Consider the following 55,036-nt stretch of genomic DNA (forward strand, 5'->3'; position numbering starts at 1 on the left):
TACGGAACTCGAACAGGTGCGGGCAGAGCTTGAGCGCGCGCGTGCCGAGGGCGCCGCATTGAAGGATAGGCTTCTTCTCGTGGAGAAGAGTAGATCCTGGCGCTGGACCGCGCCCCTTCGCAAGCTGGGCACCCGGCGCTAGAGCGGACCTCACTTCCGCCGGGTCGGCTTGGCGCAGCCACGCTCGGTATCAACAGCTTCCGGCATCGTTGCGCTTGATGTGCGGGGCAATTGGTGCCTATCTCGGCGTCCGAAGTATCGGCGGGGAGTGTATTGGTGAGAGGGCAGGAAAGTTTCGGATGGCGTCCGCTCGCAATGCCGGTCGCGCCAAGGGCATGCCATGCTTGATGTGATGCTCGCCAACCCGGCCTTCAGCGCCGTGGCTCTGCTCTCCGCCTTCTTCGTCGGCCTTTCGAAGGGCGGGTTGCCGCTGATCGCGATCCTTTCCGTTCCGCTGTTCTCCCTCTTCATCTCGCCGGTGACGGCGGCGGCCCTGCTGCTGCCGATCTATATCGCCACCGATATCGTCGGGCTTTGGATCTATCGCGGCATATTTAGCGGTCGCAACCTGGCGATCCTCACGCCCTCGGCGATCGCCGGGGTCGGCGTCGGCTGGGCAACCGCGTCGTTCATCCAGGAATGGGTGATCACCCTCATTGTCGGGCTGCTGGGCCTGCTCTACTGTTTCAACACCTGGCGCAAGCTCGGCAAATTCGTGCCTCCCCGCCCGGCGGATGTGCCCCGCGGCGTCTTCTGGGGCATGATCTCCGGCTTCACCAGTTTCGTGTCGCATTCCGGCGGTCCGCCTTATCAGATCTATGTCCTGCCCCAGCGGCTGGACAAGCTCGTTTTTGCCGGCACGACCGCGATCCTGTTCGCGATCGTGAATGCGGTGAAAGTGCTGCCCTATTGGGCGCTGGGCCAGTTCGACCGCAACAATCTTTCCGCGGCGCTGGCGCTCGTTCCGGTGGCGATCATCGGCACCTTCATCGGCGCGCGGCTCTTGAGAATGATCCGGGACGATATCTTCTTCCGCTGCGTCGAGATCGCGCTGCTCATCATCTCCCTCAAACTCATCTGGGATGCGCTGAAGGGCTGATAGGCGTAAGTGCGTCGACACGCTTCAGGGTCTGAAACGGCAGCAGGCGCGGATCGCATACCGGGTACGCGGTTTCCGGTATTACCTAAGGACTGATGAGGAGATTGGCTGGGGAACCTGGATTCGAACCAAGATCGACGGAGTCAGAGTCCGCTGTTCTACCATTGAACTATTCCCCAGCAGGCTGGCGGCGAAGCGCCGCCGCTGGTGTGCCGGGCTTATAACCAAAACCGTGCGGATTGCAAATACCCGTTCTGAAAAAATTGACAGCGTTCGAAAAGCGGAAAAAGCACCTGCTCAAAAAGCGATTGGCGAAAGCGTCCCGCGCTGTTATCCTCCGCCCCAACGAAACGATCAGATGCCAGCGGCATGCCTTTTTTAGGTTTTGCGCGGCGAGATGGAATATTTGAATATGGACCCCGATAGCGGCGGAAAGCCGCCAGAAGGCGGGGCGTCTGCGGCGGAGCGCGGCGGGGCGAAAAAGTCCTCGCGGCGCCGGAAGGCGAAGCGTAACGGCAAAAGCCGGAACGCGGCGTCTGTCCCGCATGGTGGCCAGGTCGAAAAGGTCGGCCAGGCCGGACGTCCGGAATTAAACACCGCAGGCAGCTCCCAGCGCAAGCGCAAGCGCCGACGCAACAGGTCGGGCGCGCCGGCCGAAGCCGTGCAGGTTTCGGCCATGGCGCCGGTCTCGCTGCGTTCGCCACCCTCGCAGGAAAGCCAGTCCGCTCCGGGTGGAAAATCGCGCAACCGGCGGCGGAAGAACCGCGGCGGCCGAGGCCTTCAGGGCCGTCCGTTGACGCAGGCAAAGGCCGCACCTGGCGCCGCTGCGGCGCGCTCACTCGGCGGGTCGGCCTCCGGTCCCGCGAAGGAGATGCGGCCGCGCGGCCCTTCAGCCGTTCCGGCGGGCGGCGATCAGCGCGCGGAGAGAGCCGCCTTTTTCCGTGACGATCTCTATGCCGCGCTCGACCTCGGTACCAATAACTGCCGCCTGTTGATCGCCCAGCCGACCCGGCCGGGTCAGTTCCGCGTGGTCGATGCCTTTTCGCGCATCGTGCGGCTCGGTGAAGGGCTTGCCGCCAATCGCCGTCTTTCGCAGGAAGCGATGGACCGCGCCGTGGAGGCCCTGCGCGTCTGCGCCGGAAAGCTTGCCAGCAAGCCGATCCGCCGCATGCGGCTGATTGCGACGGAAGCCTGCCGTTCGGCGGAAAACGGGGAAGAGTTCCTCGATCGGGTCACGGCCGAAACCGGCCTTGCGCTCGAAATCATCAATCGCGAGACGGAGGCGCGGCTTGCGGTTTCGGGGTGCTCGTCGCTGGTCGGCCGTGAGGCGCGTTCGGTCGTGCTCTTCGATATCGGCGGCGGCTCTTCCGAAATCGCGGTGATCCGCATCGGCGAAAACCGCTCCAGCCGGCTTGCCAACCACATCACGCATTGGACCTCGCTGCCCGTCGGCGTCGTGACGCTGTCAGAACGCCACGGCGGCCGCGACGTGACACCAGAAGTCTTCGCCGCCATGGTGAACGAGGTCGAGCGCATGCTTGCCGAATTCGAATGCCCGCCGCTTGGCGAGGATCGCCGCCAGGGCGCGGAGGATTTTCACCTGATCGGCACGTCCGGCACGGTCACAACGCTTGCCGGCGTGCATCTGGAACTGCCGCGTTATGATCGCCGCAAGGTGGACGGGCTCTGGCTTTCCGACCAGGAGGTGAGCGCCATGCAGGCGAGGCTCTTGTCCTGGGATTTCGCAGGCCGCGCGGCCAATCCCTGCATCGGTCCGGACCGCGCCGACCTGGTGCTGGCCGGCTGCGCCATCCTGGAGGCGATCCGCCGGCGCTGGCCGAGCTCGCGCATGCGGGTGGCCGATCGCGGCCTGCGCGAAGGGCTGCTCACGGAAATGATGGCCGATGACGGCGTCTGGCGCAGGGCGCGGCCGCGCCGCGCCTCGAACGAGGAGGCGCAGGCAAGGGGATGACGAAACCGCCGGTCGGCCGCAAACTCGGCCAGAAAGTCAAGAAGGGGAAGCTCAAGGCCTCCTCCCGCCGCTGGATCGAGCGGCATATCAACGATCCCTATGTGCAGCGGGCGAAGCTCGAGGGCTATCGCGCCCGTGCCGCCTTCAAGCTGCTGGAGATCGACGAGAAGCATCATATCCTGAAGGGCGCCCGCCGCATCATCGACCTTGGGGCGGCACCGGGAAGCTGGTCGCAGATCGCTGCGAAGGTCACGGGCTCGACGGAGGAGGATATCCGCGTCGCGGCCATCGATTTCCTCGAAATGGCGCCAATCCCGGGGGTGAAGATCCTCCATCTCGATTTTCTCGATCCGGATGCTCCCCGCCAGTTGGTGGAAGCGATCGGCGGCGCGCCGGACCTCGTCGTTTCCGACATGGCGGCGCCCACGACCGGCCACCAGAAGACCGACCATCTGCGCACGATGCATCTGTGCGAGGTCGCCGCGCACTTCGCTGTCGAGGTGCTGGCGGAGGGCGGCCATTTCCTGGCGAAGACCTTCCAGGGCGGCACGGAGCGCGAGCTCCTGAACATGCTGAAGCAGAATTTCAAGCAGGTCATCCACGTCAAGCCGGGCGCTTCACGTGCGGAGTCGGTGGAGATGTTCCTGCTCGCCAAGCACTTCAAGGGCCGCAAGCCGCAGGCCTCCGAAGAAGATACCGCCGCTTAAGCTCAGCTACTCCCCCGCCTCCGGTGTCATTTCGGTCTGCCTGCGCCCGTGGCCGGAAACGGCGGCGCCCGCATTGCGGTCGAGGCCAAGAAGCGGGCCGATCGCCAGCAGAGAGAAACCGGCCACGATGAAGAAGGCCAGGTGGAAATCGGCAAGCTGCAGGTGCGAACCGGAAAGCACCGAGGCCGCTTCGAGGATGAAGGCCGCGAACGCGACGCCGAGCGCGAGGCTCACCTGTTGCAGCACCGAGGCGATCGAGGTCGCCTGGCTCGCCTGCGCATCGTCGATCTCCGAATAGCTCAGCGCATTGCCACCGGTGAAGAAGAAGGAACGGCAAAGCCCGGAGAACATGAGGAAGACGATAATCAGCACATGCGGTGTCTCGGGCGTGAAGAAGCCGTTGACAGCGGTTGTGGCAGCGCCGGCGACACAGGCGAAAAGCAGGGTCGTGCGGAAGCCGAGCGCTGCATAGACCCGCCGGGCGATGAATTTGACCATGAGCGCGCCGATCGCGCCGGCAAAGGTGATCATGCCGGACTGGAAGGCGTTGAGACCGAAGCCGAGCTGCAGCATCAGCGGCATCAGGAAGGGAATGGCGCCGGTCGAGATGCGGAAGATCGTGCCGCTCGTGGTCGCCGCCCGGAAGGCATCGTTGCTGAATATCGACAGGTTGAGGATCGGCGCCGGATGGCGCTTTGCATGCCGCACGTAGAGAATGCCGCAGGCGATGCCGAGCGCGGTCGTGCCTATCCCGACGGCGGGCGGAAGTGCCGGCAGGCTCACCACCGACAGGCCGAAGACGACGCCGGCCGCGGCCATCGAGGTGAGAAAGAAGCCGATCCAGTCGATCCGCGGCGGTCGCACGGCTTCGAGATCGGGTAGATGGATGCCGGAGAGCCAGATGCCGAGGAGCCCGATCGGCACGTTGATGATGAAGATCCAGTGCCAGGTGAAATAGGTGGTGATGAAGCCACCGATCGGCGGGCCGGTGAGCGGGCCGATCAGGGCGGGGATGGTGAGCAGCGCCATGGCCGAGACCAGTTCGCTGCGCTTGGTGGTCCGGAGCAGAACCAGGCGCCCGACCGGCGTCATCATCGCCCCGCCCATGCCCTGCAGGAAGCGTGAAAGCACGAATTCGAGAAGCGTGGAGGAGACTGCGCAGAAGATCGAGCCGATCACGAAGACCAGGATCGCCAGCCGGAAGATCTTCTTGGCCCCGAACCTGTCCGCCATCCAGCCGCTGATCGGAATGAAGACGGCAAGCGCGACCATGTAGGAGGTCAGTGCCAGCTTGAGCGTGATCGGGCCGACGCCGAGATCCAGGGCGATGGCCGGCAGGGCCGTGGAGATGACGGTGGAGTCCATCTGCTCCATGAAGAGAGCGACGGCGAGAATCAGCGGGACGATGCGATTCATGTAAAAGGCTGCCTGTATGCAGAGGTGAGCCGTCTCTACGCCTCGGCGGGCCGTCTGCCAATCGTAGATTTTCACCTTTTCGCGCTTTGGCTCACGTCTGCGTGAGAGCAGATTTCCGCAGGATACGGCTTGGTTATGTTGCGTCATCATCGCTGCAAACCGGAGGGAGTTCCATTATGACTGTGACATCGGGAATAGAACGGCGAGCCTTGCTGGGATCCGTCGGTCTCGGAGTTCTCGCGGCGCCCGCGGTTCTGGGCGGCGTCGCCCGCGCGCAGGAGAGCAACAAGTTGGAAATCGAGCGAGTCGTGCCGCCAGACAATCATCGTTTCAAGGTCGGCGATTTCGAAGTGCTGGTGGTCAAGGATGGCTCCCGGCCGTCGCCCAATCCCGCAGAGACCTTCGGCACCAACCAGACCCCGGAAGCGGTCGGAGCATTGCTTGAGCAGAACTTCCTGCCTGCTGACCAACTCGTCACCAGCTTTGCGCCGACGCTGGTCAGTACCGGCAGCGACGTCATCCTGTTCGATACCGGGCTTGGGCCTTCGGCGCGGGCGGAAGGTGGCGGCAGGCTGATCGAGGGGCTGGCCGCGGGCGGCTACATGCCGGAAGACATCACCATCGTTGTCCTCACCCATATGCACGGCGATCATATCGGCGGGCTGATGGAAGAGGGCAAGCCGGCCTTCCCGAATGCCCGCTATGTGACGGGACAGGCGGAATACGACTTCTGGACCGATACCGCGCGCGCCGGCACGCCTGCCGAAGGCGGCCACAAGGGCGTGCTCGCCAATGTGAAGCCGCTTGCCGAAAAGATGACTTTCATCGGCGAAGGCGGCGAGGTGGTTTCCGGCATCACCGGCATGATGGCCGCCGGTCACACGCCGGGCCACATGGTCTTCCATATCGAGTCCCAGGGGCGTCGGCTGCTTCTGACCGCGGATACCGCGAATCATTTCGTGCTTTCGCTGCAGAAGCCGGATTGGGAAGTCCGCTTCGATATGGACAAGGCGGCCGCCGCCGCGACCCGCAAAAAGATCTTCGACATGGTGGCGACCGATCGGATCGCCTTCCTCGGCTACCATATGCCGTTCCCGGCGGTCGGCTTCGTGGAAAAGCTCGATCAGGGCTATCGCTTCGTGCCGAAGAGCTATCAGTTCGACATCTGACCGGTTCGGGAGGTGGGCTTCGTGAGCTATGCAAACCCGGAGGGGCTCACCTCCGGGTTTTTCCTATTCCCTTCCTGTCATGAACGTGTTACCAGCCCTCGCCAACTTCCAAGTAACTCTTGCGAGACCGCCCGGGCGGACGATTCGTTCCGGCGCGTTATCCGCATTCCGGATCGAAGGAATTGGCCATGGCACGCATCATAGAAACCGCAACCGGCGCGGATGCGCTTACTTTCGACGATGTGCTGCTGCAGCCCGGCCATTCCGAGGTCATGCCGGGCCAGACGAACATCTCCACCACCATTGCCCGGGATATCGATCTCAACCTGCCGATCCTTTCCTCTGCGATGGATACGGTGACCGAAAGCCGGCTCGCCATCGCCATGGCTCAGGCCGGTGGCATCGGCGTCATCCACCGCAATCTTACGCCCATCGAGCAGGCCGAGGAGGTCCGCCAGGTCAAGAAGTTCGAAAGCGGCATGGTCGTCAATCCGGTCACGATCGGGCCGGATGCGACGCTTGCCGAAGCCCTGTCGCTCATGAAGGCGCATGGCATTTCGGGAATCCCTGTCGTGGAAAACGGTTCCGGCGGCCATAAGGCCGGCCGCCTCGTCGGCATTCTCACCAATCGCGACGTGCGCTTCGCCTCCGATCCGGCCCAGAAGATCCACGAACTGATGACGCATGAGAACCTGATCACGGTCAAAGAAAGCGTCGACCAGACCGAGGCCAAGCGGCTGCTGCACAAGCACCGCATCGAGAAGCTGCTGGTCGTGGATGGCGAGGGCCGCTGCGTCGGTCTCATTACCGTCAAGGATATCGAGAAGTCGCAGCTCAACCCGAATGCCTCGAAGGATATGCAGGGCCGCCTGCGCGCCGCTGCCGCCATCAGCGTCGGGGACGATGGTTACGAGCGCGCCGAAAGGCTGATCGAAGCGGGTGTTGACCTGCTGGTCGTCGATACCGCGCATGGCCATTCCCAGCGCGTTCTGGATGCGGTCACGCGGGTGAAGAGGCTTTCCAATTCGGTTCGCATCATGGCCGGCAATGTCGCGACCGCCGATGGCACCAGGGCGCTGATCGATGCCGGTGCGGATGCGGTCAAGGTCGGCATTGGTCCCGGCTCGATCTGCACCACGCGCATCGTCGCCGGCGTCGGCGTGCCGCAGCTTGCCGCGATCATGGCGGCCGTCGAGGCGGCGCGCGACCAGAATATCCCGGTGATCGCGGACGGCGGTATCAAGTTCTCCGGCGACCTCGCCAAGGCGATCGCCGCCGGTGCCTCGGCCGCCATGGTCGGCTCGCTGCTGGCCGGCACGGATGAAAGCCCGGGCGAGGTCTATCTCTACCAGGGCCGCTCCTTCAAGGCCTATCGCGGCATGGGTTCGGTCGGCGCCATGGCGCGCGGCTCGGCCGACCGCTACTTCCAGGCGGAAGTGCGCGACACGCTGAAGCTGGTTCCGGAAGGCATCGAGGGGCAGGTGCCTTACAAGGGGCCGGTCTCCGGCGTTCTGCATCAGCTCGGCGGCGGCCTGAAGGCGGCGATGGGCTATGTCGGCGGCGCGACCATCAAGGACTTCCAGGAGCGGGCCACCTTCGTGCGCATCTCCGGCGCGGGCCTGCGCGAAAGCCACGCCCATGACGTGACGATCACCCGCGAAAGCCCGAACTATCCGGGTGCCGGCGCCTGAGTCCACGCATAGGGGAGGGGGCGCAGTTGACTTATATGAACGCCATGCTCTGGCCGATGATCGCGCATGCCGCGCTGGTCTTCGGCCTCTATTATCTCCTGTCGAAACGGCGGTTCGCCGCCGTTCGTTCGGGTTCCGCAAAGGCCGAGCAGTTCAAGGAAAACCGGGAGGAGCCGCCGGAAAGCCTTCTGGTTCGCAACAATATCGCCAACCAGTTCGAGCTTCCGGTCCTCTTCCACGCCGGCTGCCTGGCGCTCTACGTGACGACGGCCGACAACATCGTCACCGTGGCCCTGGCATGGGTATTCGTCGCAAGCCGCTATGCGCATTCCTATGTGCACGTCACTTCCAATCGGCTTCGTTATCGCCGCCCGATCTGGATCGTGGGCTTCTTCTCGCTGATGGCCATGTGGATCTGGCTCGCCGTATGGCTGGCGCTGGAATAAGGCTTTCACGCAGAAGTGTTTCTTCGGCCCCTCGATCACCGGAACTTGCGTGGGCCGACCGCAAGCCTTGGGTTTAGTCTTTCCTTCCAGTGAAGGAGGACCATCCCATGGATACGGAAAAGCCGAAAATCACCCAGGCGATGATCAACGCCTATGATGAATACACTCATCTGACGCTCGATCGCCGCGCCTTCATGGAAAAGCTCACCCTGCTCGCCGGCTCCGGCGCGGCGGCGGCCGCGATCGCGCCGCTGCTGGCCGCCAACGGCGCGAAGGCGGAAATCGTGCCTGCCGACGACGACCGGCTGACGGCGGAGGATGTGACCTATCCGGGCGCCAGCGGCACGGAGATGAAGGGCTATCTGGTTCGACCGAAAAATGCTTCCGGTCCGCTCGGCGGCGTCATCGTCATCCACGAGAATCGCGGTCTCAACGCACATATCCGCGATGTCGCCCGCCGTATGGCTCTGGAAGGCTTCATTGCGCTGGCTCCGGATTTCCTTTCGCCGGAGGGCGGCACTCCGGCCGACGAGGATCAGGCCCGCCAGATGTTCTCGTCTCTCGACATGGATGCGACCGCGGCGAACGGCGAAGCGAGCCGTGTCTATCTCGCGGGCCTCGACGGCGCGAACGGCAAGGTCGGCGCGGTCGGCTTCTGCTGGGGCGGCGGCACGGTGAACCAATTGGCGACGAGGTCCCCCGAACTGAATGCCGGCGTCGCTTATTACGGCCAGCAGCCGCCGATCGCCGACGTTCCTGCGATCCGTGCGCCGTTGATGCTGCACTATGCGGGGCTGGACGAGCGCGTCAATGCCGGCATCGAGGCCTATAGGAAGGCGCTGGAGGAGAACGGCAAGACCTTCGAGATATTCGTCTACGAAGGCGCCAACCACGCCTTCAACAACGATACCTCCGCTGCCCGCTACGACAAGGCGGCGGCCGATCTTGCCTGGAGCCGAACGGTCGAGTTCTTCAAGAAGAATCTCGCCTGAGATATGCCGGCGTTAGCCAACCGACTGTTTCGGCGCGCTGACGATCACCGCGTCGCCGAGCGCCGCCATGTAAGGTCGATACGATCAGCGCCAGCCGACCGCCGCGGAATAATCCGTCAGGTCACCAAACGAGAAAAGCCGGGCAATGCCCGGCTTTTTTGTGGATCTGTTTTACCAGCTGAGCGCCTGGCCGCCGCGGGCACGCATCGCCGGCCGTTGATAGGCCTTCATGTCGCCCTCGAGCGTGTCGGAGACCGCGGTCGGCGAGATGTTGTCGAGGCAGGCGGCGATGTGGTCCGTGATGGCGTTCATCAGCGACGGCGAAAGGCCGGGCCGCTTCATGAGGCCGATCTGCACCGGCGGCAGCGGCGGAAAACCATCCGACGAGGACAGCACCTTCATGCCGGTTCGCAGAGCCGATTCCGGCAGTACCGATACCGCCATGCCCGCAAGCACCGCCGCAGCGACGACGGTCGACGACCAGCTCGTGAACAGCACCTGGTATTCGCGCCCGTCGGCGTCGAGCGCCGAACAGGCGAGCTGCCGCCACAGGCAGTCCCGCCGACCGACCGCGAGCGGCACCGGCGCGTCTTCCCGCAGCGGATGGTTGGCCGAGGCGACCCAGCAGAGCGGTTCGGTGCGCACCACGTCGGATATGCGCTGGCGTGGATTGTGGGTGACGAGTGCGATATCGAGTTCGCCGCGCGCCATTTTCTCCGCGAGGCTCACCGAAGGTTCGCAGACGATGTAGAGTTCGACATTCGGATGCGTCTTGGCGAAACGGCCGATGATCTCCGGCATGTAGCGGTCGGCATAATCGTCCGGCGTGCCGATCCTGAGCGTTCCTTCGAGCCGGTTGTCGTCGAAGGCGGCGATCGCTTCGTTGTTCAGCCGGATGATACGGCGGGCATAGTTCAGGAGTTTCTCACCCTCTGCCGTCAGCCGATTGCCGCGGCCGTCCTTTGCAAAGAGCTGCTTACCGATGCGTTCCTCGAGCCGCCGCATCTGCATGGAAACGGCCGATTGCGTCTTGAACACCCGATCGGCCGCCTTGGTGAAGCTGCCGGTATCCACGATCGAGATGAAAGTGTGGAGCTGGTCGATATCGAGAGGAGCGGACATGATGACCATCCATCAGTGAGTTTGATGCTAATCATTAGAAACATTCGTTGGACTGATCAATAGAATTTCCGCATACAGGTATCGTAATTCTCCACCGACCGGCGCTCCGTTGCGAGACGCCCCTTCAGGCAACCTTTTCGCATGTTCTGGCGAGAGGGCGGCCCTACTCGTGCCTAATGAAAGGGACAAACCGATGAGCACGACCGAATGCGGAATCGAACTCGACCTCGCTCATGAACGGCGTGGGGCAGAGAGCCGCCTTGCCGTCGTGCTGAAGCGAACGCAATCCCTCTGGCGCGCCTTTCGTAACCGTGTGGCTACCAATCGCATCTACGAACTCGATGACAATCAGCTCGACGATATCGGCCTGTCGCGTCACGATGTCGCCGAGGCGCTGAGAGACACCAGGCTTCTGGACGATCCACTCCTCCTGCTGACGCACTCCGCCAGACAGCGCGCCCGCACCCGGTTCCAGCGACCTCCCCGCCGCTGAACCGGACCTTTTCCCCGCAGGGTGATAGCCAATAGCCCTGCCTACTGCCCGGCCGGTCGATCCGTGCCGGGCTTTTTTTTATTAGAAGGCCTATTTTTCGGATGGCTTGTCCGGAGCGACCGATGCGCTTCGGAGGTAACCGTCGAAGATCGCTTCCATGTTCTTCTGATAGCTCTTCTGCACTTCCAACCCGCTGTCGAACATGCTGTTCAGCGTGTCGCGATAGAAATCCGCCGCCGCGGGCTTTTCCTTGCGTCCATCGGCAGCAGGCGATTGCGGGGAGGGGCCAGCCCACATTTCCTGGAAAACCTTGGCGAATGGATTGTCGGCGAATGGATTGCCGCTATCCGCTTCCGGCTGCCGCTCCTGCTCGATACCCCAGAATTTCTGGGCGGCCTGGATGAACGGATTGTCCAGGGGATCGGCCGCTTGCGGTTTTGCCTTCGGCTGCAGCCCCATGCTTTCCAGCCAGGGTTTCATCATTTGCCCCATAGGGCCTGCCGCGAAGACTGTGTCGCTGTCCGGCATCTGGCCGGCCATCTGCTTGAAGAGCCCGCCCATGATCGTGTCGGCCATGGCGGGCATCATCTTCTTGAGGATATCCCGGCCGATCCCGCTGAGCTGCTCGGCCTGTGCCGCGATCGCCCGCGAAACCTCCTTCGAGCCGAAGAGCTTTTCGAGCACGGCATTACCGTCGGCGATCCCCTCCGGAGTGAAGGCCTTGCTCATGTCCTCGAAATACTTGGCATAGCCGCCGGAAAACATGTCTCGCGCCAGCGCGGCGAAATTATAAGGATTGGCGCTGCTGCGCGTCAGGGCGAAGGAGAAGGCCGGCATCAGCGCCGCCAGCGCCTGCACCGCCTGTTCCTGGGCCAGGTTGAACTGCTTGGCCATGGCTTGTATGGCCGAACCGTCCTGCGCCCGAAGCATCATGTCGAACAGTGGCAGCATGGCGCACCCTTCCGGCTCCTTGTGGTGAGGAGACTATAAACGGAAAAGTGCTGGCGAAAACCGGTTTTTGAGACGCGCCGAGGACGGCTCAGTATTGGTATTCTTCGAAAACCGGCTCGACCGAGCCGTTCCAGCGACCGTTGTAGAGTGCCAGCATGTCCTCGGCGAGCGTCGTCTTCTTGGCCAGGATCTCGTCGAGTGGGTTGAGGAAGACGCTTTCGTCCACGCCCTCGTCGTTCACGTAGTTGCGGCTCTTGAGGCCCGTCTTCGATATGCCGACCACCTCGCGGGAGATGTCGATGAGGGAAGCGCCCTTGATCTCCGCCCGGAGACCCTGCGCCGGAACGGCATCGCGAAGTGCGCTCACGTCGGCAACGGTCCAGTCGGCGGTGAACCTTTCGGCCGCGTCGAGCGCCGCATCGTCATAGAGCAGTCCCACCCAGAAGGCCGGAAGCGCGCAGATGCGCCGCCAGGGACCGCCATCGGCCCCGCGCATTTCCAGGAAGCGCTTCAGCCGTACATCCGGAAAGAGAGTGGAGAGGTGGTTCGTCCAGTCGCCCATCGTGGGCTCCCAGGCCGTGATTTCGCCCTTCAACGCGCCTGCCATGAACTGGCGGAAGGTGATGTGGGTGCAATCGTGATACCTGCCGTCGCGCACCACGAAATACATCGGCACGTCGAGCGCCCATTCCACGTAATCGGCAAAGCCGAAATCCGCGTCGAACACGAAGGGCAGCAGGCCCGAGCGCCGGTTGTCCGTGTCGCGCCAGATCTCGCCGCGCCAGGAAAGCAGACCGTTCGGCTTGCCTTCGGTAAACGGCGAGGAAGCGAAAAGCGCGGTGGCGAGAGGCTGCAGCTTCATGGAGACGCGTATCTTGCGCGCCATGTCGGCCTCGGAGGAGAAGTCGAGGTTCACCTGGATCGTGCAGGTGCGGTACATCATGTCGAGACCGTGCGAGCCGACCTTTGGCATGTAGCGCGTCATGATCTCGTAGCGCGATTTCGGCATGCGCGGCGTTTCGGCGAGCGACCATTTCGGGCTGCCGCCGATGCCGAGGAAACGGATGCCCATTGGTTCGGCGATCTCACGCAGGACCGCGAGATGCTGGTTGGACTCGTGACAGGTCTGGTGGATGTTTTCGAGCGGCGCGCCGGAAAGCTCGAACTGGCCCCCGGGCTCGATCGAGATCGCGCCCATGCCTGAATGTTCCGCAAGGCCGATGATGTTCCCGCCGTCCATGATCGGCTCCCAGCCGAGCCTGGCTTCCATGCCCTTGAGCAGGGCCGAGATGCTGGCTTCCCCGAAATAGGGAACAGGGCTGTTGTCCTGACGGAAGAAGGCGAACTTCTCATGCTCGGTGCCGATGCGGAACTGCTCTTTCGGCCGCGGGCCCTTTTCCAGGTAGGCGGAAAGCTCGGACACCGAGGAAAGTGGTGTCTGGTCTGTGGTGTCGCGGGCCATGGGAACTACCTTGTTCGGCTGCCTGTCTTGCGGGACGGGTCCGGCTGATTGGACCGGATTGACGTGCCGCACAAGTGAATTTTCTTCAAGATGCTTTCAGAATTTCGCGGGCGCCCTGTCAAGTGTATCGAAGGGCTTTAGCGCCAGTCTCCGATCGCTGCCTGGATCACGGCGAGCGCCGCCACCGCGGCCGTGTCGGCGCGCAGGATGCGTGGCCCGAGCGGGATGGCGGTGACGAAGGGAAGTTCGCGCAAAAGCTTGCGCTCCTCCTCTGAAAAGCCGCCCTCCGGCCCGACCAGCAGCGCCAGATGGCGCTCCTTGATCGCCGAGAGGATCGGCAGCGGGTTTTGGCCTTCATCTCCCTCGTCGCAAAAGATGATGCGGCGTTCGGCCGGCCAGCCTTCGAGCAGATCCTTGAGCTTGACCGGCGCGGCAACCGTCGGGATCGACAGGATGCCGCATTGTTCTGCTGCCTCGATCACATTGGCTTGAAGCCGCTCCAGGCTGGTGATCTTGCCTTGCACATGCTGGGTCGAAACCGGCTGCAGCAGGCCGGCGCCCATTTCCACCGCCTTCTGCACCAGATAATCGAGCCGGCCGACCTTGAGCGGCGCAAAAAGGTAATGAAGGTCCGGCGCTTGCGGCTGCGCGCGAACCTGTTCGGTGATCTCCAGCATTAGCTTCTTGCGGCTTGGAAAGACGAGCCGCGCCTTCCACTCGCCGTCCCGTCCGTTGAACACCAGGACCTCGGCACCTTCCCCCATGCGCAGCACGTTGGCGAGATAGTTGAACTGCTCGGGCGAGGCCTCATGCCTGGCATCTGCCGAAAGGGTCGAATCGACGAACAGCCTTTGCATACGGAAATTGGCGCGCATCTGGATTTCCCGAGTTTCAGAGGAACAGGGCAAACATGAGCATGGCGATACCGGCCCCAAGGGCCGTGGAGGCGGGCAGGGTGATGATCCAGGCGCCCATGATGCTCAGGAAGTGCGAACGCCGCACGAGATAGCGCCTTCGCATTTCGTCCTCGTTCCGCTCCATGGGCGGTGCCACGTCGTACTTGGCTGCTCGCGCCCGTATATATTCGAGCCGACGGCGGGAATTGCGGGTATACCACTCGCGGAAGAAACCCACGCCGAAGACCGCTCCGACGGCGATATGGGTGGAGGAGACCGGCAGGCCGATCCACGAGGCGACGAGAACCGTCAGCGCCGTCGAAAGCGAGACGCAATAGGCCCGCATCGGATTGAGCCTGGTGATCTCCGCGCCGACCAGCTTCACCAATCTCGGGCCGAACAGCAGGAGGCCGAGTGAGATGCCGAGACCGCCGATCACCAGTTCCCATGTCGGAATGCTGACGGCTCCGGAAATGCCCTGCTGCGCGGTGGAAACGATCGCGGCAAGCGGGCCGATGGCGTTCGATACGTCGTTCGCTCCATGCGCGAAGGAAAGCAGGGCGGCGGAAAACACCAACGGGATGCGGAAGAGTTTTCTGAGCGACTGATTGCGGTTTTCCAGCCCCTCCGCCTGACGGCGGATCACCGGGGTCAGTCCCGCCCAGGCCGCAAGCCCGCAGACGGCGGCGATCGCGGTCGCGACGGGCGCGGAAACCCCGGACGTTTCTCCGAAGCCGAGAATAGCGAGATAGCCCGCGAAGGCACCGGTCATGATGCCGAGCAGTACCGGCACCCATTTCGTGGCAGCCGCGATCTTGTCCTCGCGGTAGATGATGGTTTCCTTGACGAAATAGAGGCAGCCGGCTGCGATTATGGCCCCAAGCAGCGGGGAAAAGACCCAGCTTGCCGTGATGCCGAGGACGGTGCTCCAGTTCACCGCGGAAAGGCCGGCCGCCGCAATGCCGGCCCCCATCACGCCGCCCACGATCGAATGGGTTGTGGAGATCGGCGCGCCGAACCAGGTCGCGACATTGATGAGCAGGGCGGAAGAAAGCAGTGCCGCCATCATCGCCCAGATCAGCATGTCGGGGCTGGTGATCATGCCCCCATGCATGACGTCGTTGGCGATGGTGTTGGCGACGCTCCGGCCGGCGATCACCGCGCCCGCCACCTCGAAGACAGCGGCAAGGCCGAGGCCGAAGGCCATGGACATGGCCCGCGCGCCGACTGCCGCGCCGATATTGTTGGTCACGTCGTTGGCGCCGATGTTCATGGCCATGTAAGCCGCGATGGCGGACGCGGCGACCACCAGGACGACGTCCGGCTTGCCGGTCACCGAATAGGCTGCGATTATCGCGGCGAGGATCAGGAAGAGAAGTGCCGTGCCGGGAGCCGCAAGCCGGCGCGACATCTGCCGTGCAGCCTCCTCGAGGGAGGAAATCTTCTCAAGATCCTTGTCGAGCGTCGGCTTAACCAGACGCGGCCGGGGTTGGCCCATTTATTCTTTCAACTCCTAGAAATCAGTGTTGGGCCGCCCCAGGGGCCGCATAGCCGGTTTGGGTAATCGCATCCGCGCTCGAAGGCAATGACGGCGCAGCGAAAGTCAGCCGGCCTTCACCTCCAGAGGTCCGGGGCCCGGCGGTCGCATCCGCTCCTTGAATTGCAGAAGAAGATCCTTGAGTTCCGGTTCGTTGACCCTCTGGGCGGCCTCCTCGGAAGAGACCCATTCCAGGCGCCGTGCTTCCCGTTCCGGAAAGTTCTTCAACAGCTCTTCGACTTCGAGCAGGTGCACCTGCACCCTGACGGGTATCTTGAAGCCGTTCGATAGGGTTTTCCGGTAGTGATAGAAGCCGAAAGGCTCCTTTTCCGCCTTGCCCTTCACGCCGGCCTCCTCATAGGCCTCGCGCTCTGCGACCTGGTGGGCCTTCTTGCCCGACATAGGCCAGCCCTTGGGAATGACCCAGCGGCCCGTATCCCGGCTGGTGGCGAGCAGAACCTCGATCTGCCCCTGTTTCTTCCTGATCCGATAGCATAGCGCTGCATATTGCTGCCGCGGAGGCCGCTGCAGCATCAGACGAACATTGCCCGCCAGTCGTTTCAGGAAGTCCAATTGAGGGTCACCTCCGGGTTTTCTGTTGTAGCCATATCGAATATAAGAACGAATTGACGGCAAAACGAGCGCATACAAGGGCAGCCCGACGAGAATCACCGCAACAAATTCGGCTTGCTGAAAACAATTGTGAGGCAGCTTGGTTTCACGTCAACTAATTTTGCACAGGTGTGCAAAATCTGCTCAGCTTATCCGCTGCTGAAGCCTCAATCGGGCGATCCGGTCCCACTCGCCGGCGCGCTCCGCTTCCGCGGTCATCCTGGCGATGAAGTCGATATGCTCCTCGGCCGCCCGCCGGGCCGCCGCCGGATTGCCTTCCAGGATCGCCGCGCCGATTGCGGCGTGTTGCGCCATGACCGCATCATGCGCATCTGCAATCTTGAATATCATCTTACGATTGTAGAATATATCATCGCTCAACAGACGATAGCAAGCCCTGAGTGTGTGCATCAGGACGATGTTGTGGGCGGCATCGCCGATTGCATTGTGAAATTCGACGTCGGAGACGAGCTCGTCCTCGAAGCGTCCGTCGCTATGCGCCCGGCGCATTTCGTCCAGGATGTGCCGGATAAGCTGCCTGTCCGTATCGGTAGCCCGCTCGGCGGCGAGCTCGGCCGTCAGGGCTTCGAGCTGTCGGCGGTATTCCAGATAGTCGCGGGTCGCTTGGGCGTGCCGCCGGATGAGATCGACAAGCGGGCGGGAAAAGACCTCGCCTATGATATCCGCCACATAGGTGCCGCCGCCATGCTGGCTCACCAGCAGGCCGCGTCCTTCGAGTTCCTTCAGGGCCCCCCTTAGGATCGGGCGGGAAATGTCGAACTTCTGGGCGAGTTCCCGCTCGCCGGGAAGTCGCTCGCCGTCGCGCAGCACACCGTTGAGGATCAGAAGTTCGATCCGATGGACGACCTCGCCGGCGGTCCTGCCATGCGAGACGGGAGCGAAGAGTTCGTGGGTCAAGTCCGGCATTTCCTGCAATTCTCCACCGACGGAAGGCCTCCTTGTATCACTGGTAAAAAAAGTATACCAGTCGTGCGAAGAAGGAGGCTCTCGTGTCTGAGACCATTCAATTCCTGCCACCGCGTCAGGCGGTGCTGTCGCGCCGGACGGCGATCATTGCCGATCTCGCGGACCTTCTGCCGCCCGACTGTCTTGTGCATGAGCCGCGCGAGCTGGTGCCGTTCGAAACGGACGCCTTCGTTGCCTATCGCCGTGTGCCGCTCGCGGTCGTCCTCCCGCGCACGACGGCCGAGGTCGCGGCGGTGATGAAATATTGCCACCGCTATGGCGTTCCGGTGGTGCCGCGCGGAGCCGGCACCTCGCTTTCCGGCGGGGCGATCCCCCAGGAGGATGCAGTCGTGCTCGGCCTTTCCAAGATGTCGCGCATCCTGGAAGTGGATTACGCCAACCGCACCGCCACGGTTCAGGCGGGCGTCACGAACCTGAGCATTTCCGAGACCGTCGGCGCAGACGGCTTCTTCTACGCACCCGATCCCAGCTCGCAGCTCGCCTGCACGATCGGCGGCAATATCGGTATGAATTCCGGGGGCGCGCACTGTCTGAAATACGGCGTCACCACCAACAACCTGCTCGGCGTGAAGATGGTGCTGGTGGACGGCACCGTGATCGAGCTCGGCGGCAAGCATCTGGATGCGGCGGGCTACGACCTTCTCGGCCTCGTCTGCGGTTCGGAAGGCCAGCTCGGCATCGTGACGGAGGCGACCGTGCGGCTGATCGCGAAGCCCGAGGGCGCGCGTCCCGTTCTCTTCGGTTTCGATACATCGGAAGAGGCTGGCTCCTGCGTGGCGGATGTCATCGGCTCCGGTATCATTCCGGTCGCCATCGAATTCATGGATAAGCCGGCGATCGAGATCTGCGAGGCTTTCGCCCATGCCGGCTATCCGCTTGATGTCGGTGCGCTTCTCATCGTCGAGGTCGAGGGTTCCGAGGCCGAGATGGACGCCATGCTGAAGGAGATCGTCGAGATCGCCGGCCGCCATGGGGTAAAGACCGTGCGCGAAAGCCAGTCCGCCATGGAAGCGGCGCTGATCTGGAAGGGCCGCAAATCCGCTTTCGGCGCCACCGGCCGGATCGCCGATTACATCTGCATGGATGGCACGGTGCCGCTCGGCAAGCTTTCCTACGTGCTGAAGAAGACATCCGAGATTACCGACAGTTTCGGGCTGCGTGTCGCGAATGTCTTCCACGCCGGAGACGGAAACATGCACCCGTTGATCCTGTTCAATGCCAACGACCCGGAAGATGCGGCCAAGGCGGAAGCCGCCGGCAACGAGATATTGAAGCTCTGCGTCGATGCGGGCGGTTGCCTCACCGGCGAGCACGGCGTCGGCATCGAGAAGCGCGACCTGATGCGCCACCAGTATTCGGAGGCGGACCTTGCTCAGCAGATGGCCGTGCGCGCCGCCTTCGATGAGGGCTGGATATTGAACCCCTCGAAGGTGTTCCCGCTGGAGGGACGGCCCACCACATGACGCTGATACCCACTTCCGAAGTCGATGCCGCCTATATCATTCGAACCGCCGCGAGCGGAGGCAAAAAGCTTGCGCCTTGCGGGGGCAGCACGCGCGCCGGCTTCGGCAACTCCACCGAACCGGCCGAGAAGATGAGTTCCCGGGGACTTTCCGGCATCGTCGATTATGAGCCGGCCGAAATGGTGATGACCGTGAAGGCCGGTACGCCGCTCTTGGAAGTCGAAGCGGCGCTTGCCGCCAATCGGCAGATGATGTCCTTCGAGCCGATGGATCATCGCGGCATCATGGGCACGACCGGCGAGCCAACGATCGGTGGTGTGTTTGCGGGCAATATCTCCGGGCCGCGCCGTTTCGTGGGCGGCGCCGCGCGCGACAGCCTGCTCGGCATTCGCTTCGTCAACGGCAAGGGCGAACTGATCCGCGCCGGGGGACGGGTGATGAAGAACGTCACCGGCCTCGACCTGGTGAAGCTGCTGGCGGGCTCGCATGGCACGCTCGGCTTTTTGACCGAGGTGACCTTCCGCGTTCTGCCCATGCCGCAGACCGTCGAGACGGTCGTGATCTCGGGCCTCGACGACGCGGAAGCGGCGCGTGCCATGGCAGCGGCGATGGCTCTGCCGGTCGAGGTATCCGGCGCGGCGCATCTGCCCGCGAGCGTCAAGGGTCGGTTTATCGGCGGCGGTCTGCCGGAAGGCGAGGCGACCGTGCTGCGGCTGGAAGGCCTTTCGGCCTCGGTGGCCGTGCGGGCGGATAAACTCGCCGATGCCATGGCAGCCTTCGGGCCGGTATCGAGAATCGCAATGGATGAGAGCCAGGCGCTCTGGCGGGAAATTCGCGATGTCCATCCCTATGCGGATGGCACGCGGAAACCGCTTTGGCGTGTCTCGGTCGCGCCGTCCGTCGGTCACCAGCTTGTCGCCGCGCTGCGGCTGGAGGCCGGCATCGACGCGTTTTACGATTGGCAGGGTGGCCTCGTCTGGATGCGCATGGAGGCTGATCCGGAAGCCGAACTGCTTCGCCGCTACATCAAGGCGCTGGGCGGCGGCCATGCCACGCTCATGCGCGCGCCCGATGCGGTGCAGGCCTCCACCCCGGCCTTCGAGCCGCAGCCGGATGCGGTGGCGCTGCTCTCAGTGCGCGTGAAACAGGCGCTTGATCCGGCAGGCATCTTCAGCCCCGGCAAGATGGGAGGAAATTTCTGATGCAGACCTCCTTCACCGCCGAACAGCTTCTCGATCCGCATGTGGCGGAATCCGAAAAGATCCTGCGCCGTTGCGTGCATTGCGGTTTCTGCACGGCGACCTGTCCCACCTATGTGACGCTCGGCAACGAACTCGATAGCCCGCGCGGGCGTATCTACCTCATCAAGGATATGCTGGAAAATGGCCGTCCTGCGGATGCCGAGGTGGTCACCCATATCGACCGCTGCCTCTCCTGCCTCGCCTGCACCACGACTTGCCCATCCGGCGTCGATTACATGCATCTGGTGGATCACGCACGGGTGCATATCGAAAAGACCTATCGCCGGCCCCTCGCGGACAGGTTGATCCGCAACCTGCTCGCGGCGGTTCTGCCCTATCCGGCGCGCTTCCGCGCGGCACTTGGCCTTGCGAAGCTCGGCCGTCCCTTCGCACCGCTTTTGAAACGGGTCCCGGCGCTGAAACCTCTCGGTGCGATGCTGGAGCTGGCTCCGAAATCCGCCGCGAAAGCTTCGGCAGGCCCGGCCACTCACCCGCCTCAGGCCGAAAGGCGGGGACGCGTGGCGATCCTGACCGGCTGTGCCCAGCCGGTTCTCGATCCGCGCATCAACGAAGCGACCATTCGCCTCCTCACCCGCCTCGGCATCGAGGTCGTGGCGCCATCGGGCGAGGGCTGCTGCGGAGCGCTGGTGCATCACATGGGTCGCGAGGAGCAGGCGCTCGATCACGCCCGCCACAATGTCGATGTCTGGCTCCGCGAGGTCGAAAGAGGCGGGCTCGATGCGATCATCATCACCGCCTCCGGCTGTGGCACGACCATCAAGGATTACGGCCATATGCTGCGGCTCGATCCGGCCTATGCAGAAAAGGCGGCAAAGGTCTCGACGCTCGCGAAGGACATCACCGAGTATCTTTCGACGCTCGACCTGCCGCGCCTCGAGCCGCAGGGTTTGACGGTCGCCTATCACTCGGCCTGTTCAATGCAGCACGGCCAGAAGATCACCATGCAGCCGAAGAACCTGTTGAAGGCGGCGGGCTTTGGTGTGCGCGATCCGGCGGAAGGCCATCTCTGCTGCGGCTCGGCCGGCACCTACAACATTCTTCAATCGGAGATTTCCGAGCAGTTGAAGGCCCGCAAGGTGAAGAACATCGAGGCGACGAAGGCGGATGTCATCGCCACCGGCAATATCGGCTGTATCACGCAGATATCCACCGGAACAGCGATGCCGATCCTGCACACGGTGGAACTGCTCGATTGGGCCTATGGCGGGCCGAAGCCGGGGAAATTGAAGGACAGGTAAGTGGCCTGCGACATCGGTGGTCGTCATGCTCGGGCTTGTCCCGAGCATCTGCCAAGGTCCAACTGGATCTTGAGGTGGTTAGATCCTCGGGACAAGCCCGAGGATGACGATTGGAGAGGCAAGGCTTCCCCTGCTTACAACGATCAGCCGCCGAAGATCGTTCGGAAGATATCGATGCCGCGGTCCTGGAAGGCCACGTCTCCGTGCTTGCTGCCGGGGCCGATAACGATGACCTTGGTGCCGACGGCCGCACGCGCATAGAGGTGCTCGACATCCTTGTTCATCATCCGGATGCAGCCGGACGACAGATTGAGCCCGATGGTCCAGGGCTGGTTCGTGCCGTGGATGCGGAAGATCGTGTCCCGTCCGCCCTTGTAGAGATACATGGCGCGGGCGCCGAGCGGATTGTCCGGTCCTCCCTTCTGCACGACAGGCAGCTTGATGCCGCGGCGGGCTTCACGGGCGCGCATCTCGGCGGGCGGCGTCCAGGACGGCCACTCGGCCTTGCGGCCGACCGACACCACGCCCGACCAGCCGAAGCCTTCACGGCCGACTCCGATGCCGTAGCGAGTCGCGCGGTTCCTGCCTTCCACGTAGTAGAGGAATTTGTTGTCGGTATCGACGATGATCGTGCCGGGAGCTTCGTTCGTCGAGAAGCGCACCATGCGCCGCTTGTATTTTTCCGGTACCTGCCGGTTGCGAACCTTGGGCGCGACGTCGCTTGCCGTCGTCTGCGGGCGTGCCGAAGCCGAGGTCTGCGCGAAAGCCTCGCCCGCGACCATGCCCATCATCATGCTGGCAATGGCCACCAGCGTTGTCCACCTTCTCATCCTTACCCCTCGTGCAAATAGATCCTAAGTCGGGGCAAGATGTCTCGTCTTAGGATTTGGGGCAAGATGAGGCATGGCGAATATAGATGGGTAGCCTGTGTGAAACCGGCCGGATCGTGGCGATCCGGCCACATAAATGCATGTCGCGCACAAGTGTGCGGCGGTTTTGCCATGACGATATGCGGAAAAGAAAGCTCAGATTACTATCACTTTGGTGCCGAGCTTGACCCGTTCGTAGAGATCCACGACGTCCTCGTTGCGCATGCGGATGCAGCCGGAGGAAACCGCGCTGCCGATCGTCCAGGGCGCATTCGTGCCGTGGATGCGGTAGAGCGTGGAGCCGAGATACATGGCGCGCGAGCCGAGCGGGTTTTGAGGGCCGCCTTCCATGAAGGCCGGCAGGTAGTGGCCCTTGGCGGCTTCGCGGGCGATCATCTCCTTCGGCGGCGTCCAGGTCGGCCATTCCTTCTTGGCGGTGACCTTGTGGGTGCCGGCCCATTCGAAGCCCGGCTTGCCGACACCGACGCCGTAGCGCCGCGCCTTGCCATTGCCTGTTACCAGGTAGAGGAAGCGGTTGTTGGTGTCGATGACGATCGTGCCGGTCGGATGCTTGGTTTCATAGGCGACCACCTGCGGCAGGAATTGCGGCTCGACCTGGCTTTTGACGACCTTGTTCGGCCGGACCGCGACCTGCTGGGCACGCTTGCGAGGTTGCTGCCGGATGGCGTCGCGGCGGGTGATCTCACGCGTCGCACGCTGCTGGTAGACACGCGGCTTGGCCGGGCGTTGAGCATAGCCGACCGGCCGCACTCTCGATCCCCCGAGCTGCATGACCCAGGGGGCGGTCAGATCGGGGCTCACGACCACCGGCGGGCGCTCCCGATAACGGTCGTTTGCCGAGGCGGTGTTGGAAAGGGCGGGGCTGAAAAGGGCCGTCGTGAGGCCAAGGACCATAAACAGGGTTTTCTTCATCGGATCTACTCGCTACTCGACAACCGATACGGGGGCTGCGGGTTCACAGCATCTTTGCTGTTGAGAAACTGCCAAGAGAGTGGCGAGCGAATGGTAAACGGGTGGACGCCGCAGCTTGCTGCGCCCGATAAACCTTTTGGCAGGGTTACCGCCTGGTTTTGAAATATGGTTGACGGATGCTGAAACCCGTCAAAACGGGGTTTGAAACGAATGGACGGCATTATCATTGGTGACGACGGCAAGCCGCGCTGCGCCTGGCACCAGGGGCTGGATGATTACCGCCGCTATCATGACGAGGAATGGGGCAGGCCCGTGACGGACGATTTCCGCCTGTTCGAGAAGATCTGCCTGGAAGGTTTCCAGTCTGGCCTTTCCTGGCTCACCATCTTGCGCAAGCGGGAGAATTTCCGTGCCGCCTTCGCGAGGTTCGACTACGGGAAGGTCGCGCAATTCGGCGAGGAGGATATCGCCCGCTGCCTTGCTGATGCTGGCATCATCCGCCATCGCGGCAAGATCGTCTCGACCATCAACAATGCCCGTCGGGCGCTGGAACTGCGCGACGAATTCGGCTCGCTGGCGAAATACTTCTGGAGCTTCGAGCCGAAGGCCACCGAACGGCCGGAGGTGATGGACCTCGAAACGCTGCGCGCCAACCCGACCACGCCGGTCTCGGTAAAACTCTCGAAGGAGTTGAAGAAGCGAGGCTGGACCTTCGTCGGCCCGACCACTGTCTATGCCTTCATGCAGGCCATGGGTCTCGTCAACGACCACCTCGACGGCTGCTTCTGCCAGAAGGAAGTGGAGGCGCAGCGCCTCGCCTTCACGCGGCCCTGATCGTTTCGAGCACGGAACCCAACTGGCCGAGATGCTCGATCTGGCGGAAGCGCGGGGCATCGGTCGGCGGCTCCACATGCTCCACCACCCAGGTCAGCGCATGGGGGATGAAGACGCCATAGCTGCCGGCGGCGATTGCCGGCACAATATCGGATTTCAGCGAATTCCCCACCATCATCGCCCGTTCCGGCCCGTCGGCGAGCTTTGAAAAAATCCGCCGATAGGTGGTGGCGTTCTTGTCGCTGACGATCTCCACCGCATCGAAGAAATCCCCGAGCCCGGATTGGGCGAGCTTGCGCTCCTGGTCGAAGAGGTCGCCCTTGGTGATCAGCACCAGGAGGTATTCGCCGTTGAGCGCCTCAAGCGTTTCCTCCACATGAGGCAGCTTCTCCACCGGGTGTCGCAGCAGGTTTCGGCCGATCTCCAGAATTTCGGCGATCGTATCGGTGGAGACCTGGCCGCCGGTGATCTCGATCGCCGTCTCGATCATCGAAAGCGTGAAGCCTTTGATACCGAAGCCGTAATAGGCGAGATTGCGCTTCTCGGCTTCCAGCAGCCGCTCGGAAATATGCGCGCCCTCGGCGAATTCGCCGAGAAGGTCCACGAAAGACTGTTCCGTCAGGCGGTAATATTGCTCGTTCTGCCAGAGCGTATCGTCGGCATCGAAGCCGATCGCAGTAATCGGGCGCATGGATCACTTCGCCTCCAGACCGTTGATATGGAGGATAAAAAGGTGCCGGGCAAGAAGCCAGCCCTGCCCGGCACCAACTTGTTATTGCCCGCGTGCCTTCAGCCAGGCCTCCATTTCGGCGATTTCAGCCGTCTGCGCCTTGATCACCTCTTCGGCGAGCTTGCGCAGTTCGGGGTCCTTGCCGTGTTCGAGCTCGACCTTGGCCATGTCGATCGCGCCCTGATGGTGCGGGATCATGCTGCGGACGAAATCGACATCGGCATCGCCGGAATATTCGATCGTCATATCCTTGTGCATCTTGTCGTTGGCTTGCGTGAAGCCCTTGGTGGAAGGGCTGGCTTCCGCCGTCGTGGCGGAATGGTCGTGTCCCTTCGTTTCCTGTGCCGCCAGAGGACTGACGACCAGAGGGCCGGCGAGCAGAATGGCCAGAGTTGCAGTCGCAATAATGGTCTTCGAAGACATGGTTTTTCCTTATCCTGTGTCAGATCTGTTGAACTGTGGTGAGAAAACAGTCTCGTCAGGATCGGGGAGGCGGGTCGATCGGCGCCGCCTCGGCGGAGATCAATGCCCGGACCAGGTCAGGCGCCGGATAGGAAAAAGTAAAATGTTTGCCGCCGGCCTGCAGCGGCTCCGGCAGGAGCGTCACACAGGCCGCACAGAACGGCATGACGCAGTTCTTGGCGCCGTGCGGGCAGGGTTTTTGGCTGTTTTTGTGATGTTCGGCCACATCGGCTTTCGCTTTGACCACATGGTCGCCATGGCCCGAATGCTGCTGCGCGGAGGCTGCGGCGTGGTCGAGCGCCGTTACCGCCAATGGCTGGGCAGCCATGGCCGGCATGGCGCCGTAGAAAAGCCAGGCAAGAAACATCAGCAATGGTGCAAGGCGCGACATGCGCAGGAATTTAGTCACTCGGGAACAGAAAGCAAAGGGAAGATCGGCGGAATGCCGAAGACGTGACACCCATGGCTCAGCGGTAGATTTCCCGCCGATGGCCGATCTCGATGACGAGCACTACAAGGCGGTGATCCTGGATATCGCAGATGATGCGGTAATCGCCGACGCGATAGCGCCAATATTCCCCGAACTCGGAGCCTTTCAGCGGCTGTCCGATCTGTCTGGGATCAGGAAGAGAAGCTATTCTCTGTTCCAGGAAGTCCCGGATGCGCTTTCGCGTTCCGGGATCGATTTCTTGGCTAATTTTTGAGCTGCCTGGTCATACTCAATCGTCCAGGCCACGCCAGAATTCCTCCGAATTGATGACTTTGCTCTCACCTCGACGGATCCGTTCCATCGCCGCCTCGGCAGCAGCGATATCGTGCAGGTCCTCGAGATGTTGCTCGAGGATGTCTTTCACATAGGCATCCGGCTCGGCGCCGACTTTGGCCGCATATTCCGCGACAAGCCTGTGCATTTCGTCCGGCATTTCGATCGTAACGCGCTTGTTCATGGCTTTTTGCCTTTCCCTGGCTGGATTATATAGCATCGCATGGCCGCCTTCACCAGCCGCCGCCCTTGCCGCTCCGGCCGTCATCCTCTAAGAAACCGCACACAAATCCGGCCTCCTGCCGAGGTCCGAAGGCAATGGAAATCCGATCATGAGCGACAAGAAACAAAAAACGCAGAAACTCAAGGCCCGCCTGCCGCGCGGCTTCGTCGATCGTTCCGCCGCCGATATCCATGCCACCAACGAGATGATCGAAAAGATCCGCGAGGTCTACGAGCGTTACGGCTTCGATCCGATGGAAACGCCGCTCTTCGAATATACCGATGCACTCGGCAAATTCCTGCCTGACAGCGACCGCCCGAACGAAGGCGTCTTCTCGCTCACGGATGACGACGACCAGTGGATGAGCCTGCGCTACGACCTGACTGCGCCGCTCGCCCGCCATGTCGCGGAAAACTTCAACGAGATCCAGCTGCCGTTCCGCACCTATCGCGCCGGCTATGTCTTCCGCAACGAGAAGCCGGGTCCGGGCCGCTTCCGTCAATTCATGCAGTTCGATGCCGATACCGTGGGCGCGGCGGGCGTCCAGGCCGATGCCGAAATGTGCATGATGATGGCCGACACGATGGAAGCACTCGGCGTCAAGCGCGGCGATTACGTCATTCGCGTCAACAACCGCAAGGTCTTGGACGGCGTCATGGAGGCGATCGGGCTTGGTGGCGAGGACAAGGCCGGCCAACGGCTGAACGTGCTGCGCGCTATCGACAAGCTCGACAAGTTCGGTCCCGAAGGCGTGCGCCTTCTGCTCGGTGAAGGCCGCAAGGATGAGAGCGGCGACTTTACCAAGGGTGCGGGATTGAATGGAGAGCAGATCGAAAAGGTTCTCTTCTTTGTCGGTATCAGGGATTACGCGGAAAGTGCTGTTCAGCTCGCCGAACTCGTAGCCGGTACGGCGCAGGGCGGCGAGGGTGTCGACGAATTGAACACGATCGGTGCGCTTGCAACGAGCGCCGGCTACGGTCCGGACCGCATCAAGATCGATCCCTCCGTCGTGCGGGGCCTCGAATATTACACCGGTCCGGTCTTCGAAGCAGAACTCACCTTCGACGTCACCAACGAGAAGGGCGAGAAGGTCGTCTTCGGCTCGGTCGGCGGCGGCGGGCGGTACGATGGTCTCGTATCGCGCTTCATGGGCCAGCCGGTGCCGGCCACGGGCATTTCCATCGGCGTTTCGCGCCTGATGACGGCGCTGAAGAATTTGGGCAAGCTCGGCCAGGACGAGGTGGTTGCGCCGGTCCTCGTCACCGTCATGGACGGCGATGTGGAGAGCATGGGGCGCTACCAGCGGTTCACCCAGGCTTTGCGCGCCGAAGGTATCCGCGCCGAAATGTACCAGGGCAACTGGAAGAAATTCGGCAACCAGCTCAAATATGCCGACCGCCGCGGCTGCCCGATCGCCATCATCCAGGGCGGCGACGAGCGCGGCCAGGGCGTCGTTCAGATCAAGGACCTCATCGAGGGCAAGCGTCTTTCCGGCGAGATCGAGGACAATGCCGCCTGGCGCGAGGCGCGTGTCGCACAGGAGACGGTTGCCGAGGCCGATCTGATCGCCAAGGTGAAGGAGATTCTGGCGGCACAGGCGGAAGATCGCAGGCGGGCGAGTGATGCTTGATTGGCCCCTCCCCAACCCTCCCCACAAGGGGGAGGGAGCCGGTCGGCGCAAGCCGCCATCCTGGTGTGAAACCGCTGAGTTTTATGTTCCTGCGCTGAACGGTGCGGCGAACCTTACCCTCCCCCTTGTGGGGAGGGTCGGAGCGAAGCGACGGGGAGGGGAAATTCCATGCCCCTGAGCGACATGCCGGAATTTTCCGACGACCTGTTGAAGGAATTCGAGACCCGGCGGACCGAGCGGGTCAATACGCCGGTCATCCAGCCTGCCGAACCTTTTCTCGATATAGCGGGCGAGGATCTGCGCCGCCGCATTTTTCTCACCGAGAGCGAAACGGGCGCCAGCCTGTGCCTGCGGCCGGAATTCACCATTCCCGTCTGCCTGCGGCATATCGAGACCGCGACGGGCACGCCGCGGCGCTATTCCTATCTGGGAGAGGTTTTCCGGCAGCGGCGCGAGGGCGCCCATGAATTCTATCAGGCGGGCATCGAGGATCTCGGCGATAAGGATATCGCAAGCGCCGATGCGCGGGCGATCGGGGACGCCACGGGCGTCCTGAAGGCGCTGCTCCCCGGCCGGAAACTCGCCTTGACGCTCGGAGACCAGGCGGTTTTCGAAGCGGTGGTGCAGGCGCTCGGCCTGCCGCTCGGCTGGCAGAAGCGGCTGATCCATGCCTTCGGCGATATGGAGCATCTGGAAGCCCTGCTGGAACGGCTGGCGCGCCCTCAGCCGGTCGCCGGCCTCGATCCGGAGATCGCCGGGCTGATCGCCTCCGGCAAGGAGGCTGAGCTGGTGGCCCGCATCGACCGGACCATGCAGGAAACCGGCTATTCCACCAATGCCAGCCGCTCGCCGGCGGAGATCGCCCGCAGGCTGAAGGAGAAGCTCGAGCTTGCCGAAACCCGGCTTGATGGCTCTGCTCTTCTTCTGCTGCGCGAATTCCTGACGCTGCAACTGCCGCTCGATGAGGCGCCGGCGGCTCTGGCCGGTTTTGCCGATGCCGCCGGGCTGAAGCTCGGCGCCGCGCTGGCGCTCTTCGATGCCCGGCTTGCCGCGCTCGCCAATGCGGGTGCCGATATCGGCGGCATGACCTATCGCGCCGCCTTCGGCCGTCCGCTCGACTATTATACCGGCCTCGTCTTCGAGATCACGGAAGCGGGAAGCTCCGCGGTGCTCGCCGGCGGCGGTCGCTTCGACCGTCTGCTGACGCTCCTCGGAGCGAGCGACCATGTCCCGGCGGTCGGCTTCTCTCTGTGGCTCGATCGCATCGAGGCGGGGAGGGCGGACCAATGAACACGATCACCATCGCCTTGCCCTCCAAGGGCCGCATCAAGGAAGAGGCTGCCACCATCTTCGAGCGCGCCGGCCTGGCGATTTCAGCCGTCGGCAACGACCGCTCCTATCGTGGCCGGATCGAGGGTATCGAAGGCGTCGAGATAGCCTATCTCTCGGCCTCGGAGATCGCCCGCGAACTCGCAAACGGCGCCGTCGATTTCGGGGTTACCGGCGAGGACCTGGTCCGCGAAGGCATGCCCGAGGTGGATCAGAAGGTTGAATTCTGCGCGCGCCTTGGCTTCGGCGGGGCGGATGTCGTGGTCGCGGTTCCGGAAATCTGGCTCGATGTCGAGACCATGGCCGATCTCGGCGATGTGGCTGCGGATTTCCGCGCCCGGCATGGCCGGCGGCTGGCGATCGCCACGAAATACTGGCGGCTGACCCAGCAATTCTTCTCCCGCCAGCACGGCATCCAGCTCTACCGGATCGTCGAAAGCCTCGGCGCGACGGAAGGTGCGCCGGCGGCGGGCCAGGCGGATATCATCGTCGATATCACCTCGACGGGCTCCACGCTTCGCGCCAACCACCTCAAGGTCCTGGCGGACGGAGTTATCCTCAAAAGCGAGGCCTGCCTGGTGCGCGCTCGCAAGACCGTGCATGACGGCGATCCGCGCATAGCGAAGATCGTGAAAGCCGTCCGCACCGCCCTCTAGCGCCAAAATAAAAAGACCGCCGGATTTGCATCCGGCGGCCGTATCGGGCAGGGAAAGCTCGATAGTTATGCGTTGAGGGCGACCGAGCCGCGGCGGGCATCGATCGAGTAGGCGCCGGCGCCTGCGGCAGCGAGCACCAGGAAGCCGCCTGCGATCGTCAGGTTCTTCATCATGTTGAGCTGATTGAACATGGTCAGCATGCCGTTCGCGGCTTCCGGAAAGTCGGGAATGTTGATCGCGCTCGAATGGAAGGCGAACGCCGTGAAGGCGGAAAAGGCCGCAAGCAGAAGCGCGGCGATCCGGGTCTTGAAACCGACGAGAACGGCGATGCCCGCCAATAGTTCGAAGATGCCGGCGACATAGGCCAGCAGCGTTGCGGCCGGAAGGCCGGCGCCCGCGATCATGCCGGCGGTGCCGGCGGGATCGATAAGCTTTGGATAGCCGGACAGGATGAACATGGCCGAAAGCAGCACGCGGCCGGCAAGCAGAAGCAGGTTTGTGGAAGTGGCGGACATTTTTCTCAGGTCTCCGATGATTGTCCTTGGCCGGACTAAGCGTTGATGACTGGGAACATTCTGCATCGTTTATTCTGCCTCAGGAAGATGAACAATGCGAGACGGTTTGTCTACTATAAGTGAACAACCGCTCTCCTGATGGGCGCCGCATGCAGTTGACGTATGAGGCAATCCGCAGTCGCGAGAATGTGAGCCGCTGTTTGCTTGCCCTATATTCTTCATATGATACGGTACGTTTCGTATCGAAAAGCGAGCAGCGTTCCGATTGGGATACTGCCTTGCTCATCAAGGAGAACGGGCATGAAACGGAGAGTGCTTTATTCACGCTGCGGTCCGGCGCTGGCGCTGAGTGCAGTCGCAACGATGGCTGCGTTGGCTGGTCTGGAGGGAAGGGCGATGGCTCAAGCGAATAGTCCCGCAGCACAGCAGGATATGTCCGGCCGGGCTGCCGGGCTCGAAGCTCTTCCATTTCCGCCGGGTTACCGAGAGGTCGGCGCGGGCGAGGTCGCGATAGACGGCGGGAAGGCGCGGCTCGTCCGCTACGAACGGGCGGACGGGCGCAATTCCGGTCTTGGCGGCGAGCATTTCAGTACGGTCACCGATCCTTCGGGCAAGCTCAAGGGATTCACGCGAATGGACCTTTCTCTTCGGGAAGGCGAGCTTCCGGGTGAGGAAGAGGCGCGGAGCATAGCCATGCGCTTTCTTGGCACCCACGCGCCGGATCTTTTGCCCGGTTTGAGGATCAGCTTCATCGCGCCTCACGAGGAAACGGTCGAGAGCGGCGGTCGTCCGGGGACGCTGACAGGCATGAAGGGGAAGATGCGCAATACGGCCGATGGCCGCTGGTTCTGGGTCATCGTCGGCTCGGACCGCGAGGTCATGGTGTTTGAGCGCGACATCGTCTGGGCCAATCTCCAGGGACGCCGACAGACGGAAATGTGGCTCCATGACCGCTGGCTCGAAGAGCGTGGCGCGGATTTTCTGCGCGATGCGTAGGCTCCAAGGATCAGGCGGCCGTTGATCAAGGTGGCGGGCTTGCGGCAAGGCCGAGAAGCCCGTCACGCAAGGCCTTGAGCCCCCGGTGAAGCCGCTTGTCGCGGCGGATCACCACCGCCAGCTCGCGATGAAGCCGCGGGGAGAGAGACCTTGTGACGAGGTCCGGCCGCTCGCCGGGCGGCACCGCCATGCCGGGCAGGATGGCGCAGCCCAGCCCGGCGCCGACCATCGCCTTGATGGCCTCGACGCTTCCGAGCGACATCGTCGGGTTGAGGGCCACATCGTTGCCGGCAAACCATCTGTCGACGATGCGGCGGGTATTGCCGCCGGGTTCGAAGAGCAGCAGGGGCAGTTTGGAAAGGCTGTCAGCCGTCACCACGTCCGGCAGGGTCATGTCGCGAGGCGCGACGGCAACGAATTCGTCGTCCATGACCGGGGTGATTTCGAGCATTCGCCCGGAGGCCGGCAGGGTGACGAGCGCGATATCGATAAGGTTTTCCTCCACGGCCTTGACGATCTCGGACGTGTTCCCGGTGGTGACGGTGATCTCGAGGCCCGGATATCTGCGGCGAAGCTCTCCGAGAAGCGGCGGCAGCAGGAAGATGCAGGCGGTAGCCCCGGTGCCGAGGCGCACCCGGCCGATCGCGCCGCTCGCATGGCGCGCGACCGCCTCGACGGCGGATGAGACCTCGGCATCGATACGTTCCGCATGGGCGAGGAGTTCGGCGCCCGCCGTCGTCGGTCGGGCCTTTCGTCCGACCCGCTCGACAAGCACGGTTCCGAGCCGCTTTTCCAACTGGCGGATCTGCATGCTGACCGCCGGCTGAGTGAGGCCCAGCCGCTCGGCGGCAGCGGAAAAGCTGCCGTGCTCGATCACGGTCACGAAGGTCTTGAGATAATCGAGATTGAGGCTCTGCATTCAAAAAATCTCTCATGCTTTGCATAATTATCCAAAGCTTCTTTTATGTATTTGCATCCGCCATGATGCGGCTTCAAGATTGGCGCAGAGGAAATTGCAATGATGGAAAGCGAGGATTTTGTGAAGGAAGCATTGGTGACGCCCGCCGGGGGCAGTGTCCTGATCCGCGACGCCGAAGAAGCGGATATGGGAGCGGTGCAGGCGATCTATGCCCGCCATGTGCTTCATGGGCTTGCCACCTTCGAGGAGACGCCGCCTTCCGTAGAGGAGCTTCTTTCCCGTCGGGCCTCGGTTCTTGCGAGCGGTTTGCCCTATCTCGTCGCCGAACTGGAGGGGAAGATCGCGGGCTACGCCTACGCGACGGCTTACCGGCCGCGTCCGGCCTATCGTTTCACGATCGAGGATTCGGTCTATGTGGCGGAAGGCCTCGGTGGACGAGGCATCGGCAGCGCCTTGCTCGGGGCACTCATCGCCCGGTGCGAAAAAGGGCCGTGGCGGCAGATGCTGGCCGTCGTCGGCAACAGCGGCAACGAGGGCTCGATCGCGCTCCATAAGCGGATGGGCTTCCGCGAGGTCGGTATCCTGCGCTCGGTCGGCTTCAAGCTTGGCCAGTGGGTCGATACGGTTCTGATGCAGAGGCCGCTCGGCGAAGGCGACGAAAGCGCGCCGGACCGAGGCCTTGCGGGATGACCGCAGCGATTTCGCGTGGGACCGTTCTGTGCCTGGCACTTGGCTAGCTCGTCGCCTGGGGCATTTCCTACTATCTGATCGGCGTGTTCGGTGATCTGATCGCAGCCGATCTCGGTTGGAGCGCCGAAATCGTGTATGGCGGCTTCGCGGCCGCGTTGCTGGTGATGGGGTTTGTCTCGCCGCTCGTCGGCCCGTCATCGATCGCCAAGGGGGGCGTTCGGTGATGATCGCCGGCGCGCTGCTCAATGCGGCGGGCTGTCTTCTCCTTGCCGTCAGCCATGGTGTGGCGACCTATTATGCCGCCTGGGTCTGTATCGGGCTTGCCATGCGGCTCACTCTTTATGACGCCGCGTTTGCGGCGCTCGTGCGGATAGGCGGGGCCGAGGCGCGTCGTCCGATCTCTCAGATCACCCTTCTGGGTGGGCTTGCCTCCACCACCTTCTGGCCCGTCGGCCATTTCCTGGCCGAACATTTCGACTGGCGTGGCGCGGTCGTCGCCTATGCCGGCTTCGCGCTCTTGACGATCCCGCTCTACCTCTCGATTCCAGACGTGCCGGCGCGGTCGTCGGAAAGTCCCGGGGCCATCACGCATGCGCCGGCGCCTGCCGCCGGCCGCGGGAACGCAGTCGTTCTGGGCGGGCTTTACGCGCTGATCATGAGCCTTGCCAATTTTCTGAATGCCGGCATGTCGGCGCATATGATCGGCGTGCTGGCGGGGCTCGGGCTCGCCGCCTCGGTATCCGTCTGGATTGCCACCCTGCGCGGCATCGGCCAATCTCTGGCGCGCTTCTGCGAGGTGCTTTTCGGCGGACGGATCGACCCGCTGACGCTCAATCTGGCGGCAACGCTCGTCCTGCCGCTTGCCTTTGCCGCAGGGCTGTTTTCGGGAACATCCGTCGTCGCGGCGGGCGTGTTCTCCTTCGCCTACGGCGCCGGCAACGGGCTTCTGACGATCACGCGCGGCACCCTGCCGCTCGTCCTCTTCGATCACCGGACATACGGCACGGTGGCCGGACGCCTGATAGCGCCGAGCTTCTTCTTCTCGGCCGCCGCGCCGGTTGCCTATGCCTATGTCATGCAGCGATTTGGGGAGGCGGGCGCCCTCTATCTCTCGGCTGTCGCCGCCACCGTCATCGTCTTCGCCGCCACGCTCCTTCTCCTGCTTGGCAGAGCAAAGCCTTAAATGAAAAAGGGCGGCCCGAAGACCGCCCTTTCTGAATTTCGGTGACAGAATTTCTTAGAAATCCATGCCGCCACCTCAAGCCTGCTTTGCAGGCTTGAGCACTTTTAGTGATGGGCGGTCATTCTGGACTTCCCGAACCTTGCGGTTCTTAGAAATCCATGCCGCCCATGCCGCCGCCCGGCATTGCCGGCATCGGGGCTTCCTTCTTCGGCAGCTCGGCGATCATGGCTTCCGTCGTGATCAGCAGAGAAGCAACCGAAGCGGCGTTCTGCAGAGCGGTGCGGACAACCTTGACCGGATCGACGATGCCGAGCTGGATCAGGTCGCCGTATTCGCCGGTCTGGGCGTTGTAGCCGTAGTTGTCTTCGTTCTTCTCGAGGATCTTGCCCACGACGATCGAAGCTTCGTCACCTGCGTTGTCCGCGATCTGGCGAACCAGCGACTGCAGCGCCTTGCGGACGATGTTGATGCCGGCTTCCTGGTCGTCGTTTGCGCCCTTGGCGGTGATCTTCGTGGAAGAACGCAGCAGAGCCACGCCGCCGCCCGGTACGATGCCTTCCTGAACGGCAGCACGCGTCGCGTTGAGGGCGTCGTCGATGCGGTCCTTCTTTTCCTTCACTTCGACTTCCGTTGAGCCGCCGACGCGGATCACGGCAACGCCGCCAGCGAGCTTGGCAAGACGCTCCTGCAGCTTTTCGCGGTCGTAGTCCGAAGTGGTTTCCTCGATCTGGGCCTTGATCTGGTTGACGCGGCCCTCAATGTCGGTCTTGGCGCCGGCGCCGTCGACGATCGTGGTGTTTTCCTTGGAGATCGAGACCTTCTTGGTGCGGCCGAGCATGTCGAGGGTAACATTCTCGAGCTTGATGCCGAGGTCCTCGGAAATCACCGTGCCGCCCGTCAGGATGGCGATGTCTTCGAGCATGGCCTTGCGGCGGTCGCCGAAGCCCGGAGCCTTGACGGCAGCGATCTTGAGGCCGCCGCGCAGCTTGTTGACGACGAGCGTGGCGAGAGCTTCGCCTTCGACGTCTTCAGCGATGATGAGGAGCGGCTTGCCGGTCTGAACGACGGCTTCGAGAACCGGAAGCATGGCCTGGAGGTTGGAGAGCTTCTTCTCGTGCAGGAGAATGAAGGCGTCTTCCAGGTCAGCAACCATCTTTTCCGGGTTGGTGACGAAGTAGGGCGAGAGATAGCCGCGGTCGAACTGCATGCCTTCGACGACTTCGAGTTCGGTCTCGGCGGTCTTGGCTTCTTCGACGGTGATGACGCCTTCGTTGCCGACCTTCTGCATCGCTTCAGCGATGTCGAGGCCGACCTGACGGTCGCCGTTTGCCGAAATCGTGCCGACCTGTGCGACTTCTTCCGAAGTGTTGATCTTCTTGGCCTTGGCCTGGAGATCCTTGACGACTTCGGCAACGGCGAGATCGATGCCGCGCTTCAGGTCCATCGGGTTCATGCCGGCTGCAACAGCCTTCTGGCCTTCGCGGACGATGGCCTGGGCGAGAACCGTTGCGGTCGTGGTGCCGTCACCGGCGACGTCGTTGGTCTTCGAAGCGACTTCGCGGACCATCTGGGCGCCCATGTTTTCGAACTTGTCTTCCAGTTCGATTTCCTTGGCGACGGAAACGCCGTCCTTGGTGATGCGCGGAGCGCCGAAGGACTTGTCGATAACGACGTTACGACCCTTCGGGCCGAGCGTTACCTTGACTGCGTCAGCGAGAATATCGACGCCACGCAGCATCTTTTCGCGCGCGCTGCGGCCGAATTTGACTTCTTTAGCTGCCATTTTGAGAACTCCTGAAAAGAGGTGTCAGCGAATTACGAGTGAGCGACCGGCAATCAGCCGATAACGCCCATGATGTCGGATTCCTTCATGATCAGAAGGTCTTCGCCGTTGAGCTTGACTTCCGTGCCGGACCACTTGCCGAACAGAACGCGGTCCCCAACCTTGACGTCGAGCGCGATGAGAGCGCCCTTGTCGTCACGAGCGCCGGTGCCGACGGCGACGATTTCGCCTTCCTGCGGCTTTTCCTTTGCGGTGTCCGGAATGATGATGCCGCCCTTGGTCTTTTCTTCAGACTCGACGCGGCGAACAACGACGCGATCGTGCAGGGGGCGGAAATTGGTGCTTGCCATTGTCTTATCCCTCGATCAAATGACATTGACGGATATCGAAATCCGTATCTCTTTCGTTAGCACTCGTCTCCAGGGAGTGCTAACGCGACCCGAGATAAGGAGGGCCGCAGAGGGAGTCAAGAACGTCGATCAAATTTCTCGTTCGACTTGACCAGCGGGATGTAATCTCGTCTAATCAAGGTATGGGGTCTGCGAGTACCCCACGAGGCGCCATGCCGAAATTCGCGTCCTTCATATGGCTATAACATATGTTTCCTAGAGGACACGGATCATGGCAACCTACAACGCTATATCACCCGAAAAACTTGTCCGTTTGATCGGTACGCCGAAGGCGCCGATCCTCATTGATGTGCGCGACGAGGACGACTTCCCCGCCGATCCGCATCTTGTCCCCGGATCGATCCACCGCGACGACCACGATGTTGCCGACTGGGCCGCAACCTATGCCGGCCGCTGGGTGGTCGTCATCTGCCAAAAGGGCCTGAAGATCAGCGAGGGCGTGGCCGCCTTCCTGCGGCTGGCAGGAGTACAGGCGGAAACCCTGGAAGGCGGGTTCCTTGCCTGGCGGGCGGCGGGCCTGCCCGTCGTGCCGGTGGCTCGTCTACCGGGACAGAATTCCTCCGGCAGCACGCTCTGGGTCACCCGCGCTCGACCGAAGATCGATCGCATCGCCTGTCCATGGCTGGTCCGCCGTTTCGTGGATGTTCAAGCCCGCTTTCTTTTCGTATCGGCTTCCGAGGTCGAAGCTGTTGCCGAGCGTTTCGGCGCGACGCCCTTCGATATCGAGGGCGTGTTCTGGAGCCATCGCGGCGAGCTCTGCAGCTTCGACGTCATGGTGGAGGAATTCGGCCTTGCCTTCCCGGCATTGCAGAGAATGGCCCGCATCGTGCGGGGAGCCGATACCGATCGGCCGGACCTCGAGCCGCAGGCGGCGGGGCTGCTCGCCATATCGCTTGGCCTGTCGCGCATGTATTCCGAAGATCTGGAGCAACTGGAGCAAGGCATGCTGGTTTACGATGCCCTCTATCGCTGGGCACGGGATGCCACGGATGAAAAGCACGACTGGGTATCCCATGGCGGGCGGAAGTGAGGCGGCCATGCACGGAACAATAAAGGAAGAAGCCGCCGAGCGCCCCACGTTCGGCGAGCTCGTCTCCGTCTTCGCGCGCATCGGCATCTTAAGCTTCGGCGGGCCGGCGGCGCAGATCGGCATGCTGCACAAGGCCGTGGTGGAGGAGAAGCGCTGGCTTTCCGAGGAGCGCTTCTTGCATGCGCTGAACTATTGCATGTTGCTGCCGGGCCCGGAGGCCCAGCAGCTCGCCACCTACGCCGGCTGGCTGATGTTCGGCGTGCGCGGCGGCATCGTCGCGGGCCTTCTCTTCGTGCTGCCGGGGCTTGCCGTCATCATGGCGCTTTCGGCAGCCTATGCGCTCTTCCAGGAAACCACCTGGCTGACCGGCCTCTTCTTCGGATTGAAGGCCGCGGTGCTGGCGATCGTCGTGGAAGCGGTGATCCGCCTGGGACGCAAGACGCTGAGAAACCGCTTTCTCGTCGTGATCGCCGCGCTAGCCTTCCTCGCGCTGTTCGTGTTCGGCCTGCCGTTTCCGCTGGTGGTGCTTGCCGCCGGCCTCGCGGGTTTCCTGGCCTCCCGGATCTATCCGGCACGGCTCGCGGCGCAGCCGGCAACCGACCTCATGGAAACCAGGCGACCGCCGCTGCTGGGGTCGCTCCTGACGCTCGCCTTCTGGGTTTTTCTCTGGCAACTGCCGCTGCTCGTTCTTTGGCTCTTTGCCGGCACCGAAAGCCTGGCGGCCATGTTTTCCTTCTTCTCGCGGATGGCGCTCGTCACTTTCGGCGGGGCTTATGCGGTGCTCGCCTATGTGGCGCAGGTAGCGGTGGAAGGTTACGGCTGGCTGATGCCGGGCGAGATGGTCGATGGGCTGGCGCTTGCCGAAACCACGCCGGGGCCGCTGGTGCTGGTGCTCTCCTTCGTGGGTTTCATGGTCGGCTTCCGGTTCTCTCCGGGGCTCGATGCCGTCTTCGCGGGCCTCATCGGCGCCTCGCTCGCCGCCTGGGCGACCTTCGTGCCGAGCTTCATCTGGATTTTCGCCGGCGCGCCCTACATCGAACGGCTGAGAGGCAATGCCGCCCTTTCGGCGGCGCTGGCAGCGATCACCGCCGCGGTCGTCGGCGTCATCCTCAATCTGGCGATCTGGTTCGGTCTGCATGTGCTGTTTTCCGAGGTGGCTCGCATTCCGCTCTGGCCGTCCGCGGCGCCCGGCGGAGAGCCGGTCGCCGGCCTTTGGTGGCCCGTCTGGCAATCGCTCGATCCCGCGGCGCTGGCACTGTTCCTCGTCTCCGCCTTCCTCCTGTTCCGGCTGAAGCTCGGCATGGTGGCGGTGCTGACGGTCTGCGCGGCGGCGGGCCTGGCGCTGAGGCTGTTGTTCTAGATCGGAATTTCCGGTCGCCTCCGAAATTTCCTTGCCATCGCGGAAAAGCTTTGCGATGTCAGCGCCAGTCGAATTCAAGGAATGAGCGCGCATGGCCAGACGAATCGGCAATCTCAGCGAGGTCGCAAAAGACTACGACGTGGTGCTTTCGGATGTCTGGGGCGTGCTGCATAACGGCGTCGATCCGTTCATGCACTCCGCAGACGCGCTCGAAGAGGCGAGGTCGGGCGGCGCGACCGTCGTTCTCATCACCAATTCACCGCGGCTTGCTCATCAGGTCGCCGCCCAGCTTCACCATATCGGGGTTCCCGATACCGCCTATGACCGCGTCGTCACATCCGGCGACGTGACGCGCCGCCTGATCGCCGAGGGGCCGAAAAAGGTCTTCCTGCTCGGGCCGGAGCGCGACACCGCCCTCATAGAGGATCTCGGGGTCGAGCGGGTATCCGATCCGAAGGAGGCCAATTCGCTCGTCTGCAGCGGCTTCTTCGATGACGAGACGGAGACCCCGGAAGACTATACCGACATGCTGCGGGACTTCCTGGCGCGTGACGTGACGATGATCTGCGCCAACCCCGATCTGGTGGTGGAGCGCGGCCATCGCATCATCCCCTGCGCCGGCGCCATGGCGGCCTATTACGAACAGCTCGGCGGCAGGAGCCGTATTGCCGGCAAGCCGCACCGGCCGATCTATGAGGCGAGCTTTGCCGCCGCCCGCGAGGTGCGCGGCGAATTCTCTCTCGACAAGGTGCTTGCGATCGGCGACGGCATGCCGACCGATGTACGTGGCGCGCTCGCCGCCGGCCTGGACCTCCTCTATATCAGCGGCGGTATCCATGCGGCAGAATATACGGTGAAGGGAGAGCCGGACGAGGCGATCCTGAATGCCTGGCTGAAGCGCGAAGGCGCGACGCCGAAATGGTGGATGCCGCGGCTCGCCTGAGGACGGAATTCTCCCGATGACCGTATTCCACCGCAACGAAAAGAAGGAGCCGCTGCCCGAAGCCCTGAAGGGCGGAGTGGTGGCGATCGGCAATTTCGACGGCGTGCATCGCGGCCACCGCAGCGTACTCGAACGGGCGCTTGCGCTTGCCGAGGAGCGCGGTGTCCCTGCTTTGGTGCTGACCTTCGAGCCGCATCCGCGCACCGTCTTCCGGCCCGATGCACCGGTCTTCCGGCTGACCCCGGCGCCGATGAAGGCGCGGCTTCTGGAGGCTATGGGCTTCCGGTCGGTGATCGAATATCCCTTCGATCGCGATTTTTCGACCCGTTCCGCGGAGGAGTTCGTCGAGACGATCCTGGTCGATTGGCTTGGCGCAAGCGGCGTGGTGACCGGCTTTGACTTTCATTTCGGCAAGGACAGGGAAGGCGGACCGGCTTTCCTGATGGCGGCCGGCAAGCGGCGCGGGTTTGCCGTGACGCTGGTGGATGCTTTCCGTGACGAGAATGCCGAAGTGATCTCGTCCAGCCGCATCCGGGCTCTGCTTTGCGAAGGCGACGTTGCCGGCGCCGCCGGCCTGCTCGGTTATCGCTATACGGTGGAGGCGGAGGTGATCGGCGGCGAGAAGCTCGGACGCCAGCTCGGTTTTCCGACCGCCAACATGCGGCTTCCGCCCGAAACGGAGCTGAAGGCCGGCATCTACGCGGTGCGTTTCCGCAGGCCCGACGGCACGCTCCATGACGGCGTGGCGAGCTATGGCCGCCGTCCGACGGTAACGGAAAACGGCGCGCCCTTGCTGGAAACCTTTCTCTTCGATTTCTCGGGTGATCTCTATGGAGAGGTCTGTTCCGTCTCCTTCTTCGGCCATCTGCGCGACGAGCTGAAGTTCGACGGTCTCGACCCCCTCGTGGAGCAGATCAGGCGCGATGAGGAGGAGGCGAGGGCGCTGCTTTCCGGCGTGCGCCCGCTCGGCGACTTGGACGCGAAGATCGCGTTTTAGGGGAATTATTCGCCAGCCGGCGGCCATTGTCGGGACGTGTGGACGATCGCCAGAATCCAGATCGTTTTGTCATCGACTTCGTATACGATCCGGTAGCTTTCATGAGGCACAAGCTCACGGGTTCCGGCAATTGCACCGATTTTCCCATGCTGAGGAAAGTTCTTGAGGCGCGAAACCGCGGCAGCAAGCATATCGTCCATCCGCAAGGCGGCGCTTGGATTTTGGACTGCGATATAGTCGAATATTTCCACGCGGTCTTGTCTCGCAGCCAAAGTCCAGCGGATGATCATGGCGATTAGTTGCCCCGCGCGGCAGCGCGTCGAGCGGCGAATTCCTGTTCGACCTCATCATTCGATAGGGTTTGGCCAGCGGTAATCTGCGCTCGCGCCAAATCGACCTTCTTTTGCAGAAATGCCGCGTAATCCGCTTCCGATTGCTGCTGCTTGATGAAGTCGCGCATCATCTCGCGTACGATTTGTGAGGCTGGCCTGTGAGAGGCTTCCGCGGCTGCCATGAATTCATCCCGGAGTTCCTTCTCCAATTTCATGGTGAAAACAGCTTCCTTGCCCATCGCTTCGTCTCCATGTGATGAAAAGATATATAACTCGTATATACGCCAATTGCGACCGCGCTCTGATGTTTTCCCTTCCTTTCCGGCGCAAAAACCCTTAAAGACGCGCCTCATGAGAATATTCCGGCTGGCCCAGATCATACGAATTATCGGCCCGGCCTTCTCAGCGGCTTGAGAGCGAGCGGCGGGAAGGTCCGGGTTCTCGGCGTTTGTGAAACGCCTTCCGCCACCGAACTTCCATCAGGTAAGCGCCCGTCGCGGCGCCAGAGAAGATTGCCCTCATGACCGAGACAGCCGAAAAACTCGACTATTCGAAGACCCTCTATCTGCCCGAGACCGAATTTCCGATGCGCGCCGGCCTGCCGCAGAAGGAGCCGGAACTGGTCGCCCGCTGGCAGCAGATGGACCTCTACAAAAAGCTGCGCACGTCCGCCGCCGGACGCGAGAAGTTCGTGCTTCACGACGGCCCGCCCTATGCCAACGGCAACATCCATATCGGCCACGCGCTGAACAAGATCCTGAAGGACGTCATCACACGCTCGTTCCAGATGCGCGGCTATGACTCCAATTACGTGCCCGGCTGGGATTGCCACGGCCTTCCGATCGAATGGAAGATCGAGGAGGAAAACTACCGCGCCAAGGGTAAGGCGAAGCCGGATCTGACCGAACCTGCGGCGATGATCGAGTTCCGTCGCGAATGCCGCGCCTATGCGGAAAAGTGGATCAAGGTCCAGACCGAGGAGTTCAAGCGCCTCGGCATCGTCGGCGATTTCGAGAACCCCTATCTGACGATGAACTTCCATGCGGAAGCGCGCATCGCCGGCGAGCTGTTGAAGATCGCCAATAGCGGTCAGCTCTATCGCGGCTCGAAGCCGATCATGTGGTCGGTCGTCGAGCGTACCGCGCTGGCGGAAGCCGAAGTCGAGTATCACGACTACGAAAGCGACACGATCTGGGTGAAGTTCCCGGTGGCAGTCGGGCCGCAGGCACTTGCTGGCGCCCATGTCGTCATCTGGACGACCACGCCCTGGACCATCCCCGGCAACCGTGCGATCGCCTATTCGCCGAAGGTCGCCTACGGCCTTTACGAAATCACGGCGGCTGAAAACGACTTCGGTCCCCGTCCGGGCGAGAAGCTGATCTTCGCGGATAACCTGGCGGAGGAAAGCTTTGCCAAGGCCAAGCTCCAGTACAAGCGCCTGCGCGACGTTTCGGCTGACGAGATGGCGGCCATCACCTGCGCCCATCCGCTGAAAGGCCTCGGCGGCGGTTATGAATTTGCCGTGCCGCTGCTTGCCGGCGAGCATGTGACCGACGATGCCGGCACCGGCTTCGTGCACACCGCGCCGAGCCATGGCCGCGAGGACTTCGAGACCTGGATGGATCACATCCGCGAGCTGGAAGCCAAGGGCATCGAGACGAAGATCCCGTTCCCGGTCGATGACGGCGGCTTCTACACCGCCGATGCTCCCGGCCTCGAGGGCGGCCGGGTGATGGACGACAACGGCAAGAAGGGCAATGCCAACGATCTCGTCATCAAGGCGCTGATCGAGCATGACGCGCTCTTCGCCCGCGGCCGTCTGAAGCATCAATATCCGCATTCCTGGCGATCGAAGAAGCCGATCATCTTCCGCAACACGCCGCAATGGTTCGTCTATATGGACAAGGACCTTGCCGACGGAACGACGCTGCGCACCCGCGCCCTCAAAGCGATCGATGACACGCGTTTTGTGCCCGCCGCCGGCCAGAACCGCCTGCGCGCCATGATCGAGAGCCGACCGGATTGGGTGCTTTCGCGCCAGCGCGCCTGGGGCGTGCCGATCTGCGTCTTCGTGGACGAGCACGGCGAGGTTTTGGCTGACGATGCCGTCAACAAGCGCATCCTCGAAGCCTTCGAGAAGGAAGGCGCGGATGCCTGGTTCGCGGCCGGCGCCAAGGAGCGCTTCCTGGGCAACGAGCATGATCCGGTCAGATGGACACAAGTCATGGACATCCTCGATGTCTGGTTCGACTCGGGCTCCACGCACACCTTCACGCTGGAGGATCGCCCCGATCTGAAATGGCCGGCGGACGTCTATCTGGAGGGCTCGGACCAGCACCGCGGCTGGTTCCATTCCTCGCTGCTCGAATCCGCCGCCACCCGCGGCCGCGCGCCCTATGACACGGTCGTCACCCATGGCTTCACCATGGATGAGAAGGGCGAGAAGATGTCGAAGTCCAAGGGCAATGTCGTGGCGCCCCAAGACGTGATGAAGGATGCCGGCGCCGATATCCTGCGGCTCTGGGTCATGACCACCGACTATTGGGAGGACCAGCGCCTCGGCAAGGCGATCATCCAGACCAATGTCGATGCCTACCGCAAGCTCCGCAACACCATCCGCTGGATGCTCGGAACGCTCGCCCATGATGAGGGCGAGGAGATCGCCTATGACGATCTGCCCGAGCTGGAAAAGCTGATGCTGCACCGGCTATCCGAGCTGGATAAGCTGGTTCGCGAAGGCTACGACACGTTCGACTTCAAGCGCATCGCCCGGTCGCTCATCGATTTCTCGAACGTCGAGCTCTCGGCCTTCTATTTCGATATCCGCAAGGATGCGCTCTATTGCGATGCGCCGTCTTCGCTCCGCCGTCGGGCGGCGCTCGCCGTGATCCGTAAGATCTTCGATTGCACGGTGATCTGGCTTGCGCCCATGCTGCCGTTCACCACCGAGGAAGCCTGGCTCTCGCGCAATCCTTCCGCGGTTTCGGTGCACCTGGAACAGTTCCCGGCCGTGCCGGCGGAATGGCAGAACGAGGCAATTGCCGAGAAATGGGCAAATGTCCGCCGCGTCCGCTCGGTCGTCACCGGTGCACTGGAAATCGAGCGCAAGGACAAGCGGATCGGCTCCTCGCTGGAGGCCGCGCCCGTCGTGCATATCGCCGATCCGGAACTGCTGGCAGCGCTGAAGGGGCAGGACTTCGCGGAGATCTGCATCACCTCCGGCATTTCCGTATTGGCTGGCGAAGGCCCGGCCGATGCCTTCCGTTTGCGCGAGGTGCCGGGCGTGGCCGTCGAGCCGAAGCTGGCGGAGGGCGTGAAATGCGCCCGCTCCTGGCGGGTGACGAAGGATGTCGGCGTCGACCCCGAATATCCGGATGTTTCCGCGCGCGATGCGGCGGCGCTGCGGGAGCTCGCCGCTCTCGGGCGTCTCTGATCGATTGCAAAGTGCCGGATCATTGCGCTTCGGCGCGTGATCCGGTAAATCTGCCCGAAATTGGCCGGATTTTTCCGGCAGTCGGGCTATTGGAGTAATCTCGCAGGCGTCATGGACGGGTGCCTGTTGGTGGAAGGGTTTTCATGAAGACGACACATGCGTTTCGTGCCGGCATGGGCGTGGCTGGCATTCTTGCCGCGACGTTGACCCTTTCGGGTTGCATGGGCAGCCCCACCTATGGAACGGACAAGACGGCCATGGAGCAATTGGCCGACGACCTGGGTTCGGCGGTCTCCGTGGGCGGTAACGACGACAAGCGCCGCAGCGTGAAGTACAATCCGCGCCCCTCGCTGGTGGTCGCCACCAAGGAACAGCAGAACCAGACCTTGCCGTCGCCGCAGCAGTCGCTCGCCGGCCGCGAGAACAATCCCAACTGGGTCGAATCGCCGGAGGAGACGCGCGAGCGCCTGCGCCAGGAAGCGACCGAGAACGAGAACAATCCCCGTTACCGCTCGCCGCTGCTCGCCGGCAGGGGGCAGGCCGGGCAGATGACGGAATCGCAAAAGTGGGAAGCCTTCCGGCAGGCGAGGCAGAATGCCGAGACGGTGAACCTCAGCGCCCCGCGCCGCAGCCTCAGCGATCCGCCGACGGAATACCGTGCCGCCGATGCGGCCAACCTTCAGGACGTGGGCGAGCCTGAGCTGCAGAAGGAGCGCCGCCGCAAGAAGGAGGCCGAGGAAACGGCCAAGACCTCGAGCTGGTGGAAGCCTTTCCAGTAATCCGCGCGGCTTTTCAGCGTTTCGCCTTGAAGAAGCCGGTCAGGAGGCCGGCTGCTTCCGTTTCGCCCAGACCTGAATAGACCTCCGGCACGTGGTGGCAGGTGGGTTGGGCATAGAACCGCACCCCGTTGTCGACCGCGCCGCCCTTCGGGTCTTCGGCGCCGTAATAGAGACGGCGGATGCGGGCGAACGAGATTGCCGCCGCGCACATGGTGCAGGGCTCCAATGTCACGTAGAGGTCGGCGCCGGCAAGCCGCTCCTGCCCGAGTGTTTCGCAGGCATGCCGGATCGCCACCATTTCCGCATGGGCGGTAATGTCGTTTTCGGCGCGGGTGCGGTTTCCGGCGCGGGCGACGACCTTGCCGTCGAGCACGATGACCGCGCCGACCGGCACCTCGCCGCGCTCCGCGGCAAGCCGCGCCTCGGCCAGAGCCTCGTCCATGAACCCGTTCGTTTTGCCCATTCGGCAATTTCCTCTTAACCCGGATGACGCGAACTGGTAGGAAGCAATCCAATTCGAGCCGGTCGCAGGCATGCATCCAGTGGGTTCCAGCCCGATGGATGAAGCAGGCCCCGCCCGTTAAATCAACACGAACATGAATGTCCGGAAATGATTCCGTCCGACATCTCGCTTCAGGCAAACAACAAATGACGTTCAAAGACAAGCCGAAGCGCGGCGCAGGCAAGCCCTTCGATCGCGAAAGCAAACCCCGCTCGGGAGCGAAACCCGGTGCCGCCGGAAAGAAGCGGCCCGATTTCAAGGCCGCCAAGACCGCGCCCGAGAAGACCGCGCCCGAAAAGCCCGCCCGCAGGCCGGCGGTCGTCGCATCCGCTGCCGTGGAGGAAGGGAAGCCCGAGCGGATTTCCAAGATTCTCGCCCGGGCCGGCATCGCTTCCCGCCGCGATGTCGAGCGGATGATCATGGAAGGCCGCGTGAAGCTCAACGGCAAGCTGCTCGAGACGCCGGTCGTCAATGTCACGCTCGAAGACAAGATCGAGGTGGACGATCAGCCGATCCGGGGCATCGAGCGCACGCGGCTCTGGCTCTATCACAAGCCGGCCGGCCTCGTGACCACCAATTCCGATCCGGAAGGCCGTCCCACGGTCTTCGACAATCTGCCGGAAGACCTGCCGCGCGTACTGTCGATCGGCCGGCTCGACATCAACACCGAAGGCCTGCTCCTGCTCACCAATGACGGCGGGCTGTCGCGGGTGCTCGAATTGCCGACCACCGGCTGGCTGCGGCGCTATCGCGTCCGCGCCCATGGTGAGGTCGACCAGGAGGCGCTGGACAAGCTGAAGGAAGGCATCGCCGTCGAAGGCGTTCTCTACGGATCGATCGAGGCGACGCTCGACCGCCAGCAGGGCCGCAATGTCTGGATGACCATGGGGCTTCGCGAAGGCAAGAACCGCGAGATCAAGAACGTCCTGGGCGCGCTCGGGCTGGAAGTGAACCGCCTGATCCGCATCTCCTACGGCCCCTTCCAGCTCGGTGACTTGCCGGAAGGCGAGGTCCTGGAGGTGCGCGGACGCACGCTGCGCGAACAGCTCGGTCCCCGCCTGATCGAAGAGGCCAAGGCTAATTTCGAGGCGCCGATCTACAATCAGAAGGGTCCGGAGGACGAAAAGCCGGCCCGCGAGACCCGGCCGGAGAGGGCCGAAAGGCCGGAACGCTCCGAGCGCCCGCGTGGTGAGCGCCCCCGCGGTGAGGGATCGGCAGATCGGCGCGAAAAGGCTTTGGGCCGCCTGGATACCAAGCGCGGGGATCGCAAATTCGCCGACAAGCCGCGCGGCAAGGGCGGCGCCAGGGGTAATGACCGCGACTTCGGCGACGACCGCCCGAAGAAGCGCCCGCCGATGGGAACGAGCCGCACCACCAATGTGTGGATGGCGCCGGGCGCGCGCCCGACTGCCGACGGCAAGGCTCAGAAAACCTCCGCCCGCGCCGAGGCAGAACGGCTGTTTGACAAGCCGAAGCCCCAAAGCGAACGTCGCGTGGTGGTCAACCGCGCCGAGGACGACAGCGATTGGATTCGCGCGGAAGCACCGGTGCGCCGTCCGCGCGAGGAGGAAGGCCGCGATTTCGACCGCAAGCGTTCCTTCGGTGACCGCCCGGATCGCGGTGACCGCCCGCCGCGTGGCGAGCGCTCCTTCGGCGACAAGCCCCGTTTTGATCGCAAGCCTCGTGAAGAGGGTGACCGCACGCGCGGTGAGAAATCCTTCCGAAGCGAGGGTCGCTCCGAGCGCCCGCGCGGCGAAAAGCCGTTCGGTGATAAGCCGCGTGGAGACAAGCCTTTCGGGGATAGACCTTTTGGGGACAAGCCGCGCGGCAAGCCCGCCGGCGGCAAGAGCTCCGGAGACAAGCCTTCGGGCGGACGTGGCAAGCCGAGCGGGGGTAAGTCGTTCGGGGGCAAGCCCGGCGGGGGCAAATCCTTCGGCGGAAAGCCGGGCGGCAGGCCTTCCGGTGGAGCGCGCCCCGGTGGCAGAACAGGCGGCAAACCCAAGGGACCGAGGGGGTAGCGGAAAGTGCGGATCGTCGGCGGTGAGTTTCGTGGCCGGGCTCTGGCTACTCCCAAATCCAACGCCATCCGGCCAACCATCGACCGGACGCGCGAAAGCCTTTTTAATATCATCAGCCATGTCTATCCGGAGGCGCTGGAAGGCACGCGGGCGCTCGACCTCTTCGCGGGCACCGGCGCGGTCGGCCTGGAAGCGCTGTCGCGCGGCTGTCGGCTTGCGCTCTTCGTCGAAAACGGCGTCGAGGGCAGGGGACTTCTGTGGGAGAACATCGACAGCTTCGGCCTGCATGGCCGCACCCGCATCCTGAGGCGGGATGCAACCAAGCTCGGGCCGATCGGCACGATGGAGCCCTTCCATTTCCTCTTCGCCGATCCGCCCTATGGTCAGGGATTGGGTGAAGGCGCTCTGCTTGCGGCCCATGCGGGCGGCTGGCTGGTGCCGGGCGCGCTTGTAATCCTGGAGGAGCGCGCCGATGCGGAGCTTTCGGTCGATCCGGTGTTCAAGCCGCTGGAAAGCCGCATCTTCGGCGATACCCGCGTCGAATTCTACCGCTACCAGCCGGGCTGACGGAGCTTCGGGATGACGACAAGGCTTGCTCTTCCCGATCTCGAAAAAGATACGCGCCATGGCGGACTGACCTTCGCCGTGGCACTCGGCGGCGGCGGAGCGCGAGGCATCTCGCATATCCAGGTCATCGAGGCGCTGGACGAACTCGGCATCCGCCCGGTCGCGATTTCCGGCTCTTCCATCGGTGCGATCATGGGCGCGGGCATGGCGGCCGGCATGACCGGACGGGATATCCGCGATTACACGCTGCAGACGGTGGGGGAGCGCGGCATGCTCCTCAACCGGCTCTGGAGCCTCGGTCCGGCCTCCATGCGCGACAAACTCGGCGGCTTCCGCTTCGGCCAGTTCAACCTCGAACTCATCCTGGATGCCTTTCTGCCGCCGCAAGTGCCGAGGGATTTCCGCGATCTCGTGATCCCGATGAAGATATCTGCCACCGATTATTACGGGCAGGCGGAAGTGGTGCTGGAGCAGGGCGATCTGCGCACGGCGATCTCGGCCTCGGCGGCCATTCCGGGGCTGTTCATGCCGGTCAGGGTCAATGGCCGCATCATGATCGATGGCGGCGTCTTCAATCCGGTTCCCTACGAGCACCTGATGGAACTCGCCGATGTGGTGATCGCCGTCGATGTCGTCGGCGCGCCGGAAGGCGACGGCACGCATCCTCCGAACCGCATAGACAGCCTCTTCGGCGCAAGCCAGCTCACCATGCAGGCAAGCATCGCGCTGAAGCTGAAGCTGCGCCCGCCGCAGATATTCCTTCGCCCCGCCGTGAACCGCTTCCGCGTCCTCGATTTCTTCAGGGCGCGGGAAATTCTCGATGAATCGGAAGATGTGAAGGACGAGCTGAAGCGCGCCGTCGACGCGCTTCACACGATGGCGGACGGGTAGCCCAGGTCCGCATCATGCGGCTGCGGACTGCCGGGATGTGCTGAAGAGCTTGCCGCCTATGGCGCGGGCGGTTTCCAGATTGAAGTCAGGCTCGCCGACGAGCAGTTCGGAGGTGAGGACGGGCGCACCGCAATAGCCGAATATGCCGTGATCGATCTGTGTTCTCATCGCCCCGAAATAGCCATGGCGGGCATAGGTCCGCATGTCGGCGCCGCCGATCGCCACGAGATGAACGGGAAGATGGCTGAGCTTCCTCACCGTCGGCAGGTCCGGACCTTCGTCATAGGCCCAGCCATTGGAGAACACGCGGTCGATCCATCCCTTCAGCAGTCCCGGCATGGACCACCAGTATACGGGATAGACGAGTACCAGCGCATCGGCGCGATCGATCCTCGCCTGTTCGGCGAGAACATCGGTCGCCTGCTGTGCCTGTCTTAAGTGTACGGCATGATCGTTGGCGGTGAATCTCGGATCGAAGCCTTCGCCGGCAAGATCGGCGATCTCCACCGTATGCGCAGGGTCGGAGGCGAGAACACCATTGGCGATGTGGGTGGCGACGTTGTGGGTGAGCGATTTGGGGTCGGGATGGGCGACGACGACGAGAGCGTGCATTTCAAGGCTCCGGTAAGTGGTTGCGGTTAACGGGATAACGTTATATACTTTTAGTAAGTTACTTTTGGTATATAGCCGATGTCAAGCATGGAAATGAAACCCGCCACCCATCCGCGCCAGCGCCTGTCGCGCGAGGCCAGACGCCGCCAATTGATCGAAACCGCCTGGCGGATCATCCGGGAGGAGGGGACGGAGGCGTTGACGCTGGGACGACTGGCGGAACAGGCGGGGGTCGCAAAGCCGGTCGTCTACGATCACTTCGATACGCGGCCCCGGCTTCTGGTGGAGCTCTACAAGGAGTTCGACCGGCGTCAGACGGCGATCATCGACGAGGCGCTTCGAGCGAGCAAGCCGACGCTTGCCGACCGCGCGGGGGTGATCGCTTCGTCCTATGTGGAATGCGTGCTTGAACAGGGGCGCGAGATACCGGGCATCGTTGCGGCCCTGGCGAGCTCTCCGGAGCTCGAAAGGATCAAGCGCGAATACCAATTGGTTTTCATGGAAAAGTGCCGCGCCCAGCTTGCGCCGTTCGCCAGGAACGGGCTCGTTTCCTCCGCAGGGCTGTGGGCGATGCTCGGCGCGGCCGATGCTCTCTCCAATGCTGCGGCAACCGGAGAAATCACCGCCGAGCAGGCGAAGGAGGAGCTTTCCGGAACGATCGTCGCGATGGTCGAGCGCAGCGGCCCGGCGCAGGAAGGCGTGGGTTAGACGCTCGCCGCCGGCTCCGGCTCGGCTTCGGGTTCGTCGAGGGCGACCGTGCGCTTCGGCTTGATGAGCGGCTCGGGGCGTACGGGCCTGTTCAGCAGCATTTCCTGCCCGGCGCCGAGCCCCTGGACCGCCTGGATCTGCAGCCGCTCCTCGTCGCGCCGGCGAATATCCTCACCGATTTCATAGGCTTCGTTCTCGCTCATGCCGAGCCCTTCCAGCGTGCGGCGGCCGAAAAGGAGACCCGATTCCAGCGTCTCGCGCAGTTCGTATTCGACATTGCGGTCGCGTAGCGAAAGCGAGTGAATGCGGTCGTAGGAGCGGATGAAGAGCCGGACATCGGGGAATTCCGAGCGGATGAGATCGACGATTTGGTCGGTGGTCTCCCGTTTTTGGGTGCAGACCGCCACGATCTTCGCCCGTTCGATGCCGGAGGCGATCAGGACATCCCGTCGCGTCCCGTCACCGAAATAGATGCGGAAGCCGAAACTCGCCGCCTGACGGATGCGGTCGGCCGAATCGTCGATGACGGTCACCTCGCTGCCGCCGGCAAGCAGAATCTGCGCGGCGATCTGGCCGAAACGCGAGAAGCCGATCATCAGCACGTCGGCGCCTGCGCCGTCGAAATCCTCTTCCAGCTCCTCGCGGTTCTCGCCAGAGAGAAGGCGTCGGGAAAGTGCAGCCCCGAGCGGCGTCAGCGCCATGGAAAGCGTGACGCTGGCGATCAGCAGGGAGGCGGTTGCGGAGGAGAACAGGCCGGCGGCGGTCGCCGTGGTGAACAGCACGAAGCCGAATTCGCCGCCCTGCGGCAGCAGGAAGGCGATGCGGATGGCATCGTTGTGCGGCGAGCCCCACAGTCGGCTGAGCGCATAGACGACGGCCGCCTTGACGATCATGAATGCCGGGACGGCCGGCAGAATGAAGAAGAGGTTGTCGAGAATGACCTCAAGTTCCAGCGAAAGGCCGACCGCCATGAAGAAGAGCGCCAGCAAAAGGCCGCGGAACGGCTCGATATCCGCCTCCAGCTCGTGCCGGTAGGAGGATTCGGCCAGCATCACGCCGGAAAGGAACGCGCCCATCGCCATGGAAAGCCCGACCGCCTGCATGGCCGCGGCCGATCCGAGCACCACGAGCAGGGCCGCGGCGATCATGACCTCGCGCGCGCCGGTGCGGGCGATGATCTGGAACATCGGCGTCAGTATGTAGCGGCCGGCGAAGACCATGGCGCCGACGGCCGCCACGGCGATCGTGAAATCCTTGAGCGGCGAGGCAGCCGCTCCCTCCGAACCGGGGGTGAGGATGGTGATCAGCGCCAGCAGCGGCACGATGGCGAGGTCCTGGAAAAGCAGCACGGAAAAGGCGCGCTGCCCGTAGCGGCTGTTCATCTCCCCATCGTCGTTGAGGATCTGCAGCGCAAACGCTGTGGAGGAAAGCGCCAGGCCGAAGCCGATGATGAGGCTGCCGCGCCAATCCGCAAGGTTTAAGAAATAGCCGAGAGCGCTGAGCGCAACCCCGGTGATCACGACCTGCGCCGGTCCGAGCCCGAAGACGTCGCCGCGCATCTGCCAGAGCCGCGAGGGCTTCAGTTCCAGCCCGATGATGAAGAGCAGGAAGACGACGCCGAACTCGGCGAAATGCAGCACTTCCTCGGCTTCCGTGATCTGCTGCATGATCGGCCCGATGATGACGCCGGTGGCGAGATAGCCAAGCACGGTGCCGAGCCCCAGCTTTCGGAAAATCGGCGCGGCCACAACCGCTCCCGCAAGCAGGAGGAGCATTTGCGAAAACAGAGAGCCGGGCGCGGTCATGCGGGGTTACTTTCGAGATCGTGGGATGGCGTGCGGCTCCGAGAGAATCGGAACGCCGCCCTTGATGCTTCTTGTAGTGCACAATAAATGGAGCGTGAATGAAAGGCACAATCATGACCTCCGAAATCGATTCCGCCTCCCTGCTTTCCCGCGCCGGTGAACTCATAGATCTTGCCAGGGCCGCCGGCGCCGATCAGGCGGATGCGGTCGTGGTGCGCTCGCGCTCGCGCTCGGTCTCCGTGCGGCTCGGCAAGGTGGAGGGCACGGAAGCATCCGAGAGCGACGACTTCGCGCTGAGGGTCTTCGTCGGCGGGAAGGTTGCGAGCGTTTCCGCCAATCCCGGTTTCGACATGAAGACGCTGGCCGAGCGCGCGGTGGCCATGGCCAGAGTTTCGCCGGAAGACCCATTCGCCTGCCTGGCGGACGAGAAGGACCTGGCCCGCACCTATCCCGATCTCGACCTTTTCGACGGCACGGAGGTTCCGACCGATGCCCTGCGGCAGGCCGCGCTCGAGGCCGAACAGGCGGCGCGCGACGTGCCGGGGGTGACGAATTCTTCCGGCGCCGGCGCTTCCGCCGGCATGGGTGGCATGGTCCTCGTCACCTCGCACGGTTTTTCCGGCAGCTACATGGCGACCCGTTTCAGCCGTTCCGTCAGCGTCATTGCCGGCGAGGGCACGAAGATGGAGCGGGATTACGATTTCGATAGCCGCCTTTATGCGGCGGAGTTGGACGATCCGAAGGAGATCGGCCGCCGCGCCGGCGATCGCGCCGTCAAGCGGCTCAACCCGCGCCAGGTGAACACCGGTAGCAATGTCACCGTCGTCTTCGATCCTCGCGTCGCCCGTGGGTTGGTCGGCCATATCGCCGGGGCTATCAATGGCGCCGCCGTCGCCCGCAAGACGAGCTTCCTGCGCGACAGGATGGGCCAGCAGATATTGAAGGCGGGGCTCAATATCACCGATGACCCGCTGGTCGTGCGCGGCGCGTCCTCCCGGCCTTTCGATGGTGAAGGCGTTTCGGGCAAGCGCATGGCGATGATCGAGGACGGCGTCCTCAAGCACTGGTTCCTTTCCACCTCGACCGGCCGCGAACTTGGGCTGCCCACCAACGGGCGCGGGGTGCGCGGCGGCAGCAGCGTTACGCCTGCCTCCACCAATCTGGCGCTGGAGCCCGGCGATATCGGCCCGGAAGACCTGATCCGCTCGGTCGGGACGGGCTTCTACGTGACCGAACTGATCGGCCAGGGCGTCAACATGATCACCGGCGAATACAGCCGCGGCGCCACCGGTTTCTGGATCGAGAACGGCGAGCTCGCCTATCCGGTATCGGGGGTCACCATCGCCTCCAATCTCAAGGACATGTTCATGCGCATCACGCCGGCCGATGATATCGACCGGAAGTTCGGCGTCGCCTCTCCGACGCTTGCGATCGAGGGCATGACGCTGGCTGGCCGCTGATGGACGTTGTGAAAGAGAACTGGCAGGACGATCTCGAGCTGATCTGCGATGCGGCCCGGCAGGCGGGCGAGATTGCGTTCGGTTTTTTCGGCCAGTCTCCGGAAGTCTGGTGGAAGAACGAAGGCCGCTCGCCGGTCAGCGCCGCCGATTTCGCCGCCAACGACCGCCTCCAGAGCGTGCTTCTGAAGGCTCGGCCGAACTACGGCTGGCTTTCGGAAGAGACCGATGACGATGCCGCCAGGCTTTCCTGCGAAACGCTGTTCGTGATCGACCCGATCGACGGAACCCGCGCCTTCATCAACGGCGAGAAGACCTGGTGCGTTTCCGTGGCTGTCGTCCACAAGGGCCGGCCGGTGGCGGGCGTCCTGGTCGCTCCGGCGCTGGAGGAGGAGTTTTCAGCCCTCAAGAACGGGCCGGCGCTGAAGAACGGCGAACCCATCGCCGTTTCCGAGCCGAGGAGCGGGGAACCGCTTTCGATCGCCGCCGCCGAAGAGATGGTGAAGAAGCTGGAAGGGGACGTTCGCCAGCAGATTCACCGTATCCGCCACGTGCCCTCGCTTGCCTATCGCCTGGCCATGGTGGCGGAAGGCCGGATCGACGGTACGATCGTGCGCCGCAACTCTCATGACTGGGACCTCGTCGCAGCCGACCTGATCCTGGAGAGAGCGGGCGGCCGCCTGGTCGATCTCGACGGCCGGCCGCTCGTCTATAATCGTGAGGGCGTCACCCACGGCATGCTTTGCGCCGGCGCCGAACATGCGCTCGACCGCCTGATGCGGCATCTCGTGCCGTGAACGGCTCCGGAAGTCGTCATTGCGGCGCCGTGCTCACGCGTTCTTTTGGTTGACCTTTCCGGAGGAATGCCGCAGAGGAGGGCTCGGGGGGACTGTTAATGGACGGTAACGGAAAATGACGGAAACGAGCGAGAAAAAGCAACTTCTGCATCTGGTTTTCGGTGGCGAGCTGGAGAGCCTCGAAGGCGTTCAGTTCAAGGATCTGTCCGGTCTCGATATCGTCGGGATCTACCCGGATTACGCCAGCGCCCTTGTGGCATGGCGCGCCAAGGCGCAACAGACCGTCGACAACGCGCACATGCGTTACTTCATCGTTCACATGCATCGCCTGCTCGATCCGGAAACGAAATCGGCCTGACGAAAGA

General features: G+C 63.1%; 54 protein-coding genes, 1 tRNA gene and 2 pseudogenes. 33 read left to right on the forward strand and 24 right to left on the reverse strand.

Annotated features, from left to right (window positions below; all coding sequences use genetic code 11):
• Window positions 1-340: 340 nt before the first annotated feature.
• Entirely contained in the window at window positions 341-1,099 is a 759-nt protein-coding gene (locus YH62_RS26850) for a sulfite exporter TauE/SafE family protein (RefSeq protein WP_245282218.1), read from the forward strand.
• A 105-nt stretch (window positions 1,100-1,204) separates the two neighbouring features.
• Here the strand turns inward: YH62_RS26850 and YH62_RS26855 are convergent.
• Window positions 1,205-1,278 (reverse strand) — tRNA-Gln (locus YH62_RS26855).
• Window positions 1,279-1,511: 233 nt separating this feature from the next.
• Between YH62_RS26855 and YH62_RS26860 the strand changes: the two genes are divergently transcribed.
• The gene (locus YH62_RS26860) at window positions 1,512-3,071 is read left to right on the forward strand and encodes a Ppx/GppA phosphatase family protein (protein ID WP_046797449.1); all 1,560 of its coding nucleotides are present in this window, start codon (window positions 1,512-1,514) and stop codon (window positions 3,069-3,071) included.
• The gene (locus YH62_RS26865) at window positions 3,068-3,778 is read left to right on the forward strand and encodes an RlmE family RNA methyltransferase (protein ID WP_046797396.1); all 711 of its coding nucleotides are present in this window, start codon (window positions 3,068-3,070) and stop codon (window positions 3,776-3,778) included. Before YH62_RS26860 ends, YH62_RS26865 begins: the two co-directional genes overlap by 4 nt.
• 6 nt (window positions 3,779-3,784) lie before the next feature.
• On the opposite strand, the gene YH62_RS26870 is transcribed toward YH62_RS26865, so the two are convergent.
• The gene (locus YH62_RS26870) at window positions 3,785-5,194 is read right to left on the reverse strand and encodes an MFS transporter (RefSeq protein WP_046797450.1); all 1,410 of its coding nucleotides are present in this window, start codon (window positions 5,192-5,194) and stop codon (window positions 3,785-3,787) included.
• Between the two features lie 176 nt (window positions 5,195-5,370).
• On the opposite strand from YH62_RS26870, the gene YH62_RS26875 reads away from it, so the two are divergent.
• From YH62_RS26875 to YH62_RS26890, 4 genes are all read left to right on the forward strand, one after another.
• Complete coding sequence (locus tag YH62_RS26875; protein ID WP_046797397.1) at window positions 5,371-6,363, forward strand: MBL fold metallo-hydrolase; 993 nt, start codon at window positions 5,371-5,373, stop codon at window positions 6,361-6,363.
• A gap of 188 nt (window positions 6,364-6,551) precedes the next feature.
• Window positions 6,552-8,054 (forward strand): IMP dehydrogenase, encoded by a 1,503-nt coding sequence (guaB, locus tag YH62_RS26880; protein WP_046797398.1) that lies wholly within the window; start codon window positions 6,552-6,554, stop codon window positions 8,052-8,054.
• A 35-nt stretch (window positions 8,055-8,089) separates the two neighbouring features.
• Window positions 8,090-8,500 (forward strand): MAPEG family protein, encoded by a 411-nt coding sequence (locus YH62_RS26885; protein ID WP_046797399.1) that lies wholly within the window; start codon window positions 8,090-8,092, stop codon window positions 8,498-8,500.
• A 107-nt stretch (window positions 8,501-8,607) separates the two neighbouring features.
• Window positions 8,608-9,492 carry a dienelactone hydrolase family protein gene (locus tag YH62_RS26890; RefSeq protein WP_046797400.1) on the forward strand — a complete coding sequence of 295 codons (885 nt, stop codon included), beginning with the start codon at window positions 8,608-8,610 and terminating at the stop codon, window positions 9,490-9,492.
• A 171-nt stretch (window positions 9,493-9,663) separates the two neighbouring features.
• Here YH62_RS26890 and YH62_RS26895 read toward each other — a convergent pair whose 3' ends face one another.
• Window positions 9,664-10,614, reverse strand: coding sequence for a LysR substrate-binding domain-containing protein (locus tag YH62_RS26895; RefSeq protein WP_046797451.1), 951 nt, complete (start codon window positions 10,612-10,614; stop codon window positions 9,664-9,666).
• A 193-nt stretch (window positions 10,615-10,807) separates the two neighbouring features.
• Between YH62_RS26895 and YH62_RS26900 the strand changes: the two genes are divergently transcribed.
• Complete coding sequence (locus tag YH62_RS26900; protein ID WP_046797401.1) at window positions 10,808-11,107, forward strand: hypothetical protein; 300 nt, start codon at window positions 10,808-10,810, stop codon at window positions 11,105-11,107.
• Window positions 11,108-11,197: 90 nt separating this feature from the next.
• On the opposite strand, the gene YH62_RS26905 is transcribed toward YH62_RS26900, so the two are convergent.
• From YH62_RS26905 to YH62_RS26930, 6 genes are all read right to left on the reverse strand, one after another.
• On the reverse strand, window positions 11,198-12,058 hold the full coding sequence (locus YH62_RS26905) for a DUF937 domain-containing protein (RefSeq protein WP_046797402.1): 861 nt from the start codon (window positions 12,056-12,058) through the stop codon (window positions 11,198-11,200).
• An 88-nt stretch (window positions 12,059-12,146) separates the two neighbouring features.
• The gene (locus YH62_RS26910; RefSeq protein ID WP_046797403.1) at window positions 12,147-13,520 is read right to left on the reverse strand and encodes a glutamate--cysteine ligase; all 1,374 of its coding nucleotides are present in this window, start codon (window positions 13,518-13,520) and stop codon (window positions 12,147-12,149) included.
• A 137-nt stretch (window positions 13,521-13,657) separates the two neighbouring features.
• Window positions 13,658-14,395, reverse strand: coding sequence for a 16S rRNA (uracil(1498)-N(3))-methyltransferase (locus tag YH62_RS26915; protein ID WP_046797404.1), 738 nt, complete (start codon window positions 14,393-14,395; stop codon window positions 13,658-13,660).
• Between the two features lie 16 nt (window positions 14,396-14,411).
• Window positions 14,412-15,914 carry an inorganic phosphate transporter gene (locus tag YH62_RS26920; RefSeq protein WP_046797405.1) on the reverse strand — a complete coding sequence of 501 codons (1,503 nt, stop codon included), beginning with the start codon at window positions 15,912-15,914 and terminating at the stop codon, window positions 14,412-14,414.
• Window positions 15,915-16,019: 105 nt separating this feature from the next.
• The gene (locus YH62_RS26925) at window positions 16,020-16,526 is read right to left on the reverse strand and encodes an NUDIX hydrolase (protein ID WP_170986374.1); all 507 of its coding nucleotides are present in this window, start codon (window positions 16,524-16,526) and stop codon (window positions 16,020-16,022) included.
• Window positions 16,527-16,709: 183 nt separating this feature from the next.
• Window positions 16,710-17,483 (reverse strand): FadR/GntR family transcriptional regulator, encoded by a 774-nt coding sequence (locus tag YH62_RS26930; RefSeq protein WP_137326882.1) that lies wholly within the window; start codon window positions 17,481-17,483, stop codon window positions 16,710-16,712.
• A gap of 92 nt (window positions 17,484-17,575) precedes the next feature.
• Between YH62_RS26930 and YH62_RS26935 the strand changes: the two genes are divergently transcribed.
• From YH62_RS26935 to glcF, 3 genes are read left to right on the forward strand one after another with little or no spacing between them, the layout of a single operon-like run.
• A complete protein-coding gene (locus YH62_RS26935) occupies window positions 17,576-19,015 on the forward strand; it encodes an FAD-linked oxidase C-terminal domain-containing protein (protein WP_046797407.1) in 1,440 nt (479 codons plus the stop codon).
• Window positions 19,012-20,217, forward strand: a complete 1,206-nt coding sequence (locus YH62_RS26940) for an FAD-binding protein (protein WP_046797408.1) — start codon at window positions 19,012-19,014, stop codon at window positions 20,215-20,217. The genes YH62_RS26935 and YH62_RS26940 overlap by 4 nt, the downstream gene beginning before the upstream one ends.
• A complete protein-coding gene (gene glcF, locus YH62_RS26945) occupies window positions 20,217-21,515 on the forward strand; it encodes a glycolate oxidase subunit GlcF (protein ID WP_046797409.1) in 1,299 nt (432 codons plus the stop codon). The genes YH62_RS26940 and glcF overlap by 1 nt, the downstream gene beginning before the upstream one ends.
• 143 nt (window positions 21,516-21,658) lie before the next feature.
• Here the strand turns inward: glcF and YH62_RS26950 are convergent, their stop codons facing one another.
• Window positions 21,659-22,345: a L,D-transpeptidase gene (locus YH62_RS26950; protein WP_046797410.1), complete on the reverse strand. Its 687-nt coding sequence runs from the start codon at window positions 22,343-22,345 to the stop codon at window positions 21,659-21,661.
• 195 nt (window positions 22,346-22,540) lie between these two features.
• A complete protein-coding gene (locus tag YH62_RS26955; RefSeq protein WP_046797411.1) occupies window positions 22,541-23,317 on the reverse strand; it encodes a L,D-transpeptidase in 777 nt (258 codons plus the stop codon).
• 210 nt (window positions 23,318-23,527) lie between these two features.
• Here YH62_RS26955 and YH62_RS26960 point away from each other — a divergent pair, with 210 nt between their 5' ends.
• Window positions 23,528-24,151: a DNA-3-methyladenine glycosylase I gene (locus YH62_RS26960; RefSeq protein WP_046797412.1), complete on the forward strand. Its 624-nt coding sequence runs from the start codon at window positions 23,528-23,530 to the stop codon at window positions 24,149-24,151.
• Here the strand turns inward: YH62_RS26960 and YH62_RS26965 are convergent.
• Complete coding sequence (locus YH62_RS26965; protein ID WP_046797413.1) at window positions 24,138-24,842, reverse strand: HAD family hydrolase; 705 nt, start codon at window positions 24,840-24,842, stop codon at window positions 24,138-24,140. The two genes, YH62_RS26960 and YH62_RS26965, sit on opposite strands and share 14 nt — an antisense overlap.
• A gap of 81 nt (window positions 24,843-24,923) precedes the next feature.
• Complete coding sequence (locus YH62_RS26970; RefSeq protein WP_046797414.1) at window positions 24,924-25,304, reverse strand: DUF305 domain-containing protein; 381 nt, start codon at window positions 25,302-25,304, stop codon at window positions 24,924-24,926.
• A gap of 142 nt (window positions 25,305-25,446) precedes the next feature.
• Between YH62_RS26970 and YH62_RS30350 the strand changes: the two genes are divergently transcribed.
• The gene (locus YH62_RS30350; RefSeq protein ID WP_137326879.1) at window positions 25,447-25,800 is read left to right on the forward strand and encodes a hypothetical protein; all 354 of its coding nucleotides are present in this window, start codon (window positions 25,447-25,449) and stop codon (window positions 25,798-25,800) included.
• Between the two features lie 10 nt (window positions 25,801-25,810).
• On the opposite strand, the pseudogene YH62_RS29795 reads toward YH62_RS30350, so the two are convergent.
• Window positions 25,811-26,079 (reverse strand): annotated as a pseudogene (locus tag YH62_RS29795) (type II toxin-antitoxin system RelE/ParE family toxin).
• Entirely contained in the window at window positions 26,063-26,290 is a 228-nt protein-coding gene (locus YH62_RS26985) for a DUF6290 family protein (RefSeq protein WP_046797416.1), read from the reverse strand. Before YH62_RS26985 ends, YH62_RS29795 begins: the two are co-directional and overlap by 17 nt.
• Before the next feature lie 148 nt (window positions 26,291-26,438).
• On the opposite strand from YH62_RS26985, the gene hisS reads away from it, so the two are divergent.
• The 3 genes from hisS to hisG all read left to right on the forward strand — a co-directional run bounded on the left by hisS (window position 26,439) and on the right by hisG (window position 29,944).
• Window positions 26,439-27,959 (forward strand): histidine--tRNA ligase, encoded by a 1,521-nt coding sequence (gene hisS / locus YH62_RS26990; RefSeq protein WP_046797417.1) that lies wholly within the window; start codon window positions 26,439-26,441, stop codon window positions 27,957-27,959.
• Between the two features lie 168 nt (window positions 27,960-28,127).
• Window positions 28,128-29,249, forward strand: a complete 1,122-nt coding sequence (locus tag YH62_RS26995; RefSeq protein WP_046797418.1) for an ATP phosphoribosyltransferase regulatory subunit — start codon at window positions 28,128-28,130, stop codon at window positions 29,247-29,249.
• A complete protein-coding gene (gene hisG, locus YH62_RS27000; RefSeq protein ID WP_046797419.1) occupies window positions 29,246-29,944 on the forward strand; it encodes an ATP phosphoribosyltransferase in 699 nt (232 codons plus the stop codon). Before YH62_RS26995 ends, hisG begins: the two co-directional genes overlap by 4 nt.
• 65 nt (window positions 29,945-30,009) lie before the next feature.
• Here the strand turns inward: hisG and YH62_RS27005 are convergent, their stop codons facing one another.
• Window positions 30,010-30,459, reverse strand: a complete 450-nt coding sequence (locus tag YH62_RS27005) for a DoxX family protein (protein ID WP_046797420.1) — start codon at window positions 30,457-30,459, stop codon at window positions 30,010-30,012.
• A 300-nt stretch (window positions 30,460-30,759) separates the two neighbouring features.
• Here YH62_RS27005 and YH62_RS27010 point away from each other — a divergent pair, with 300 nt between their 5' ends.
• Complete coding sequence (locus YH62_RS27010) at window positions 30,760-31,455, forward strand: hypothetical protein (RefSeq protein ID WP_197082557.1); 696 nt, start codon at window positions 30,760-30,762, stop codon at window positions 31,453-31,455.
• A 25-nt stretch (window positions 31,456-31,480) separates the two neighbouring features.
• Here the strand turns inward: YH62_RS27010 and YH62_RS27015 are convergent, their stop codons facing one another.
• Entirely contained in the window at window positions 31,481-32,374 is an 894-nt protein-coding gene (locus YH62_RS27015; protein WP_046797421.1) for a LysR family transcriptional regulator, read from the reverse strand.
• Window positions 32,375-32,476: 102 nt separating this feature from the next.
• Between YH62_RS27015 and YH62_RS27020 the strand changes: the two genes are divergently transcribed.
• The 3 genes from YH62_RS27020 to YH62_RS27025 all read left to right on the forward strand — a co-directional run bounded on the left by YH62_RS27020 (window position 32,477) and on the right by YH62_RS27025 (window position 34,247).
• A complete protein-coding gene (locus YH62_RS27020) occupies window positions 32,477-33,064 on the forward strand; it encodes a GNAT family N-acetyltransferase (RefSeq protein WP_046797455.1) in 588 nt (195 codons plus the stop codon).
• Between the two features lie 83 nt (window positions 33,065-33,147).
• Window positions 33,148-33,288: a hypothetical protein gene (locus YH62_RS30925; RefSeq protein WP_245282219.1), complete on the forward strand. Its 141-nt coding sequence runs from the start codon at window positions 33,148-33,150 to the stop codon at window positions 33,286-33,288.
• Window positions 33,288-34,247, forward strand: a complete 960-nt coding sequence (locus YH62_RS27025; RefSeq protein ID WP_348625793.1) for an MFS transporter — start codon at window positions 33,288-33,290, stop codon at window positions 34,245-34,247. The genes YH62_RS30925 and YH62_RS27025 overlap by 1 nt, the downstream gene beginning before the upstream one ends.
• A 148-nt stretch (window positions 34,248-34,395) precedes the next feature.
• On the opposite strand, the gene groL is transcribed toward YH62_RS27025, so the two are convergent.
• Together groL and groES are read right to left on the reverse strand one after the other, a co-directional pair.
• A complete protein-coding gene (groL, locus tag YH62_RS27030; protein WP_046797422.1) occupies window positions 34,396-36,030 on the reverse strand; it encodes a chaperonin GroEL in 1,635 nt (544 codons plus the stop codon).
• 53 nt (window positions 36,031-36,083) lie between these two features.
• Window positions 36,084-36,380 (reverse strand): co-chaperone GroES, encoded by a 297-nt coding sequence (groES, locus tag YH62_RS27035; RefSeq protein WP_046797423.1) that lies wholly within the window; start codon window positions 36,378-36,380, stop codon window positions 36,084-36,086.
• A 271-nt stretch (window positions 36,381-36,651) separates the two neighbouring features.
• On the opposite strand from groES, the gene YH62_RS27040 reads away from it, so the two are divergent.
• The 4 genes from YH62_RS27040 to YH62_RS27055 all read left to right on the forward strand — a co-directional run bounded on the left by YH62_RS27040 (window position 36,652) and on the right by YH62_RS27055 (window position 40,770).
• A complete protein-coding gene (locus tag YH62_RS27040; protein WP_046797424.1) occupies window positions 36,652-37,470 on the forward strand; it encodes a sulfurtransferase/chromate resistance protein in 819 nt (272 codons plus the stop codon).
• A 7-nt stretch (window positions 37,471-37,477) separates the two neighbouring features.
• Window positions 37,478-38,830: a chromate efflux transporter gene (gene chrA, locus YH62_RS27045; protein ID WP_137326905.1), complete on the forward strand. Its 1,353-nt coding sequence runs from the start codon at window positions 37,478-37,480 to the stop codon at window positions 38,828-38,830.
• Between the two features lie 91 nt (window positions 38,831-38,921).
• Window positions 38,922-39,773 (forward strand): TIGR01459 family HAD-type hydrolase, encoded by an 852-nt coding sequence (locus YH62_RS27050; protein WP_046797426.1) that lies wholly within the window; start codon window positions 38,922-38,924, stop codon window positions 39,771-39,773.
• A 16-nt stretch (window positions 39,774-39,789) separates the two neighbouring features.
• Window positions 39,790-40,770 carry a bifunctional riboflavin kinase/FAD synthetase gene (locus YH62_RS27055; protein ID WP_046797427.1) on the forward strand — a complete coding sequence of 327 codons (981 nt, stop codon included), beginning with the start codon at window positions 39,790-39,792 and terminating at the stop codon, window positions 40,768-40,770.
• Between the two features lie 5 nt (window positions 40,771-40,775).
• Here YH62_RS27055 and YH62_RS27060 read toward each other — a convergent pair whose 3' ends face one another.
• On the reverse strand, window positions 40,776-41,060 hold the full coding sequence (locus YH62_RS27060) for a type II toxin-antitoxin system RelE/ParE family toxin (protein WP_046797428.1): 285 nt from the start codon (window positions 41,058-41,060) through the stop codon (window positions 40,776-40,778).
• A gap of 5 nt (window positions 41,061-41,065) precedes the next feature.
• On the reverse strand, window positions 41,066-41,341 hold the full coding sequence (locus tag YH62_RS27065) for an antitoxin (protein WP_046797456.1): 276 nt from the start codon (window positions 41,339-41,341) through the stop codon (window positions 41,066-41,068).
• A 281-nt stretch (window positions 41,342-41,622) separates the two neighbouring features.
• Here YH62_RS27065 and ileS point away from each other — a divergent pair, with 281 nt between their 5' ends.
• Entirely contained in the window at window positions 41,623-44,535 is a 2,913-nt protein-coding gene (ileS, locus tag YH62_RS27070) for an isoleucine--tRNA ligase (RefSeq protein ID WP_046797429.1), read from the forward strand.
• Between the two features lie 143 nt (window positions 44,536-44,678).
• A complete protein-coding gene (locus YH62_RS27075; RefSeq protein WP_046797430.1) occupies window positions 44,679-45,314 on the forward strand; it encodes a hypothetical protein in 636 nt (211 codons plus the stop codon).
• Window positions 45,315-45,327: 13 nt separating this feature from the next.
• Here the strand turns inward: YH62_RS27075 and YH62_RS27080 are convergent, their stop codons facing one another.
• Window positions 45,328-45,777 (reverse strand): nucleoside deaminase, encoded by a 450-nt coding sequence (locus YH62_RS27080; RefSeq protein WP_046797431.1) that lies wholly within the window; start codon window positions 45,775-45,777, stop codon window positions 45,328-45,330.
• Window positions 45,778-45,962: 185 nt separating this feature from the next.
• Between YH62_RS27080 and YH62_RS27085 the strand changes: the two are divergent.
• The 3 genes and pseudogenes from YH62_RS27085 to YH62_RS27095 all read left to right on the forward strand — a co-directional run bounded on the left by YH62_RS27085 (window position 45,963) and on the right by YH62_RS27095 (window position 49,292).
• Window positions 45,963-47,860: pseudogene (locus tag YH62_RS27085) on the forward strand (pseudouridine synthase).
• Complete coding sequence (gene rsmD, locus YH62_RS27090) at window positions 47,841-48,401, forward strand: 16S rRNA (guanine(966)-N(2))-methyltransferase RsmD (RefSeq protein WP_046797433.1); 561 nt, start codon at window positions 47,841-47,843, stop codon at window positions 48,399-48,401. Before YH62_RS27085 ends, rsmD begins: the two are co-directional and overlap by 20 nt.
• Before the next feature lie 12 nt (window positions 48,402-48,413).
• Window positions 48,414-49,292: a patatin-like phospholipase family protein gene (locus YH62_RS27095; protein WP_046797434.1), complete on the forward strand. Its 879-nt coding sequence runs from the start codon at window positions 48,414-48,416 to the stop codon at window positions 49,290-49,292.
• A 12-nt stretch (window positions 49,293-49,304) separates the two neighbouring features.
• Here YH62_RS27095 and YH62_RS27100 read toward each other — a convergent pair whose 3' ends face one another.
• Window positions 49,305-49,904 carry an NAD(P)H-dependent oxidoreductase gene (locus YH62_RS27100; RefSeq protein WP_046797435.1) on the reverse strand — a complete coding sequence of 200 codons (600 nt, stop codon included), beginning with the start codon at window positions 49,902-49,904 and terminating at the stop codon, window positions 49,305-49,307.
• Between the two features lie 78 nt (window positions 49,905-49,982).
• Here YH62_RS27100 and YH62_RS27105 point away from each other — a divergent pair, with 78 nt between their 5' ends.
• Entirely contained in the window at window positions 49,983-50,612 is a 630-nt protein-coding gene (locus YH62_RS27105) for a TetR/AcrR family transcriptional regulator (RefSeq protein WP_046797436.1), read from the forward strand.
• Here the strand turns inward: YH62_RS27105 and YH62_RS27110 are convergent.
• Complete coding sequence (locus YH62_RS27110) at window positions 50,609-52,417, reverse strand: monovalent cation:proton antiporter-2 (CPA2) family protein (RefSeq protein WP_046797437.1); 1,809 nt, start codon at window positions 52,415-52,417, stop codon at window positions 50,609-50,611. The two genes, YH62_RS27105 and YH62_RS27110, sit on opposite strands and share 4 nt — an antisense overlap.
• Window positions 52,418-52,530: 113 nt before the next feature.
• Here YH62_RS27110 and YH62_RS27115 point away from each other — a divergent pair, with 113 nt between their 5' ends.
• The 3 genes from YH62_RS27115 (at window position 52,531) to YH62_RS27125 (ending at window position 55,029) form a co-directional block, all read left to right on the forward strand.
• On the forward strand, window positions 52,531-53,877 hold the full coding sequence (locus YH62_RS27115) for a TldD/PmbA family protein (protein ID WP_046797457.1): 1,347 nt from the start codon (window positions 52,531-52,533) through the stop codon (window positions 53,875-53,877).
• The gene (locus YH62_RS27120; protein ID WP_170986385.1) at window positions 53,874-54,671 is read left to right on the forward strand and encodes a 3'(2'),5'-bisphosphate nucleotidase CysQ; all 798 of its coding nucleotides are present in this window, start codon (window positions 53,874-53,876) and stop codon (window positions 54,669-54,671) included. Before YH62_RS27115 ends, YH62_RS27120 begins: the two co-directional genes overlap by 4 nt.
• Before the next feature lie 115 nt (window positions 54,672-54,786).
• Window positions 54,787-55,029 carry a DUF4170 domain-containing protein gene (locus tag YH62_RS27125; protein WP_046797439.1) on the forward strand — a complete coding sequence of 81 codons (243 nt, stop codon included), beginning with the start codon at window positions 54,787-54,789 and terminating at the stop codon, window positions 55,027-55,029.
• The last annotated feature ends 7 nt before the right edge of the window (window positions 55,030-55,036 follow it).

Origin of the sequence: Rhizobium sp. LC145, assembly GCF_001005825.1 — a bacterium.
Lineage (GTDB): Bacteria > Pseudomonadota > Alphaproteobacteria > Rhizobiales > Rhizobiaceae > Neorhizobium.

Excerpts from the sequence above, each read along its gene's own strand:
- YH62_RS26850 (WP_245282218.1), top strand. The coding sequence starts at position 341 with ATGCTTGATGTGATGCTCGCCAACCCGGCCTTCAGCGCCGTGGCTCTG.
- YH62_RS26860 (WP_046797449.1), top strand. The coding sequence starts at position 1,512 with ATGGACCCCGATAGCGGCGGAAAGCCGCCAGAAGGCGGGGCGTCTGCG.
- YH62_RS26865 (WP_046797396.1), top strand. The coding sequence starts at position 3,068 with ATGACGAAACCGCCGGTCGGCCGCAAACTCGGCCAGAAAGTCAAGAAG.
- YH62_RS26870 (WP_046797450.1), bottom strand. The coding sequence starts at position 5,194 with ATGAATCGCATCGTCCCGCTGATTCTCGCCGTCGCTCTCTTCATGGAG.
- YH62_RS26875 (WP_046797397.1), top strand. The coding sequence starts at position 5,371 with ATGACTGTGACATCGGGAATAGAACGGCGAGCCTTGCTGGGATCCGTC.
- guaB (WP_046797398.1), top strand. The coding sequence starts at position 6,552 with ATGGCACGCATCATAGAAACCGCAACCGGCGCGGATGCGCTTACTTTC.
- YH62_RS26885 (WP_046797399.1), top strand. The coding sequence starts at position 8,090 with ATGAACGCCATGCTCTGGCCGATGATCGCGCATGCCGCGCTGGTCTTC.
- YH62_RS26890 (WP_046797400.1), top strand. The coding sequence starts at position 8,608 with ATGGATACGGAAAAGCCGAAAATCACCCAGGCGATGATCAACGCCTAT.
- YH62_RS26895 (WP_046797451.1), bottom strand. The coding sequence starts at position 10,614 with ATGTCCGCTCCTCTCGATATCGACCAGCTCCACACTTTCATCTCGATC.
- YH62_RS26900 (WP_046797401.1), top strand. The coding sequence starts at position 10,808 with ATGAGCACGACCGAATGCGGAATCGAACTCGACCTCGCTCATGAACGG.
- YH62_RS26905 (WP_046797402.1), bottom strand. The coding sequence starts at position 12,058 with ATGCTGCCACTGTTCGACATGATGCTTCGGGCGCAGGACGGTTCGGCC.
- YH62_RS26910 (WP_046797403.1), bottom strand. The coding sequence starts at position 13,520 with ATGGCCCGCGACACCACAGACCAGACACCACTTTCCTCGGTGTCCGAG.
- YH62_RS26915 (WP_046797404.1), bottom strand. The coding sequence starts at position 14,395 with ATGCGCGCCAATTTCCGTATGCAAAGGCTGTTCGTCGATTCGACCCTT.
- YH62_RS26920 (WP_046797405.1), bottom strand. The coding sequence starts at position 15,914 with ATGGGCCAACCCCGGCCGCGTCTGGTTAAGCCGACGCTCGACAAGGAT.
- YH62_RS26940 (WP_046797408.1), top strand. The coding sequence starts at position 19,012 with ATGACGCTGATACCCACTTCCGAAGTCGATGCCGCCTATATCATTCGA.
- glcF (WP_046797409.1), top strand. The coding sequence starts at position 20,217 with ATGCAGACCTCCTTCACCGCCGAACAGCTTCTCGATCCGCATGTGGCG.
- YH62_RS26950 (WP_046797410.1), bottom strand. The coding sequence starts at position 22,345 with ATGAGAAGGTGGACAACGCTGGTGGCCATTGCCAGCATGATGATGGGC.
- YH62_RS26955 (WP_046797411.1), bottom strand. The coding sequence starts at position 23,317 with ATGAAGAAAACCCTGTTTATGGTCCTTGGCCTCACGACGGCCCTTTTC.
- YH62_RS26960 (WP_046797412.1), top strand. The coding sequence starts at position 23,528 with ATGGACGGCATTATCATTGGTGACGACGGCAAGCCGCGCTGCGCCTGG.
- YH62_RS26965 (WP_046797413.1), bottom strand. The coding sequence starts at position 24,842 with ATGCGCCCGATTACTGCGATCGGCTTCGATGCCGACGATACGCTCTGG.
- YH62_RS26970 (WP_046797414.1), bottom strand. The coding sequence starts at position 25,304 with ATGTCTTCGAAGACCATTATTGCGACTGCAACTCTGGCCATTCTGCTC.
- YH62_RS30350 (WP_137326879.1), top strand. The coding sequence starts at position 25,447 with ATGTTTGCCGCCGGCCTGCAGCGGCTCCGGCAGGAGCGTCACACAGGC.
- YH62_RS26985 (WP_046797416.1), bottom strand. The coding sequence starts at position 26,290 with ATGAACAAGCGCGTTACGATCGAAATGCCGGACGAAATGCACAGGCTT.
- hisS (WP_046797417.1), top strand. The coding sequence starts at position 26,439 with ATGAGCGACAAGAAACAAAAAACGCAGAAACTCAAGGCCCGCCTGCCG.
- YH62_RS26995 (WP_046797418.1), top strand. The coding sequence starts at position 28,128 with ATGCCCCTGAGCGACATGCCGGAATTTTCCGACGACCTGTTGAAGGAA.
- hisG (WP_046797419.1), top strand. The coding sequence starts at position 29,246 with ATGAACACGATCACCATCGCCTTGCCCTCCAAGGGCCGCATCAAGGAA.
- YH62_RS27005 (WP_046797420.1), bottom strand. The coding sequence starts at position 30,459 with ATGTCCGCCACTTCCACAAACCTGCTTCTGCTTGCCGGCCGCGTGCTG.
- YH62_RS27010 (WP_197082557.1), top strand. The coding sequence starts at position 30,760 with ATGAAACGGAGAGTGCTTTATTCACGCTGCGGTCCGGCGCTGGCGCTG.
- YH62_RS27015 (WP_046797421.1), bottom strand. The coding sequence starts at position 32,374 with ATGCAGAGCCTCAATCTCGATTATCTCAAGACCTTCGTGACCGTGATC.
- YH62_RS27020 (WP_046797455.1), top strand. The coding sequence starts at position 32,477 with ATGGAAAGCGAGGATTTTGTGAAGGAAGCATTGGTGACGCCCGCCGGG.
- YH62_RS27025 (WP_348625793.1), top strand. The coding sequence starts at position 33,288 with ATGATCGCCGGCGCGCTGCTCAATGCGGCGGGCTGTCTTCTCCTTGCC.
- groL (WP_046797422.1), bottom strand. The coding sequence starts at position 36,030 with ATGGCAGCTAAAGAAGTCAAATTCGGCCGCAGCGCGCGCGAAAAGATG.
- groES (WP_046797423.1), bottom strand. The coding sequence starts at position 36,380 with ATGGCAAGCACCAATTTCCGCCCCCTGCACGATCGCGTCGTTGTTCGC.
- YH62_RS27040 (WP_046797424.1), top strand. The coding sequence starts at position 36,652 with ATGGCAACCTACAACGCTATATCACCCGAAAAACTTGTCCGTTTGATC.
- chrA (WP_137326905.1), top strand. The coding sequence starts at position 37,478 with ATGCACGGAACAATAAAGGAAGAAGCCGCCGAGCGCCCCACGTTCGGC.
- YH62_RS27050 (WP_046797426.1), top strand. The coding sequence starts at position 38,922 with ATGGCCAGACGAATCGGCAATCTCAGCGAGGTCGCAAAAGACTACGAC.
- YH62_RS27055 (WP_046797427.1), top strand. The coding sequence starts at position 39,790 with ATGACCGTATTCCACCGCAACGAAAAGAAGGAGCCGCTGCCCGAAGCC.
- YH62_RS27060 (WP_046797428.1), bottom strand. The coding sequence starts at position 41,060 with ATGATCATCCGCTGGACTTTGGCTGCGAGACAAGACCGCGTGGAAATA.
- YH62_RS27065 (WP_046797456.1), bottom strand. The coding sequence starts at position 41,341 with ATGGGCAAGGAAGCTGTTTTCACCATGAAATTGGAGAAGGAACTCCGG.
- ileS (WP_046797429.1), top strand. The coding sequence starts at position 41,623 with ATGACCGAGACAGCCGAAAAACTCGACTATTCGAAGACCCTCTATCTG.
- YH62_RS27075 (WP_046797430.1), top strand. The coding sequence starts at position 44,679 with ATGAAGACGACACATGCGTTTCGTGCCGGCATGGGCGTGGCTGGCATT.
- YH62_RS27080 (WP_046797431.1), bottom strand. The coding sequence starts at position 45,777 with ATGGGCAAAACGAACGGGTTCATGGACGAGGCTCTGGCCGAGGCGCGG.
- YH62_RS27095 (WP_046797434.1), top strand. The coding sequence starts at position 48,414 with ATGACGACAAGGCTTGCTCTTCCCGATCTCGAAAAAGATACGCGCCAT.
- YH62_RS27100 (WP_046797435.1), bottom strand. The coding sequence starts at position 49,904 with ATGCACGCTCTCGTCGTCGTCGCCCATCCCGACCCCAAATCGCTCACC.
- YH62_RS27105 (WP_046797436.1), top strand. The coding sequence starts at position 49,983 with ATGTCAAGCATGGAAATGAAACCCGCCACCCATCCGCGCCAGCGCCTG.
- YH62_RS27110 (WP_046797437.1), bottom strand. The coding sequence starts at position 52,417 with ATGACCGCGCCCGGCTCTCTGTTTTCGCAAATGCTCCTCCTGCTTGCG.
- YH62_RS27115 (WP_046797457.1), top strand. The coding sequence starts at position 52,531 with ATGACCTCCGAAATCGATTCCGCCTCCCTGCTTTCCCGCGCCGGTGAA.
- YH62_RS27125 (WP_046797439.1), top strand. The coding sequence starts at position 54,787 with ATGACGGAAACGAGCGAGAAAAAGCAACTTCTGCATCTGGTTTTCGGT.